The sequence below is a fragment of the Pseudomonas extremaustralis genome, assembly GCF_900102035.1.
Classification (GTDB): Bacteria; Pseudomonadota; Gammaproteobacteria; order Pseudomonadales; family Pseudomonadaceae; genus Aquipseudomonas; species Aquipseudomonas extremaustralis.
In genome coordinates, this window is record NZ_LT629689.1 from 5,724,761 (window position 1) to 5,779,418 (window position 54,658).

56 protein-coding genes (2 of these 56 cut by a window edge) are annotated in these 54,658 nt (G+C 60.4%); 26 read left to right on the plus strand and 30 right to left on the minus strand.

The window, feature by feature from the left end:
* Positions 1-260: the 5' portion of a hypothetical protein gene (locus tag BLR63_RS26365; protein ID WP_010562422.1), read on the minus strand. 94 nt of this gene lie to the left of the window's left edge; 260 of the gene's 354 nt are visible here — the first part of the coding sequence; the start codon lies at positions 258-260; its stop codon lies off the left edge, out of view.
* Positions 261-400: 140 nt separating this feature from the next.
* On the opposite strand from BLR63_RS26365, the gene BLR63_RS26370 reads away from it, so the two are divergent.
* Positions 401-748 carry a helix-turn-helix domain-containing protein gene (locus BLR63_RS26370; protein ID WP_010562423.1) on the plus strand — a complete coding sequence of 116 codons (348 nt, stop codon included), beginning with the start codon at positions 401-403 and terminating at the stop codon, positions 746-748.
* Positions 749-1,121: 373 nt separating this feature from the next.
* On the opposite strand, the gene BLR63_RS26380 is transcribed toward BLR63_RS26370, so the two are convergent.
* The 5 genes from BLR63_RS26380 to BLR63_RS26400 all read right to left on the minus strand — a co-directional run bounded on the left by BLR63_RS26380 (position 1,122) and on the right by BLR63_RS26400 (position 4,816).
* Positions 1,122-1,328: a hypothetical protein gene (locus BLR63_RS26380; protein WP_010562425.1), complete on the minus strand. Its 207-nt coding sequence runs from the start codon at positions 1,326-1,328 to the stop codon at positions 1,122-1,124.
* A gap of 42 nt (positions 1,329-1,370) precedes the next feature.
* Positions 1,371-2,267: a recombination directionality factor gene (locus BLR63_RS26385; protein WP_010562426.1), complete on the minus strand. Its 897-nt coding sequence runs from the start codon at positions 2,265-2,267 to the stop codon at positions 1,371-1,373.
* Positions 2,268-2,347: 80 nt separating this feature from the next.
* A complete protein-coding gene (locus BLR63_RS26390) occupies positions 2,348-3,352 on the minus strand; it encodes a YqaJ viral recombinase family nuclease (RefSeq protein ID WP_010562427.1) in 1,005 nt (334 codons plus the stop codon).
* A 73-nt stretch (positions 3,353-3,425) separates the two neighbouring features.
* A complete protein-coding gene (locus BLR63_RS26395) occupies positions 3,426-4,394 on the minus strand; it encodes a DUF932 domain-containing protein (RefSeq protein ID WP_010562428.1) in 969 nt (322 codons plus the stop codon).
* 92 nt (positions 4,395-4,486) lie between these two features.
* On the minus strand, positions 4,487-4,816 hold the full coding sequence (locus BLR63_RS26400; RefSeq protein ID WP_081480315.1) for a hypothetical protein: 330 nt from the start codon (positions 4,814-4,816) through the stop codon (positions 4,487-4,489).
* Between the two features lie 476 nt (positions 4,817-5,292).
* Here BLR63_RS26400 and BLR63_RS26405 point away from each other — a divergent pair, with 476 nt between their 5' ends.
* Both BLR63_RS26405 and BLR63_RS26410 read left to right on the plus strand, forming a co-directional pair.
* Positions 5,293-5,574 (plus strand): helix-turn-helix transcriptional regulator, encoded by a 282-nt coding sequence (locus tag BLR63_RS26405; RefSeq protein ID WP_081480316.1) that lies wholly within the window; start codon positions 5,293-5,295, stop codon positions 5,572-5,574.
* A complete protein-coding gene (locus BLR63_RS26410) occupies positions 5,567-6,997 on the plus strand; it encodes a YfjI family protein (RefSeq protein WP_081480317.1) in 1,431 nt (476 codons plus the stop codon). The genes BLR63_RS26405 and BLR63_RS26410 overlap by 8 nt, the downstream gene beginning before the upstream one ends.
* 106 nt (positions 6,998-7,103) lie before the next feature.
* Here BLR63_RS26410 and BLR63_RS31390 read toward each other — a convergent pair whose 3' ends face one another.
* The 11 genes from BLR63_RS31390 to exaC all read right to left on the minus strand — a co-directional run bounded on the left by BLR63_RS31390 (position 7,104) and on the right by exaC (position 18,775).
* Positions 7,104-7,844, minus strand: a complete 741-nt coding sequence (locus tag BLR63_RS31390) for a hypothetical protein (RefSeq protein ID WP_130926023.1) — start codon at positions 7,842-7,844, stop codon at positions 7,104-7,106.
* 29 nt (positions 7,845-7,873) lie between these two features.
* Positions 7,874-9,070: a tyrosine-type recombinase/integrase gene (locus tag BLR63_RS26415; RefSeq protein ID WP_042946344.1), complete on the minus strand. Its 1,197-nt coding sequence runs from the start codon at positions 9,068-9,070 to the stop codon at positions 7,874-7,876.
* A gap of 371 nt (positions 9,071-9,441) precedes the next feature.
* Positions 9,442-10,212, minus strand: a complete 771-nt coding sequence (locus BLR63_RS26425; RefSeq protein ID WP_042946292.1) for a LexA family transcriptional regulator — start codon at positions 10,210-10,212, stop codon at positions 9,442-9,444.
* 213 nt (positions 10,213-10,425) lie between these two features.
* On the minus strand, positions 10,426-10,953 hold the full coding sequence (ppa, locus tag BLR63_RS26430; protein ID WP_003219382.1) for an inorganic diphosphatase: 528 nt from the start codon (positions 10,951-10,953) through the stop codon (positions 10,426-10,428).
* A gap of 108 nt (positions 10,954-11,061) precedes the next feature.
* Positions 11,062-11,877 (minus strand): M90 family metallopeptidase, encoded by an 816-nt coding sequence (locus tag BLR63_RS26435; RefSeq protein ID WP_010562434.1) that lies wholly within the window; start codon positions 11,875-11,877, stop codon positions 11,062-11,064.
* Between the two features lie 6 nt (positions 11,878-11,883).
* On the minus strand, positions 11,884-12,540 hold the full coding sequence (locus BLR63_RS26440; RefSeq protein ID WP_010562435.1) for a DedA family protein: 657 nt from the start codon (positions 12,538-12,540) through the stop codon (positions 11,884-11,886).
* A 303-nt stretch (positions 12,541-12,843) separates the two neighbouring features.
* Positions 12,844-13,302, minus strand: coding sequence for a GNAT family N-acetyltransferase (locus tag BLR63_RS26445; RefSeq protein ID WP_010562436.1), 459 nt, complete (start codon positions 13,300-13,302; stop codon positions 12,844-12,846).
* A 92-nt stretch (positions 13,303-13,394) separates the two neighbouring features.
* Positions 13,395-14,228, minus strand: coding sequence for an ethanolamine ammonia-lyase subunit EutC (gene eutC / locus BLR63_RS26450; protein WP_010562437.1), 834 nt, complete (start codon positions 14,226-14,228; stop codon positions 13,395-13,397).
* Positions 14,225-15,619: an ethanolamine ammonia-lyase subunit EutB gene (locus BLR63_RS26455; protein WP_010562438.1), complete on the minus strand. Its 1,395-nt coding sequence runs from the start codon at positions 15,617-15,619 to the stop codon at positions 14,225-14,227. The genes eutC and BLR63_RS26455 overlap by 4 nt, the downstream gene beginning before the upstream one ends.
* Before the next feature lie 52 nt (positions 15,620-15,671).
* Positions 15,672-17,105, minus strand: a complete 1,434-nt coding sequence (gene eat, locus BLR63_RS26460; protein WP_010562439.1) for an ethanolamine permease — start codon at positions 17,103-17,105, stop codon at positions 15,672-15,674.
* Between the two features lie 149 nt (positions 17,106-17,254).
* Entirely contained in the window at positions 17,255-18,775 is a 1,521-nt protein-coding gene (gene exaC, locus BLR63_RS26465; RefSeq protein ID WP_010562440.1) for an acetaldehyde dehydrogenase ExaC, read from the minus strand.
* Between the two features lie 272 nt (positions 18,776-19,047).
* On the opposite strand from exaC, the gene BLR63_RS26470 reads away from it, so the two are divergent.
* The 5 genes from BLR63_RS26470 (at position 19,048) to BLR63_RS26495 (ending at position 24,435) form a co-directional block, all read left to right on the plus strand.
* Positions 19,048-20,958 carry a sigma-54-dependent Fis family transcriptional regulator gene (locus BLR63_RS26470; protein WP_010562441.1) on the plus strand — a complete coding sequence of 637 codons (1,911 nt, stop codon included), beginning with the start codon at positions 19,048-19,050 and terminating at the stop codon, positions 20,956-20,958.
* A gap of 200 nt (positions 20,959-21,158) precedes the next feature.
* Positions 21,159-22,085 (plus strand): hypothetical protein, encoded by a 927-nt coding sequence (locus BLR63_RS26480; protein ID WP_231998120.1) that lies wholly within the window; start codon positions 21,159-21,161, stop codon positions 22,083-22,085.
* Between the two features lie 97 nt (positions 22,086-22,182).
* Positions 22,183-23,532: a UDP-N-acetylmuramate:L-alanyl-gamma-D-glutamyl-meso-diaminopimelate ligase gene (gene mpl / locus BLR63_RS26485; protein WP_010562444.1), complete on the plus strand. Its 1,350-nt coding sequence runs from the start codon at positions 22,183-22,185 to the stop codon at positions 23,530-23,532.
* On the plus strand, positions 23,529-24,158 hold the full coding sequence (gene ubiX, locus BLR63_RS26490; protein WP_010562445.1) for a flavin prenyltransferase UbiX: 630 nt from the start codon (positions 23,529-23,531) through the stop codon (positions 24,156-24,158). Before mpl ends, ubiX begins: the two co-directional genes overlap by 4 nt.
* Complete coding sequence (locus tag BLR63_RS26495) at positions 24,151-24,435, plus strand: YceK/YidQ family lipoprotein (RefSeq protein WP_010562446.1); 285 nt, start codon at positions 24,151-24,153, stop codon at positions 24,433-24,435. Before ubiX ends, BLR63_RS26495 begins: the two co-directional genes overlap by 8 nt.
* Positions 24,436-24,537: 102 nt before the next feature.
* Here BLR63_RS26495 and BLR63_RS26500 read toward each other — a convergent pair whose 3' ends face one another.
* The 3 genes from BLR63_RS26500 to BLR63_RS26510 form a co-directional block, all read right to left on the minus strand.
* Positions 24,538-25,179, minus strand: coding sequence for an oxidoreductase (locus tag BLR63_RS26500; RefSeq protein WP_010562447.1), 642 nt, complete (start codon positions 25,177-25,179; stop codon positions 24,538-24,540).
* Between the two features lie 30 nt (positions 25,180-25,209).
* Positions 25,210-26,928: a C13 family peptidase gene (locus BLR63_RS26505; protein ID WP_010562448.1), complete on the minus strand. Its 1,719-nt coding sequence runs from the start codon at positions 26,926-26,928 to the stop codon at positions 25,210-25,212.
* Between the two features lie 195 nt (positions 26,929-27,123).
* The gene (locus BLR63_RS26510) at positions 27,124-27,579 is read right to left on the minus strand and encodes a MaoC family dehydratase (RefSeq protein WP_005791783.1); all 456 of its coding nucleotides are present in this window, start codon (positions 27,577-27,579) and stop codon (positions 27,124-27,126) included.
* 187 nt (positions 27,580-27,766) lie between these two features.
* Between BLR63_RS26510 and BLR63_RS26515 the strand changes: the two genes are divergently transcribed.
* Genes BLR63_RS26515 through BLR63_RS26525 form a run of 3 tightly spaced genes read left to right on the plus strand, consistent with a single transcriptional unit; the run spans position 27,767 to position 29,454 of the window.
* Positions 27,767-28,129: a CidA/LrgA family protein gene (locus BLR63_RS26515; RefSeq protein WP_010562449.1), complete on the plus strand. Its 363-nt coding sequence runs from the start codon at positions 27,767-27,769 to the stop codon at positions 28,127-28,129.
* Entirely contained in the window at positions 28,126-28,842 is a 717-nt protein-coding gene (locus BLR63_RS26520; protein ID WP_010562450.1) for an LrgB family protein, read from the plus strand. The genes BLR63_RS26515 and BLR63_RS26520 overlap by 4 nt, the downstream gene beginning before the upstream one ends.
* Positions 28,843-28,863: 21 nt before the next feature.
* Positions 28,864-29,454, plus strand: coding sequence for an LON peptidase substrate-binding domain-containing protein (locus BLR63_RS26525; RefSeq protein WP_010562451.1), 591 nt, complete (start codon positions 28,864-28,866; stop codon positions 29,452-29,454).
* Here BLR63_RS26525 and BLR63_RS26530 read toward each other — a convergent pair.
* Positions 29,451-30,767, minus strand: a complete 1,317-nt coding sequence (locus BLR63_RS26530) for a bifunctional DedA family/phosphatase PAP2 family protein (RefSeq protein WP_010562452.1) — start codon at positions 30,765-30,767, stop codon at positions 29,451-29,453. The genes BLR63_RS26525 and BLR63_RS26530 overlap by 4 nt on opposite strands.
* Before the next feature lie 143 nt (positions 30,768-30,910).
* Positions 30,911-31,594, minus strand: coding sequence for a DNA-3-methyladenine glycosylase (locus BLR63_RS26535; protein WP_010562453.1), 684 nt, complete (start codon positions 31,592-31,594; stop codon positions 30,911-30,913).
* 175 nt (positions 31,595-31,769) lie between these two features.
* On the opposite strand from BLR63_RS26535, the gene BLR63_RS26540 reads away from it, so the two are divergent.
* From BLR63_RS26540 to BLR63_RS26600, 13 genes are all read left to right on the plus strand, one after another.
* On the plus strand, positions 31,770-33,035 hold the full coding sequence (locus BLR63_RS26540; protein WP_010562454.1) for a glutamate-5-semialdehyde dehydrogenase: 1,266 nt from the start codon (positions 31,770-31,772) through the stop codon (positions 33,033-33,035).
* Complete coding sequence (gene nadD / locus BLR63_RS26545; protein WP_010562455.1) at positions 33,035-33,679, plus strand: nicotinate-nucleotide adenylyltransferase; 645 nt, start codon at positions 33,035-33,037, stop codon at positions 33,677-33,679. Before BLR63_RS26540 ends, nadD begins: the two co-directional genes overlap by 1 nt.
* Positions 33,680-33,748: 69 nt before the next feature.
* On the plus strand, positions 33,749-34,243 hold the full coding sequence (gene rsfS, locus BLR63_RS26550; RefSeq protein ID WP_003176298.1) for a ribosome silencing factor: 495 nt from the start codon (positions 33,749-33,751) through the stop codon (positions 34,241-34,243).
* Between the two features lie 9 nt (positions 34,244-34,252).
* Positions 34,253-34,720 (plus strand): 23S rRNA (pseudouridine(1915)-N(3))-methyltransferase RlmH, encoded by a 468-nt coding sequence (gene rlmH, locus BLR63_RS26555; RefSeq protein WP_003176297.1) that lies wholly within the window; start codon positions 34,253-34,255, stop codon positions 34,718-34,720.
* A 15-nt stretch (positions 34,721-34,735) separates the two neighbouring features.
* The gene (mrdA, locus tag BLR63_RS26560) at positions 34,736-36,634 is read left to right on the plus strand and encodes a penicillin-binding protein 2 (protein ID WP_010562456.1); all 1,899 of its coding nucleotides are present in this window, start codon (positions 34,736-34,738) and stop codon (positions 36,632-36,634) included.
* Between the two features lie 31 nt (positions 36,635-36,665).
* The gene (gene rodA, locus BLR63_RS26565) at positions 36,666-37,769 is read left to right on the plus strand and encodes a rod shape-determining protein RodA (RefSeq protein ID WP_050442794.1); all 1,104 of its coding nucleotides are present in this window, start codon (positions 36,666-36,668) and stop codon (positions 37,767-37,769) included.
* Between the two features lie 17 nt (positions 37,770-37,786).
* Complete coding sequence (gene mltB, locus BLR63_RS26570; RefSeq protein WP_010562457.1) at positions 37,787-38,797, plus strand: lytic murein transglycosylase B; 1,011 nt, start codon at positions 37,787-37,789, stop codon at positions 38,795-38,797.
* The gene (locus BLR63_RS26575; protein ID WP_010562458.1) at positions 38,797-39,795 is read left to right on the plus strand and encodes a septal ring lytic transglycosylase RlpA family protein; all 999 of its coding nucleotides are present in this window, start codon (positions 38,797-38,799) and stop codon (positions 39,793-39,795) included. Before mltB ends, BLR63_RS26575 begins: the two co-directional genes overlap by 1 nt.
* Before the next feature lie 179 nt (positions 39,796-39,974).
* Complete coding sequence (locus tag BLR63_RS26580; protein ID WP_010562459.1) at positions 39,975-41,132, plus strand: D-alanyl-D-alanine carboxypeptidase family protein; 1,158 nt, start codon at positions 39,975-39,977, stop codon at positions 41,130-41,132.
* Positions 41,133-41,217: 85 nt separating this feature from the next.
* On the plus strand, positions 41,218-41,493 hold the full coding sequence (locus tag BLR63_RS26585; RefSeq protein WP_010562460.1) for a DUF493 domain-containing protein: 276 nt from the start codon (positions 41,218-41,220) through the stop codon (positions 41,491-41,493).
* Entirely contained in the window at positions 41,493-42,140 is a 648-nt protein-coding gene (lipB, locus tag BLR63_RS26590; protein WP_010562461.1) for a lipoyl(octanoyl) transferase LipB, read from the plus strand. The genes BLR63_RS26585 and lipB overlap by 1 nt, the downstream gene beginning before the upstream one ends.
* Positions 42,141-42,142: 2 nt before the next feature.
* Positions 42,143-43,162, plus strand: a complete 1,020-nt coding sequence (gene lipA / locus BLR63_RS26595) for a lipoyl synthase (RefSeq protein ID WP_042946298.1) — start codon at positions 42,143-42,145, stop codon at positions 43,160-43,162.
* Between the two features lie 137 nt (positions 43,163-43,299).
* Positions 43,300-44,232: a S66 peptidase family protein gene (locus BLR63_RS26600; protein WP_010562463.1), complete on the plus strand. Its 933-nt coding sequence runs from the start codon at positions 43,300-43,302 to the stop codon at positions 44,230-44,232.
* A 72-nt stretch (positions 44,233-44,304) separates the two neighbouring features.
* Here the strand turns inward: BLR63_RS26600 and BLR63_RS26605 are convergent, their stop codons facing one another.
* From BLR63_RS26605 to leuS, 5 genes are all read right to left on the minus strand, one after another.
* Positions 44,305-45,630: a lytic murein transglycosylase gene (locus BLR63_RS26605; RefSeq protein WP_010562464.1), complete on the minus strand. Its 1,326-nt coding sequence runs from the start codon at positions 45,628-45,630 to the stop codon at positions 44,305-44,307.
* Positions 45,631-45,691: 61 nt separating this feature from the next.
* Positions 45,692-45,856, minus strand: a complete 165-nt coding sequence (gene arfA / locus BLR63_RS26610; RefSeq protein ID WP_003176285.1) for an alternative ribosome rescue factor ArfA — start codon at positions 45,854-45,856, stop codon at positions 45,692-45,694.
* A gap of 218 nt (positions 45,857-46,074) precedes the next feature.
* Positions 46,075-47,112 (minus strand): DNA polymerase III subunit delta, encoded by a 1,038-nt coding sequence (holA, locus tag BLR63_RS26615; RefSeq protein WP_010562465.1) that lies wholly within the window; start codon positions 47,110-47,112, stop codon positions 46,075-46,077.
* A 39-nt stretch (positions 47,113-47,151) separates the two neighbouring features.
* Positions 47,152-47,757, minus strand: coding sequence for an LPS-assembly lipoprotein LptE (locus BLR63_RS26620; RefSeq protein WP_010562466.1), 606 nt, complete (start codon positions 47,755-47,757; stop codon positions 47,152-47,154).
* 88 nt (positions 47,758-47,845) lie between these two features.
* Positions 47,846-50,452, minus strand: coding sequence for a leucine--tRNA ligase (gene leuS, locus BLR63_RS26625; RefSeq protein ID WP_010562467.1), 2,607 nt, complete (start codon positions 50,450-50,452; stop codon positions 47,846-47,848).
* 262 nt (positions 50,453-50,714) lie between these two features.
* Here leuS and BLR63_RS26630 point away from each other — a divergent pair, with 262 nt between their 5' ends.
* Both BLR63_RS26630 and BLR63_RS26635 read left to right on the plus strand, forming a co-directional pair.
* On the plus strand, positions 50,715-51,026 hold the full coding sequence (locus BLR63_RS26630; RefSeq protein ID WP_042946300.1) for a hypothetical protein: 312 nt from the start codon (positions 50,715-50,717) through the stop codon (positions 51,024-51,026).
* 93 nt (positions 51,027-51,119) lie between these two features.
* On the plus strand, positions 51,120-51,881 hold the full coding sequence (locus tag BLR63_RS26635) for a YdcF family protein (RefSeq protein ID WP_010562469.1): 762 nt from the start codon (positions 51,120-51,122) through the stop codon (positions 51,879-51,881).
* 67 nt (positions 51,882-51,948) lie between these two features.
* On the opposite strand, the gene lnt is transcribed toward BLR63_RS26635, so the two are convergent.
* The 3 genes in view from lnt to ybeY are tightly spaced (at most 27 nt apart) and all read right to left on the minus strand, a layout consistent with a single transcriptional unit that may run on beyond the window.
* Positions 51,949-53,472, minus strand: coding sequence for an apolipoprotein N-acyltransferase (lnt, locus tag BLR63_RS26640; RefSeq protein ID WP_010562470.1), 1,524 nt, complete (start codon positions 53,470-53,472; stop codon positions 51,949-51,951).
* Between the two features lie 8 nt (positions 53,473-53,480).
* Entirely contained in the window at positions 53,481-54,320 is an 840-nt protein-coding gene (locus BLR63_RS26645) for an HlyC/CorC family transporter (RefSeq protein ID WP_010206772.1), read from the minus strand.
* 27 nt (positions 54,321-54,347) lie between these two features.
* Positions 54,348-54,658: the 3' portion of an rRNA maturation RNase YbeY gene (ybeY, locus tag BLR63_RS26650; RefSeq protein WP_010562471.1), read on the minus strand. Its footprint extends 163 nt past the window's final position; the window shows 311 of its 474 coding nt (coding positions 164-474); its start codon lies beyond the right edge, outside the window — the gene reads right to left on this strand; it ends in the stop codon at positions 54,348-54,350.

The window sequence follows — 54,658 nt, forward strand, 5'->3', positions numbered from 1 at the left end:
GCGACGGCCCCGAGCGTTACCACGGTCAGCGTTGCAGGTATGGATAGGACGCTGAATACAGCACCGAGTGCGCCGCCTTTTACCGCAGCACTTTTTACGTCGCTTCTGACTCGACACTTCAGTCCCTGGCTTTCAATCTTGGTTTCGACAAGTTTGATACTTGCCATGAAATTGCCCCTGAGGCCATTGATCTCGAAAGACGCATTGCTTTTCACGAGGCCTTCAATCTGCGCTTCATTCAGGCCGGTTACGACGATCATGGTTTTTCTGAGCTCCCTGCAAGAGGTTGTCGATTAGAGAAAAAAGTCGCATATCAACCTTTAGGGGTGAGTCTCGGTTTGAGAGGTCCTTCATGTCACTAGGTTGATCGCCAACTATCCAGGTTGAAGTGGAGGGTGGCATGTCAAAAACCGAATCGAAGCAATTGGCGAAGCTGGTGGGCCAAGCAATTGCTCGCCAGCGTGTTCGTTGCAAGCTGAGTCAGGAGCAGGTCGCCGAGAGGCTTGGGATTGGCAGTGAGGCGGTGTCGCGTATCGAGCGCGGGATCGTGATGCCCAACGTCGAGCGATTGGTGGAGTTAGCGGGCATTTTTGGCTGTGAGACAGCCGACTGGCTGACCGAGGGAAGTTCACGTCCGGAAGATCAGGCGTGCCGGCTTTACGATCTGCTGTCGACGCTGGACATGAGCGACCGTACGCTCGTCATGGGCATGGTGGAAGGGCTTGTTAAGCGTCTCGTTCGTAGCTGAGTAGCTGTTTCACGGCGGCGGAGGCACTAGCTCCGCTGCCTCCTTGTCGAAGAGCGCGCCGCAACGCGGGCATAAGCAATCGAACCCCGCGAACTGATACTTTCCGACATCGTCAGCAACTCGCAGCGCTGATGGGTAGGCGGGAACAATAGCGGCCAGCCCATTCAGTAGTGAGTAGTATCCGGGACGATCCTGAAGGCTCTCATGCGTGTTCTGAGCTCCCCGTACTGCTCCATCGGCGAGGCCGATCAGCAAGGCGATGCCCCTTGCGGCCTCCAGGGTGAGGACGGCTTGGCAGTCGCAGATCAAACACTGGCTGATCATCGTTCATTCTCCTAATGGGTGAGTGTGGCTATGCGCTGTTTGGCCACCGTTAGGTGGCAGTGTTTTTGCTGGGATTGCTCTGGATCGATGCGCTCAACACCTTGAGCGGGCGATTCAGAATCCAGCACGCCAACAGCACGGCGACCAGCAGTGGCGGGAAGCGCAACATCAACATAATGCTTACGACCAACGTGCCGGCTGCCGCCAACGCGCCAACGAACGCAAACAGGCAAAGCAGAAATCGTAGTAGGGCCATTTCGGGTCTCCAAAGTCTTCCTGAAGTCAGGCAGGTGTCAGGTCAATGGGTTTGCGTGGCGAGCGCTTCGAGCTTGTCGGCCAGAGCGTTGGAGTTGGTTTGTAGTGCTTTGCATCGTTCCGTGGTGGCAATTGCATCCGGGCTCGAAAAGAACTCTTCAATCACAGCACTGCTGTCTTCCTCGCTGTCCTCAAAAGCGCCGTTGCTAAAGCCTCGTCGAGCCGCCTCATCCAGCGCTACCTGATCAAATCCCGCTGATTGCCGTTGGGTCTCAAGTTCGTTGGCAGACTGCAGCATCTCTGCGATGTTCATGCCGCCGCGCACGGTCAGGTCGACGTAGAAAATCGGTGTGCCATGGCTCTGTCGTGTCGACTTGCCACGCAGACGCAATTCCAGCGGTAGGCAGGCCAACCGGTTACCCGAGATGGCCTGGAAGTAATGCAGCCGAGCGGCCAGGGTGCGGATGCTGTTGAAACCAGTAGTGCGGAACACGAAACTGCCTAGCGGATCGTCATCACCGATCAGCACATTCAACCTGCCATAGGGCTTGCAAGCTCCGCCTTTGGCTAATGAACAAGCATCCGGCGAGGGGCAGGGGAGTGATTGCATACCGTCCTGCGTGACACGTTTACAGGCCTCGCCATTGCCGACACACAGCGGTCGTCCAGACTGGCGATCGAACAGGGTGTAGTCGGCACGGAAGTTCAGATCTGGTTCGTTGAACAGCAGGCGCACCGGGATGCTGCGCAGCTTGTCTTCCTTGCTCTGGCGTAGTTCGTCATTGAGTGGGTGTAGTAGCCAGCCGTCCCGGCTTTGCACCTGGGACGTGATGGTGAATTGATCATCTTTCTCCGGCAGGCGTTTACCGTTTTTCTCGATGACTTTGCCGATGGAGATGCGTCCGAGCGCAGGGGGTGTCAGGGCTAAGCCTTTCAACATGATGGTTCTCCTGGAAATGAAAAAAGGCCGGCCACGCAGCGCGAACTGCATGGACTGGCCAAGGGGAGGTAATAGCGGAGTCAGTTGATCAGGAAGCGGCGACTGCCTTCCTTGGTTTTGGTGTAGCGAACTTGTAGGTAGGGTTTCTCTTGCAATAGGCGTTGGACATCGAGTACGGCACTGTCCTTGGATTTTTTCCAGCTGATGTAACCGCTGGAAAACTCCGCTCGGGTGGCCTCGCCCATGGCCTGCAGTAGTATCTGCTTGAGCTGGGCCTCGCGCGTTTCCTTCTCGCCAATGGACTGGCGAACGGCCTTAAGTTCCAGGTAGGCCTCTGCTAAACCGGCGCGACTGCTGAAGTCGACGGTCTGGCCGTTGTCTTCTGGGTACAAGCAGCGCAAAGCTGCTTCAGCCGATGCGCTACCGTCGGCCGGTGGCGGGGTATCGGTTTCCACGTAGGTCCAGAACTTGCGCTCCAGTTCGATCAGGCGAGCGATCATTTGCTCGTCACGCTCGATGCGATGAATCTCCAGGTGCTGACCGCCCAGCAGTACCGCCACATCCGCGGCTTGCTTGCCAGTGACGGCGAGCTGGTGCATCACTTGAAGTTGGACATACTCGGGCACGCCTTCCTTCCAGAGACGTGCCCCGTTTATGCCGGCGGTCTTGCATTCGAGGATCTGCACGTCGTCTCCGCCAATTACCTCGCGGTCGATGTTGGCCAGCATCCAGGGCAGTTCGGGGTTCGGATGCTGCAGCACGGCGTTAATCCGCCGCACTTTTTTACCGGTGCGCTTGCTGTAGTGCCAAGCGACGATGGGTTCCAGCACATTGCCCCAATAGGCTGGACTCTCTTCATCATGAGGATCTATTTTCGGTAGCGTGGCATCGCGACCAGTCTTTTCAAGCCACAGCTCCAACTGCGACTTGTACGGGTTGAGCCCAACCGCAGCGCCTGCGTCGGAACTACCGATGCCTTGTTTACGCACTTCAAGCCAGTCCTCGCGCGGCAGTTCCTTGGTGCTGACCAGGCGAAGGGCAGGGCGGAGCTTCGGGGTACTACTATTCAATGAGGTTGCTTTCATCGTGTTCACCTTGCAGGCATAAATACGCCCGACCAGCACAAGGCTGACCGGGCGTGGCGATTGACGAGAAGGGTTAAGCTGCGAGACGCAGCGCTGCATCCAGGGCGCGTTGCTTGATTTGCGAACCCTGACCAAACCACGCTGAGTCCATGCGGTACTCATTGCTACGTGCGCGGCGCTCGTGATCGACGTACTCGGTCACCGCATTGAGCAAGCCCCAGGCGGTTCCGCGTGCCGATTCGAGCTGGCTGCCCCGACCACGGCCTTCATACAGCTCTTGCACCTTTCGTAGGGCGCGTTCGTTGGGTAGTTGCTCTGGTAGTTGATTGCTCGGATTTACCTCACACAACACCGACATGAAATATCCAAGAGCCTCATGCCACTGGACCTTGCGTTCAGCGAGATGGCGCATGCGATACATGAACTCGTCCCAGCCGGAGACGGCTATGCCGAGTTGCTTCTTCACTGCCTTCGGATCGAAGCGGGTACTGTGCGGCACCTTGATTGCACGAGATGAGCCGTCCAGGGCTATCGTCAGGGTGTTGTTGCAGACCACGCGCACGGTGGTGGGTGTTGCCGTGGTGGCCAGGGTGCCGTCGCAGGACGTGGCCAGCAGCAGGTAGCCGTTGACCTGATCGTTTCCTTTCAGGGCAGCGCCTTGTCCGGTGCGCGCAAGTGCCCAGAACTTGCGCCCGCCTTTGAGTACCCCCGCAGTCTCCAGCTCGTAGCCGGAGACCTCGGTGAGGTCACGATAAAACTCCAGCACCTCACGCGGCTGCACGGTGTGGTAACGCTGGGAGACCACCGACAGCGGTGCTTTAGTATCGGAGCGGTAGAGCACCTTCTGCTCCGGAAAAGAATGTATAGCGCCGATGTGGCCGACGGCACCCGATTTGAAGTGTACGGGGCTTTCTTGGATCGCCCAGTCCATCCCAGCTTCGCGTTGCCAAACTTCGATGGGTTGCTTCTGAGTGAGCTGATTGCCCAGGCCATGCCAGGGAGTTTCGCCAGCGTAGGCCATAGTTTCGACGAGATGAGCCATTGTTTTAATTCCTTTAGGTGCAAGCCGGCATAAAGCGCCACGCAGAGCGCAGCACCGTCCGGACGAAATAAATAGAGGGGAGGTTGACTTGGTTAGGTCGGGAGGTTGAAGTGGTGGCCACATAGCAAGCAGAGGTTGTGGGCCAGGACGTGGCGATCGAGCGACTCACCCAGTTGGGCGCCGAGAGCACAGCCGGCGACACCACCGGCCAACCCGCCGAGGATGGCACCCGATACCGAACCGAGGGTGATACCTACAGGGCCGGCGATGGCGCCAATAAGCGCGCCTGCTTGGCCTCCAGCAAGCGCAGCACTAACGCCGCGCACAGCACCACCCACGGTGCCGATGGCCGCGCCGACTTTCATGGCGTGATGAAAAGAAGCGACTTTGGGGGAATGACAGCGAGGGCACTGCAATGACATGGGGCGAACCTCCTTGGGGGTGATGTCACTGCGATTATGTGTGGCTGAATTCTTTTCGAATTGAAGTGCTCAGGTTAGACCAAGCATCGGCATACGAATTGAAGCCTTAGAGCGCGCGACGCCCCATCTCTCCAAGCTATCTACTCTAAATAGCGGCTATTTTGGCTATCCGTAGCCAAAATAGCCGCTATTTTACCAATGTATGCGCCAAACTCACGATTTCTAAAAATCGTTATTACGATAAGTCAAGATGTGTGCTTGGAAATTTCTCGCTGACTTCCGGTCACTGCATCCTCGCCCAGGAATCATCCACGTGGAGCCTTTTGCGGTAGGTTGTGGGTCTATTTAAGTTGTTTTCGTAAAAGTCAATATTGGCGCTAACAATTTTATTAAATTTTATAAGCGCGGGCGGTTCGGTTGTGAGCGCGGCCTAATAACATTTCCCCTGTGTATTCAGAGCGTAACGAGAGGGTGAAATGGAAAGGGAAGATGAAAGAACAGCGATTGCTACGTCTGATGCGAGGGAGGCGGTACTGCGAATTAAGCAGGTAATTGGTCGTTTGGGAGTGGCGCGCTCTACGATATATGATTGGATGAATCCCAGGTCTCCAAGGCATGATCAGGAATTTCCTTTGCCAATAAGACTTTCGAGTGTAACTGGCAGGGGGGCAATTGGTTGGTTGGAGTCTGATATATGCCGATGGATTGAATCGAGGCTTTCAGTTGTCCCAGGGGGCGGAGGGGGGCGAAATGTTTGAGTCAAAGGGTAAAGGCCTTCCCCCAATTAATAGCAAGTTTCCAGCAAGTTTGCAGTTTCCCCTCCTTAATTCAGCAATTGACGAGGTTGAAAGAAATATACAGTCTCCAAGGCCGTTAATATTTTTTGGGGCTTTGACTGCTATCTCAGTAGCGGCTCAGGGGAGGTTTGATGTGCGCAAGCCTATTGGGCAGTGTGTACCGCTGTCATTATTGATGCTGGCGATAGCTAGTTCAGGTGAGCGTAAGTCGTCTTCAGAAAACGTTTTCTTAGAGCCTGTTCGTGAGTTTCAAAAAACACAAGATGTTGTGTGGAGGGCGCAGCTAGGAGAGTGGGAAGTGAGGGATAAGATTTGGCTCGCTAAAAACAAAGAGCTGTTAAAACGAGTTGAAAAGGCATCAAGTAGAGGTGAGTGTACTGAGCTAGTTGAGCAAGAGTTAATAGCGAATGCTTTGGTTCGTCCGGTTAGACCAAGGCAGTGCAAAATGATTTATGAGGACTCAACTTCGGAGGCGCTGTTTTGCGGGCTTTATCAAAACATTCCAACGGCAGGTATTATTTCAAGTGAAGGTGGTTTGAAGGGGCGGGCGTTTAACGATTTATCTAAGCAGAACGCAATGTGGAGCGGTGATCCAGTGGTGGTGGATCGTAAAACGGCGGAAAGCTATGAGCTTCATGGGGCTAGATTGACTGTTTCATTTATGACGCAGCCTAGCGCTTTTAAGTCGTATATTGATTCCCATGGTGAGAAGTCTCGTGGGTCTGGGCTGTGGGCGCGCTTTTTGGTGTGTTTTCCTGAGTCAACTCAGGGGACAAGGGTTTTGAGCGGTGCAACAATTTCATGGGATCATATTAACAATTATGCAGGTCGATTAAAGGAATTACTTTCTTATAATTTAGGGCTTTTGCATTCCCCTAATCAAAAACGTAAGATAATTTCATTTGCTCCTGCGGCTTGCGAGAGATGGCTTCAGGTGTTTAATGATATCGAGTCAGAGATCAGGGAAGGTGGCAGATTTTATGCCGCGGGGGATCATGCCTCAAAATTGGCGGATAATATTGCACGGGTAGCGGCGTTGTTACATGTCTTTGAGGGGTTTGATAGTGATATATCGATTGAGACGTTGAATTTCGCAATCGACTTTTGTCTTTGGTGTTCCGATGAGTTTTATCGGTTATTTGTCCCTCCGAGGGAAATAGATTTAGATGTTTATGAATTGCGCGCGTGGTTTGACAAATATCGTGAGGATGGCTTTGAAAATGTGAGGAAGAATAGTATTCTTCAGTATGGGCCGCGAAGATTGAGAAGTAAGATACGTCTTGATGCAGCGCTGGACGAGCTTATTTCTCTAGGCGAAATTTCTTATTCTGAACAAGGAAGTACGTTGGTGGTGGATTTTTCAAGGAGGGGGTACTTATTTTAGCTAGTGGTCTTTTCTCTTCTGCCGAGAAAGCTTTGAGACTGTATTTTTCAAATAAAATTTATAAGGCCAGGGTCGTAGTACTCTGGCTTTTTTATATGCCCCTAATTTAGCGTCGCTTTTTACGTAGTGCCTTGTATGTTTCCTGATTGCAGGTGTTGTGAATGAGCTCTTCGGTTATGAAGTTCTTTAGGTCTTTAATCGTTTCTTGTGCTTGGATTTCTGAGAGGTAACTTTGAAATTTCATGCTGGTATAAATTGCTTCAATGGTTTCAGATTCGGTGCCCCATCCATTTTTCGGTGGGTTTTTCAGCAGTAGAGAGAAGTGATCTCTTATTTTTGATATTTTTGATTCCTTCCGGTTTCCGCCTTCAGTTGCGCGTTCGCGCCTAAACTTTTCTTCGTCAATATGATTCTTGTAACCATCAAGGAATCCTAGTAAGTAGGATGCATGCGATATATAGATAAATGCTTTCTCTGTATTATTTTGTTCTACTTGTAGTTTTGCGCTTAGATAATAAACTTTTGCGTAGAAAAAATACAATTTAATTTTGCTTCTTTTTTCTTCGTCGTATGTGTTTGTCCAGCAGCTTAGAATGTCCTTCCATGTGATTTTTGGGGTTTCTAAAAACCTTGATATGCTCTGGTCTATGTGGCTGTTTAATTCCTTTGGCCAGTTTTTTTTCAGGGTCGCTCTGAGTATTAGGTGTGTGTGATTTAGTAAGTTGTTTAGTTTTTCTTCTTTTGCCTCTATTGGGTGAGGGAGAAGATTTTTACTTTTTTTCTTTAAAGGTTTATTTTTCGAATATAGAGAATTTAGAAGTTCGGTGAGAGTTTTATTGTCTTTCATTGTGTGGAGGCTCATTTATGAATTGTAGGCTATGGTAAGGATAAAAAAACAGCCCAGTCCGCCATTAGAGCACGGCGTTTTTCTAGAAAGTCTGAACGCGAGTAAGCCCCTTCTGTTTGATCCCTCTCATCGTGAGCCAGCGCCATTTCACAGACTTCACGTGGGTAGTGTGTGCATTCGCCAGCCCAATCACGAAATGAAGATCGAAAGCCATGGCGAGTGATGTGCTCGTACCCCATGTCGTGCAGGAGGGTTCTGATAGCATTTGCATGCATCACCCCTGTCTTGCCTTGGCCTGGGAACAGAAAGGGACTTCCTTCGTCTCGCAGAATACTCTTCACAAGCTTTACCACTTCTTCGGCAAGCGGGATTACGAAAGCTACTCGCATCTTCATTCGCTCATCTGGCAGTGACCAAGTGCATGCTTCCAAATCAAACTCATCCCAACGAGCGAACCTAATCATGTGGGCGCGTGCGCTGGTCATGATCAGCAGTTGAGCGGCCCAAGACGGAGGTGTGGCGTTTACCCTAAGCTTTACCATCAGTTCCGGCACTTCCTGCCAGCGCATTGCTTCGAAGTGCTCACGCTTCCGAGCCTTCCTCTTTTCAGAGCGGCTCAACAGATTGTCTAAGTGCCCGCGCCAGCGAGCAGGGTTCTCACCTTGTCGCAGGTTACGTGCCTTGGCTGCGTCCAGGACTTGTTCTATTTGTCCACGTACCTCGTCAGCCGTTCTGGTCTTGGTGGCCCAGATGGGTTGCAATATCTTAAGTACTTCGGGAGTACCTATGTCTTCGGCTGAAAGCTTGCCTATGTGATCAAACGCATACAGCTCCAGCTTCCGCAGCCACCCTTTACGCCACTTTTCCGACCACGCCGCGCCGTGAGCATCACGGTATTGCTTTGCGAGCGTCTCGAATTTTAGTTGCTTGGCTTCACTTGCACGCTGGGCTTCCCGTTGAGCGGCGCGCTCTATATCTCTGGCTATCAGGGGATCAATGCCATCACTTAGTTGGCTGCGTTTAGCGCTGGCGTCTTGTCTGGCTTTCTTGAGACTCACCTCAGGGAATGAGCCTAGGCCCATCTCTCTGCGACGGCCCGCCAGCTGGAAGCGAAGCAGCCAGGATTTACGCCCGGTAGATTTGACGACCAAGCGAAGCCCATCACCATCTTCATAGGTGCCGGGTTCGGTCAGATTTTCGACTTGTTTCGGATTCAGTTTACCCATTGGATTTCCCCTGTCGCCCGTTTTGTCCCCCCACCTGTCCCCCCACTTCATCGTCGGATGAGGTCGAATGGCTTTGAACGCCATCGGACAGGGGAATGCTTGAAACTCCCGGAATAGCTACGCTATCAGTAAGATTCTTGGATGGGGTAGGATTATTTCGGACAATTAAAAAGCCGGCTTGTGGCCGGCTTCTCGGGGACTGCCTCAGCTTGTTTTTGACAAGCCTCACCAGCCTTCAAATCGCTCAGCCCACGTTGCGTCGGGCTGAATAGTCGGGGCATCTGCGGGTGTTTTTCCGCATCGCCGGACAGGGTGGATAGCGCAAAGCTACCCCCTTGCCAAATGTGCGGCGGATGATACGCACATTCACTTCAAATGCCCACCTCGGGATCGGATTTAGAGCCTTCCCAGCCCAACAGGTGCTCATCCAGCGGTACCGGTCGACGGTTGTTCAGTGTGGACCACCAGAATACCCACCCCACGATCAGGAAGTTCTGTTCGAACCGTTGCTCATAGGTCAGGTATTCGTCCGGGTGTTCGCTGGCATTGTGGCTGCGCATGCGCAAGCCGCCACCTGGCCGGTTGTAGAGGTATTTGATGCGCAGCATGCCGTCGTGTTCGACGGCGTAGATTTCGCCGTCGACGATTTGGGTGCGGCCTCCGTCGATGGCGAGGGTGGCGCCTTGTTGGATGATGTCGGTCATGCTGTTGTCGACCATGTAGGCGCCTACCGCGCGGTCGGGGTTGACGTTGAGGGTTTCGAGGGCGTTCAGGGAGATGCGGATGCATTCAATGGAGGTGAAGGTGGAGTGGAGAGGGATCTCCACGTCGAGTTTTTCCGGGGGGCAGACGGGGCCTGTGAGGTATTTGCCTGTGTCTTCGCGGGCAGGGAGTCCTTTCCTGGTGTCCGGGCCTTCCAGCAGGAAGTTGGCCGGTGGGTGTTTGGGGCCTTCGCCAGTGCGCAGCCAACGGCTTGAGACGCACAGCAGTTCTGCGATCTCGTTGAGTCGGCCCATGGGTACACCGCGCTTGAACCAGTTGTTCACGTGTTGAGGCGTGACACCGCGGTTCTTGGCGAAGTCGGAGGCGGAAAGATGAACTTCCCGTAGTAGCGCTTTTAAGCGATCACCTGATGTATTCATAAACGCAGAGCTTACTGGCGGGTAAAACAGATCAAATAAACTATGCGTTGAGTTGTGCGTGTAGGTTTTTGCTTAGTTGTAGCCTGGCCCTACTTATTGGCAGTTAAATTAAACGACGTTTATAAAATATTGAACTTGGCGTTGATTTTTTTCCACAAAAAAGCCCCGATTATTCGGGGCTTTTTTAATTGCCGGGGCAATGAGGAATCGGTATCAGCCTTTGTAGGCAGCGACCGACTTCAGGATCTCGGCACGGGCGGCGTCTGCGTTGCCCCAACCGTCGATCTTCACCCATTTGCCTTTTTCGAGGTCTTTGTAGTTCTCGAAGAAGTGTTTGATCTGTTCCAGCAGCAGTGGCGGCAGGTCGGTGTATTCCTTCACGTCCACGTACAGCTGGGACAGCTTGTCGTGGGGGACCGCGATCACTTTGGCATCGCCGCCGCCGTCGTCGGTCATGTTCAGGATGCCGACTGGACGGGCGCGGATCACCGAGCCAGGCGTCACTGGGTAAGGGGTCACGACCAGCACGTCGAGGGGGTCACCGTCGTCGGCCAGGGTGTTGGGGATGAAACCGTAGTTGGCCGGGTAGAACATCGGGGTGGCCATGAACCGGTCAACGAACAGGCAGTCGCTGTCTTTGTCGATTTCGTATTTGATCGGCGCGTGGTTGGCCGGAATCTCGATGGCGACGTAGATGTCGTTCGGCAGGTCTTTGCCAGCCGGAATCTTGCTGTAGCTCATTGGGCGTTGCCCCCGTAGTTGGCCATATGACATGGCCGGATTGGCCTAAAAGTGGCGGCGATTATAGGCATATTCTGACGCCGATGCCATGCGTCAGACGTCGTACGGTCATTCGCCTTGCGGCTGATAACGCGGGTCGTGCGCTTGCAGCTGGGTGAGGCGGGCCAGAGGGTCCTGGCGGTAAAAATGGCTGAGTTGCGCGTAGACCTGTGGATAACTTTCCATCAGTAAATCCGGGGCGCTGAAAAAATATTCGCTGGTGACGGCAAAGAATTCGGCCGGGTTTTCGGCGGCATAGGGGTCAATGGCGGTCTTGGCATGGGGGTGGGCGTCGAGCTTGCGATTGAGGTCGTCAAACGCGCCTTGCATCACGCTGGCCCATTCCTGCACATGCATGTCGTGATGCAACGGCGGCAGGCCGTTGGCGCTGCCGTTGAGCATGTCGAGTTTGTGGGCCAGCTCGTGGATCACCAGGTTGTAGCCTTCCCAGTGGCCGCTGGCCATTACGCCGGGCCAGGCGAGGATGATCGGGCCCTGTTGCCAGGCTTCGCCACTGTGCTCGCCCTCCCACTCATGCTCGACGCCGCTGGCATCGCGATGGCGCTGGGGGCTCAGGAAGTCGTCGGGGTACAGCACGATTTCGTGGAAACCCTGGTACCAGTCGAGGTCGCCGAGGTTCATCAGCGGCAGTTGCGCCTGGGCGGCCAGGAGCAGGCGTTGCTCCTGGTGCAGTTCGACGCCGGGCAGGGCGGTGAGGTGTTTTTCGGCGAGGAAGATCACGCAGGCTTCACGCAGCCACTGGTCCTGCTCGGCGCTGATGCCGTCGAGAAAGGTCAGGTGGTGACGCACCCGCTGCCAGGTGTCGTCGGCAATCGGGTGCTTGGCCAGCAGGCGCCGGCGACGCCAGGCGCTGAGGGACCACATCGCAGGTTACTGCGGCTTGGCTTCGGAGGATGCGCGGCCAAAACGGCTGCGGAACACGCTGATGATCATCGGCACCAGGGACAGCAAGATGATGAACACGACCAGCAGCGACAGGTTTTTCTTGATGAACGGTACGTTGCCGAAGAAGTAGCCCAAGGTCACCAGGCCGCCCACCCAGAAGACGGTACCCAGCACGCTGAAGCCGAAGAACCGTGGGTACGGCATTTTGGCGATACCGGCGACGAACGGTGCAAAGGTGCGCAGGATCGGCAAGAAGCGCGCCAGGGTTACGGTTTTGCCGCCGTGCTTGTCATAGAAATCGTGGGTTTTTTGCAGGTAGTCGCGGCGGAATATTTTCGAGTTCGGGTTGCTGAACAAGCGTTCCCCGGCGGTTCGTCCGATCACGTAGTTGGTGCTGTCGCCGAGGATCGCCGCCAACATCAACAGGCCCGCGAGCAATACCGGGTCCATGCCGCCGCCGGCGGCCACCGCACCGGCGATGAACAGCAACGAATCACCGGGCAGGAACGGCATGACCACCAGGCCGGTTTCGCAAAAAATCACCAGAAACAGAATGGCGTAGATCCACAGACCATAATTGGTTACCAGCAGGTCGAGGTACACGTCGAGATGCAGGATAAGGTCAAGCGGGTTGAAATCCATGGATGGCACCTGTGTGAATGGCCCGGCTCAGCGGGCCTGTGCGGAGGCTCGGGTAATAAGGCTACACAGTGTATGCCGCATTTCTTACAACCCTGAAAGGTCCGCATTATACGGATTGAGAAGTGAAAAACGTGTGGGTTTTGTAGCGAGGAATGTCGTGGTACCCATCTCCCGGGTGCTACAAACCTGACTGTGCGAGGGCGCTTGCTCCCGATAGCACAGTGTCAGTTATAAATAGTCCGACTGACGCACCGCCATCGGGAGCAAGCCCCCTCCAACAGGGGGATTTATGGTGTCTGCAGGTCAGTCTTCGCTGATCGGCAAGGTGTAGTTCTTGAACTCGGTGTCCTCGCGAAAGCCGATCGACTCGTAGGTCTTCTGGGCCACTTGGTTGTTACTGCTGGTCGATACCCGTAGCCGCACCGCGTGGGTGTCCTTGGCCATTTTCTTCGCCGTGCGGATCAAGTTATCCGCCACCAACTGCCGGCGGGCATCTTCGGCGACATAGATGTCGTTGAGAATCCACACCCGTTTGAGCGACAGCGAGGAAAAGCTCGGGTACAGCTGACAGAACCCAAGCAGTTTTTTGTCGTCGTCGTCGGGCAGGGCCAGGTAGATCACCGACTCCTTGCGGCGCAGGCGCTTTTCCAGGAAGGCCCGCGATGAGTCGGGGAAGGGCAGGGCCCCATAGAACTCGCGGTATTTGACGAACAGGGGGGTCAACAGGTCCAGGTGTTCCAGGGTCGCTTGAGTGATCCGCATGCCAGGCCTCAACTTCCAGATGGTGTATGACCACGCGAGCGGCCGTGACTCGATGCTGCCTAAAGACACGAAAAAGCGCAATCGTGCAGGGATCAGTCCTTGGGCGAGCTGAGTAGGAAATTGCCCTTCATCAAGTCGGGGTCGTCGGATTCAATCGTTTGAACCTCGGCCTCGTCCTTCAGATTGACCCCCGACAGCTGCCGGCGACACGCCTCTCGCATCAAGTACAGCAGGCGATGGGCCGCCATGCCATAACTCAAGCCTTCCAACCGCACGTTGGAGATGCAGTTGCGGTAGGCATCGGTCAGGCCGACCTTGGGGTTATAGGTGAAATACAGCCCCAGGCTGTCCGGCGAACTGAGCCCCGGCCGCTCGCCGATCAGGATCACCACCATCTTCGCGCCCAGCAATTGACCGATCTCATCGGCCACCGCCACACGGCCCTGTTCCACCAGAATCACCGGCGACAAGGACCACCTTTCGGCGTGGGTCTGTTCCTCCATGCGCGTCAGAAACGGCAAGGTATGTTTATGCACCGCCAGCGCCGACAGACCGTCGGCCACCACCACCGCCAGGTCCACGCCGCCGGGGTTGGCCACGGCGTAGTCACGAAGACGCTGGGCCGATTCATCACTCAAGCGCCGCCCCAGGTCCGGGCGTTGCAGGTAGCTGTGCCGGTCGTTGGCGGCGCTGTGCAGCAACAGGCTGTCACGTCCGCGCTCGGCCAGTTGGCTGCCGAGGCCGGCGTGGTCGAAGGGCAAGTGCACCGCGTCCCGCGCCTGGGCGTGGGCGAACTGGAAGTCCAGTTGCGCACTGGTGGGGATGCTTGTGCCGGTGCGACCGAGGGCAATGCGCGCTGGGGTGAGGCGGCGCAATTGCAGCCACGGGTTGTCAGGAAGTTCTGGTTGCACGGTCGGCTCCTTCATCCCAATTGCGCCAAGGCGTGGCGAAACGCCGGGGGCAGGCTGTTGCCGAAATGCACCTTGCCGTCGGCTTGCGTGAAGATGCCCATTTTCGCCAGCCACTGTTCAAACTCCGGCGCCGGTTTTAAACCCAATGTTTGCCGGGCGTACAGGGCGTCGTGGAACGAGGTGGTCTGGTAGTTGAGCATGATGTCGTCGGAGCCTGGGATGCCCATGATGAAATTGATCCCTGCCACCCCCAGCAGGGTCAACAGGGTGTCCATGTCGTCCTGGTCGGCTTCGGCGTGGTTGGTGTAGCAGATGTCGCATCCCATCGGCACGCCCAGCAGCTTGCCGCAGAAGTGGTCTTCAAGGCCGGCGCGGATGATCTGCTTGCCGTTGTACAGGTATTCGGGGCCGATAAAGCCGACCACGGTGTTCACCAGGAACGGTTTGAAGTGCCGGGCCACCGCGTAGGCGCGGGTTTCGCAGGTTTGCTGGTCGACGCCAAAGTGCGCGTTGGCCGACAAGGCGCTGCCCTGGCCGGTTTCGAAATACATCAGGTTCTGGCCCAGGGTGCCACGGTTTAGGCTCAAGCCCGCTTCGTAACCTTCCTGCAGCACGCTCAGGCTGATGCCGAAGCTGGCGTTGGCGGCCTCGGTGCCGGCGATCGACTGAAACACCAGGTCCAGCGGCACGCCACGGTTGATGGCTTCGATGGACGTGGTGACGTGGGTCAGCACGCAGGCCTGGGTCGGGATCTCGTAGCGCTGGATGATGGCGTCGAGCATTTCCAGCATGGCGCAGATCGAGGCAATGCTGTCGGTGGCCGGGTTGATGCCGATCATGGCGTCGCCGTTGCCGTAGAGCAGGCCATCGAGAATGCTGGCGGCGATGCCCGCCGGTTCATCCGTGGGGTGGTTGGGTTGCAGGCGCGTTGACAAGCGCCCGCGCAGGCCCATGGTGCCGCGGAACTGGGTGACCACGCGGATCTTCTGCGCCACCAGCACCAAGTCCTGCACGCGCATGATCTTGGACACAGCGGCGGCCATTTCCGGTGTCAGTCCTGGCGCCAATGAGCGTAGGGATTGTTCATCGGCGGCGTCGCTGAGCAGCCAGTCGCGCAGGCCGCCGACGGTCAGGTGGCTGACCGGGGCAAACGCCTGCCGATCGTGGGTGTCGAGGATCAGCCGCGTGACTTCATCGCTTTCATAGGGGATCAGCGCTTCTTGCAGAAAGTGCTTGAGCGGAATATTCGCCAAGGCCATTTGCGCCGCGACCCGCTCGCCGTCATTTTGCGCGGCGACGCCGGCGAGAAAGTCCCCGGAGCGCGCCGGGCTGGCCTTGGCCATTACGTCCTTGAGACTGTCGAAGCGGTAGGTTTGTGCACCCACCGCGTGGGAAAAGCTTGCCATACAGTGTCTCCTTGACGACGCGGGCAGGCGCCCGCGTCGAGGTTTACGGCTATCAGTGCAAGGCGGCTTCTGCGGCCTGGATCGCCGCGAATTCTTCTTCGGGCGTGCCTGCTACCAAGTGATGCCGGCTGTAGAAAGCAAAGTAAGCAATTAATACTCCATAGATGATCGCGGCGCCAATCACCACCCGTGGGTCGACCAGAAAGCCCGCCACCACGGCCACGCAGGCCAATATCAAGGCCACGCCGGAGGTGAAGATGCCGCCCGGTGTGCGGTATGGACGGTCCATTTTGGGGCGGCGGATGCGCAAGGTGATGTGGGCGGCCATCATCAGCACGTAGGAAATGGTCGCGCCAAACACCGCCACCAGAATCAGCAAATTGCCCTGGCCGGTCAGCGACAGGCCGAAACCGATGATGCCGGGGATCACCAGCGCCAGTACCGGCGCCTTGCTCTTGTTGGTCTGGGACAGTTTGCGCGGCAGGTAGCCGGCGCGGGACAAGGCAAAGATCTGCCGCGAATAGGCGTAGATGATCGAGAAAAAGCTCGCGATCAGGCCCGCCAGTCCGACCAGATTGACGAAGCTGCCCATCCAGGTCGAGCCGCCATAGGACAGCGCCAGGGCTTCCACCAGCGGGTTATCCGACTTGATCAGCGCATAAGTGCCCGCGCCGCCGGGGGCGATCACCAGGATCAACAGCGCAAAACTGGTCAGCACCACAATGGCGCCGATCAGGCCGCGGGGCAGGTCGCGCTTGGGGTTCTTGGTTTCTTCGGCGGCCAGGGGCACACCTTCGACGGCGAGGAAAAACCAGATCGCATAAGGGATCGCGGCCCACACGCCGACGTAGCCGAATGGCAGGAAGGTGCTGGCGCCCTTGGCCTCGGTCACCGGTATATCCAACAGGTTGGCGACGTTGAAATGCGGCACCATCGACACCAGGAATACCCCCAGGGCAATCGCGGCGATGGCGGTGATCACGAACATCAGCTTCAAGGCTTCACCGACACCGAAAATATGGATGCCGATAAAGATGATGTAGAACGCCAGGTAAATCATCCAGCCGCCAATGCCGAACAGCGACTCGCAATAGGCGCCGATAAACACTGCGATGGCGGCGGGGGCGATAGCGTATTCGATCAGGATGGCGGTGCCGGTGAGAAACCCGCCCCAAGGCCCGAAGGCACTGCGGGCAAAGCCGTAGCCGCCGCCGGCGGTCGGGATCATCGAAGACAGCTCGGCCAGGGAAAAGCACATGCACAGGTACATGGTGGCCATCAACAAGGTGGCGAGGAACATACCGCCCCAGCCACCCTGGGCCAGGCCGAAGTTCCAGCCGGCGTAGTCGCCGGAGATCACGTAGGCAACGCCGAGTCCGACCAGCAGGACCCAGCCGGCGGCGCCTTTTTTCAGTTCGCGTTGTTGGAAGTATTGGGAATCGACTTTTTCGAAGTCGACAGAGGATCCAGTCGGTTCGCTAGGCATGGGGAAGTACCTTTCATTCTTATTATTTTAATCGGCGTCTTTGTGCCGAATGCGTATCGCAAGTACTTGTGAAGCTCTAAGTGTGGGAGGGAGCAAGCCCCCTCCCACAGTTGATTGCATTTCAAATGTAGGAGTTGGTTGCCTGTGGGTTAGAAGAAGCCCAATGGATTGATGTCGTAGCTCACCAGCAGGTTCTTGGTCTGCTGGTAGTGATCCAACATCATCTTGTGGGTTTCACGACCGACGCCGGACTTCTTGTAACCGCCAAACGCGGCATGCGCCGGGTACAGGTGGTAGCAGTTGGTCCACACGCGGCCCGCCTTGATCGCGCGGCCCATGCGGTAGGCGCGGTTGATGTCGCGGGTCCATACGCCGGCACCCAGGCCGAACTCGGTGTCGTTGGCGATGGCCAGGGCTTCGGCTTCGTCCTTGAAGGTGGTGATGCTCACCACCGGGCCGAAGATTTCTTCCTGGAACACGCGCATGTCGTTGGTGCCCTTGAGCAGGGTCGGCTGGATGTAATAGCCGCCGGCCATGTCGCCGCTGAGCTTCTCGACCTTGCCGCCGGTCAGCAGTTGCGCGCCTTCGCCCTTGGCGATTTCCAGGTAGGACAGGATCTTGTCGAACTGCTGCTCGGAGGCCTGGGCGCCGACCATGGTGTCGGTGTCCAGCGGGTCGCCGCGTTTGATCGACTCGATCTTTTTCATCACCACTTTCATGAAGTCGTCGTAGATCGACTCCTGCACCAGTGCGCGGGATGGGCAGGTGCACACTTCGCCCTGGTTGAAGAACGCCAGTACCAGGCCTTCGGCGGCCTTTTCGATGAACGACGGTTCGGCTTTCATGATGTCGGCGAAGAAGATGTTCGGCGACTTGCCGCCCAGCTCAACGGTCGACGGAATGATGTTCTCGGCGGCGCAATGCATGATGTGCGCGCCCACCGGGGTGGAACCGGTGAAGGCGATCTTGGCGATGCGCTTGCTGGTGGCCAGGGCTTCGCCGGCTTCTTTGCCGAAACCGTGCACCACGTTCAGCACGCCCGGCGGCAGCAGGTCGCCGATCACTTCCATCAGCACGTTGATGCCCAGCGGAGTCTGCTCGGCGGGCTTGAGCACCACGCAGTTGCCGGCGGCCAGGGCCGGGGCGAGTTTCCACGCGGCCATCAGCAGGGGGAAGTTCCACGGGATGATCTGGCCGACCACGCCCAGCGGTTCGTGGAAGTGGTAGGACGCGGTGTGTTCGTTGATTTCGGCGCTGCTGCCTTCCTGGGCGCGGATGCAGCCGGCGAAGTAGCGGAAGTGGTCGGCCGCCAGCGGGATGTCGGCGTTGAGGGTTTCACGCACGGCCTTGCCGTTGTCCCAGGTTTCGGTGACGGCCAGCAGTTCGAGGTTCTGTTCGATGCGGTCGGCGATTTTCAGCAGCACCAGCGCGCGATCCTGGGCCGAGGTCTTGCCCCAGGCGTCAGCGGCGGCATGGGCGGCGTCGAGCGCCTTGTCGATGTCTTTGGCAGTGGAACGCGGGAATTCGGCGATAGGCTTACCGTTGACCGGCGAGGTATTGGTGAAGTAGTTGCCATCGACCGGCGCAACGAATTCGCCACCAATGAAGTTGCCGTACTTGGCCTTGAACGAAACGATCGCGCCTTCAGTACCGGGGTGTGCGTAACGCATGGTGGATTCTCCTGGCTTTTATGTTTATTGGAGTGCAGCGCGACTAGCGCTTGATAAAGCGTAGAGCAAAGGTCGGGCCACTGCCTTGAGGGCCCGTTAAATCAAGGGGATGGCGTCTGTTGCAAAGCGTTGCTGTGGCACGCTCGGTACAGTCCGGGTGACAGTTTGTGCCATAAACGGTACAGCCTGTGACCGGCGGGGCCGCCCGGGATTGCAATGGCTGGGGGCGTGGAGGATGCTGGGGGCTCTCACGCAGGGAGAATAATAAGAACATGCACAACGATCATTTCAGCCGCCATGCCCAGCAGGTATTGACCGTCGCGCGCGGCCAGGATCTGTCCCACGGCCCGGCCAGCGACCCGTCCATCGCCCGCTCCTGGCTGCGCTGCCTGCAGGACTACCACCTCGACCCCGCCCTGAGCATCGCGCCGACCGTGCTCGAACACGGCCGCCTGCTGGAGAGCCGTGAGCGTCTGCACCAGGTGTTACAGATCGCCGGCAGTGAGATGAACAGCTTGCATCAGCAGCTCTCGGGCGCCGGCCATGCCGTGCTGCTGACCGATGCGCGCGGGGTGATCCTCAACTGTGTCACCGCGCCGTCCGAGCGCAGGATTTTCGAGCGCGCCGGGCTGTGGCTGGGCGCCGACTGGAGCGAGGCGTGCGAAGGCACCAACGGCATCGGCACCTGTCTGGTGGAGCGCCAATCCCTGACCATTCATCGCGACGAGCATTTTCGCGGGCGGCATACGGGGCTGACGTGTTCGGCGAGCCCGGTGTTCGACCCCCATGGCCAACTGCTGGCGGTGCTCGACGTGTCATCGGCCCGGGAAGCGGTGTCGCGCCAGGCCCAGTTCCATACCATGGCGCTGGTGAATCTGTCGGCGAAGATGATCGAGAGCTGTTACTTCCTGCGTCACTTTGAAAACCACTGGTTGCTGCGCTTTCATTTGCAGGCCGAATCGGTGGGGCTGTTCAGCGAAGGCTTGCTGGCATTCGATGGCGAGGGGCGCATTTGCGCAGTGAACCAAAGCGCGCTGAACCTGCTGGGGCAGATGCGCGGTGGCTTGCTGGGGCAGCCGGTCGAGGCGTTTTTCGACTGTTCACTGGACCAATTGCTCGGACGCGCCAGTGCCAATGCCACGGCCAGTTGGCCGTTGTGCACCCGTGACGGGCGGCAGTTGTTCGCGGCGTTGCGCGGCCAGGCGCGCAGTGCGCCGGCGCCCGTGGCCAAGCCAGCAGCGGTGCCGCTGCCCGGCATTTGCCTGGGCGACCCGGCGCTGCAAAATGATTTTCGCAAGGCGCTGCGGGTATTCGAGCGCGACGTCCCCCTGTTGATCAATGGCGAAACCGGCTCTGGCAAAGAAGCCTTCGCCAAGGCCGTGCATCAGGCCAGCCAGCGCGCGAACAAAGCCTTTGTCGCCCTCAACTGTGCCGCCATCCCGGAAAGCTTGATCGAAAGCGAACTGTTCGGCTATCGCGGCGGCACCTTTACCGGCGCACGCAAGGAGGGCATGCAAGGCAAGTTGCAGCAGGCCGATGGCGGCACCTTGTTCCTGGATGAAATCGGCGATATGCCGCTGGCGCTACAAACCCGCTTATTAAGGGTGCTGGAAGACCGCATGGTGGTGCCCATCGGCGGTGAGCCCCAGGCCATCGACGTCAGAATCATCAGCGCGACGCACCGGAATTTGCTCGACCGTGTGCAGGACGGCAGTTTTCGCGAAGATTTGTATTACCGGCTCAACGGCCTGGACATTCGCCTGCCGGCCTTGCGTGAGCGCACCGACAAGGCGCAATTGCTGGATTTCCTGCTGGCCCAGGAGGCCGGCGATCAGCCGGTCGCCCTTGAGCCGGCGGTTCGCCAGGCATTGCTGGCGTTCGCCTGGCCCGGCAATGTGCGGCAACTGCGCATGGTGCTGCGCACATTGGTCGCTTTGTGCTCCCAGGGCGTTGTGCGGTTTGACGATCTGCCACCGACCATTGGCCAGCCTGCGGCGGCAAGCGTCACACCATCGACCGATTCGTCACTGGACGCCGCCGAACGTGCGGCATTGCTGACGGCACTGGCGCAACAACACTGGCATATGAGCCAGACCGCCGTGGTGTTGGGCGTCAGTCGAAATACGCTTTATAGAAAGTTGCGTAAATATGGAATTGCCCGTCAATTGCAAACTTCATGTTAATGGCCCGTCGCGTATTGACTGGGGCTTGTCAGCCGTCTAACAAGCCCGTTGTACGAAGGCTCGGGATTCTCGTGCGCCGTTGATTTTGTGGAACTGGATAAAGGTTTTTAAAGACGCAGACAGTAAGCCCAGGTTGCAACTTGGCGCTGAGTGATTGGCTTTAAGAACCCCCTGTTCCATCCATCATCAAGGTGAAGATTATGCGTATTCCCGGTCTGTTTCCGTCGACGGTGTTCAGGCGTCCGTCCATCGCGCCTTCGCGTGCGCCCAGCGTGGCGTCGTCTTCGGCACCCTCGCTGCGGCCGCCTGCCGTACCCGCCAGCCCCAAGCCCGCGCCGAGGTCTGTGCGCGACAGTTTCAGGGACATCTCGACCCGAATCACCGGCCAATCGGGTGAAAGTGTGTTGGCATCCCAGAGCCATATCGCACCCAAGACGTTGGCCCAAGTGACACAAAACCTGATCGTTGCCGACCGCTTGCACAAGGCCGGCGTGTTCTCCACCGCGCCCCAATTGGGCACCGTCGCCCGCGATGCGTTTGTGAATGCGGGTATCAATGGGCTTGTCAGTGCGCCGATGAGCATCGCAACTTACGCCGGCTCCACCTGGACCGGAGAGGCCATCAAAGGGCAGTACGCGGCGCAGACGCCATTGCTCCCCTCTATTCACCAGCCGGCGCCCAGCGCGCAAGCGGGGACCATCTCCTTCCAGGGCACGATGCCAGTCGGCACTGTCGCGGGGCAGGGGAACGATGTGGAAACGCGGATCAAGCTGGCCGAGCTGCGCATCGAAGTGGTGGCCAATAACATCATGGCGATACGCCAGGGAACGGATGCTCCCGCGCTTACGTTGAGTGAGCGTTCGCCGGCCTCCACGGGTGAACGTCTGACCATGCTTGAGGCGTTGTACGACGTGGCTGAGCGACAACTCAAGGTGATCGGTGACGAGCACGACATGGTCTTTCGCGCCTATCGCGACCCGGCCGGTACCGCCGCCGACACGGCCCCCCGTCGGCTGGAGCGCCTGGACAAGCGCTTTGAAGCGGTGAACAGGTTCATCGGCAAACTGATCGTGATAAAGGAGGCCGAGTTGCCCGTCGAAACAACCGCCGGGACCGCCACGGTCTAAGTCTCTGCGCGGCTCTTCGGAGCCGCCGCCTGACAGCTAAAGAGTGCGATTTCCCACGCCCTGCGCTAACCTGCCTCGATGTTTTACGAGGTCGACTATGCACATTCATATTCTTGGTATCTGCGGCACGTTCATGGGCTCGATGGCGGTTCTGGCCAAAGAGCTGGGCCATCACGTCACCGGTTCCGATGCCAATGTTTACCCCCCCATGAGCACCCAGCTGCAAGCCCAGGGCATTGAGTTGACCCAGGGTTACGACCCTTCCCAATTCGACCCGGTCCCGGACCTGGTGGTGATCGGCAATGCCATGTCCCGTGGCAATCCGGCGGTCGAGTACGTACTCAATAAAGGTTTGCCTTACGTGTCCGGCCCGCAATGGCTGGCCGACCATGTGCTGCAAGGTCGCTGGGTACTGGCCGTCGCGGGTACCCACGGCAAGACCACCACCAGCAGCATGCTGGCCTGGGTGCTGGAACACGCCGGCATGAGTCCGGGTTTCCTGATCGGCGGCGTGCCGCAGAATTTCTCGGTGTCGGCGCGCCTGGGCGAGACGCCGTTCTTCGTGATCGAAGCCGACGAATACGACAGCGCCTTTTTCGATAAGCGCTCCAAGTTCGTCCACTACCGTCCGCGCACGGCGATCCTCAATAACCTTGAGTTCGATCACGCGGATATCTTCCCGGACCTGGCGGCCATCGAACGGCAATTCCACCATTTGGTGCGCACCATTCCAAGCGAGGGCCTGGTGATCCACCCGACCACCGAGCCGGCCTTGCAGCGCGTGATCGAGATGGGCTGCTGGACCCCGGTGCAAACCACCGGCGCGGGCGGGCAGTGGCAGGTCAAGCTGCTCAGTGAAGACGGTTCGCGTTTTGAGGTGCTGTTCGAAGGCGAGGCTCAGGGCATCGTCGAATGGGACATGACCGGCCAGCACAACGTCGCCAACGCCCTGGTGACCCTGGCGGCCGCGCGGCATGTCGGCGTGGTGCCGTCGATGGGCATTGCGGCGTTGAGCGCGTTCAAAAGTGTGAAGCGCCGCATGGAAAAAGTCGCTGACGTGAATGGGATTACCATCTACGACGACTTTGCCCACCACCCAACGGCGATTGCCACCACCCTTGATGGCTTGCGCAAGCGGGTCTGCGATGCACCGATCATTGCGATTATCGAACCGCGCTCCAACTCCATGAAACTCGGCGCCCACCGCGACGGCCTGCCGGAAAGCGTCAACGATGCCGATCAAGTGGTGTGGTACGCCCCCGCCAACCTCGGTTGGGACCTGCCGGCGGTTGCCGCGCGGTGCTCGGTGCCCTCGACCGTGCGTGATTCCATCGAGGGCATCATTGAGTTCGTCAAACAACAGGCCAAGCCTGGCACCCACGTGGTGGTCATGAGTAACGGCGGCTTCGGCGGCCTGCATGGCAAGCTGGCCGAGGCGTTGAAGTGAGTGGCCCGGAACGCATCACCCTGGCGATGACCGGTGCATCCGGCGCGCCTTATGGCCTGCGCCTGCTCGATTGCCTGGTGCGCGAGGACCGCGAGGTGCACTTCTTGATCTCCAAGGCCGCGCAACTGGTGCTGGCCACCGAGACCGATGTCGCGCTGCCCGCCAAGGTGCAGTCGATGCAGGCGTTCCTCACCGAGTACACCGGTGCGGCGGCGGGGCAGATCAAGGTCTACGGCAAGGAAGACTGGATGTCGCCGGTGGCCTCCGGCTCCGGCGCGCCAGCGGCGATGGTGGTGGTGCCGTGTTCCACCGGCACGTTGTCGGCGATTGCCACCGGGGCCTGCAACAACCTGATCGAGCGCGCGGCGGACGTCACCCTCAAAGAGCGTCGCCAATTGATCCTGGTGCCCCGGGAAGCGCCGTATTCGAGCATTCACCTGGAGCACATGCTCAAGTTGTCGAACATGGGCGTGACCATCCTGCCGGCGTCGCCCGGCTTCTATCACCAGCCGCAGACCATCGATGACCTGGTGGACTTTGTGGTGGCGCGGATTCTCAACCTGCTGAATATCCCTCAGGACATGTTGCCGCGCTGGGGCGAGCACCATTTGAGCAGCGATGAATAAGGTCCTGCTGGTGGTACTCGCGCTGCAACTGGCCGGCTGCGCCACCGCACGCACCCTGGATGCCGCCAAGCCCGGCGCGCCCGTGGTGTATGCCGGTACGCGGCTGGACTTGTACGCCATGAACGGCGGCTGTTGCGCCATGGACCGGTTTGGCGCCGAGGCACCGAGCTACCCCGGCGTCGACCTGCCGGCCAGCGCAGTGCTCGATACCTTGCTGCTGCCGTTGTCGGTGCTGACGGTGCTGGGCGTCGGCTTTAACGCAACGGGCGGCCTGTAGGCGCGAGCTTGCTCGCGAAGATCGTCAACGATAACGCGGGCATTCTGAATGAACGCGGCGTTCTCGGGTTCTTCGCGAGCGAGCTCCTACAGGGTGGGACGATCATTTGCCGAGTTTGCGCAGCTCGTCCGACTCCACCACCCGCACGCCGTCCTGTTGTTCCAGCGCCAGCCGCCACATGGCGCGAGCCAGTTCGCAGACTTCGATGCCGTGGTACTTGCCCGGAATCAGGCGTGACAACGGTCCGGCCAATTGTTCGGCCAAGCGCGGTTCCAGGCGTTCCCCCAGCAGCAGCGACGGTCGCACGATGGTCAGTTGCGGCCAGCCTTGCGCCTTCAGCGCCTGTTCCATCTCCCCCTTGACCCGGTTATAGAAGACCGAGGATTTCGGGTCGGCGCCAATCGCGCTGATCACGATCAGATGCCGCGCGCCCATTTCCCGCGCACGTTTGGCGAAGGCCACCACCATGTCCAGGTCGATGGCGCGGAAGGCTTCTTCGGAGCCCGCCTGCTTGATGGTGGTGCCCAGGCAGCAGAAGGCTATATCCACCGGGCCGCTCAGTTGCGGCAGAAGTACCGCCGGGTCGCCCACCGGGCTTTCCAGGCGCGGGTGTGCCGCCAGCGGTTTACGGCTGGGTGCCAGCACGCGGGTTACGGTGGGTTCGTTGAGCAGGCGGTCGAGCAAATGCTCGCCGGTCAGGCCAGAGGCACCGGCCAGCAAGATATGTTGAGGTGTCAGATACATGGTGTTTCCCCCCTCGTTACGCGTTACAGCTTAGTTGTCTTTGGCTTCCTTGCTATTCATTGAGACGCTTTCGAGCGCCTTTCGTGCCTGCTGCTTGCGTAATAGTTGCCAGTGGGCGATCACGCCCTTGGGGGCCCAGATCTGCGGTTCGGAAGGCTCGAAGTTATCCGCCTGTTCGCGTTCGGCCACATGCAGTTGCGCCAGTTTGAAGGCTTGCTGCAGGTCATCGGTCTGGTTGAAGGCTTGGGCGAAGAGGGCGTCGCCGAAGTAGGTGAAGTCGGCTTCCTCGGAGCAACCGAAGGACACGCGGTCGGCGCGCGAGGCGGTCATGATCAGGGTGCGTTCGTCTTTCAGCGCCGGGATGAACCCGCCGGAGTAACAGGCGGAAATCACGATGATCTTGTCGCGATTCTTCAGCGGCGTGAGCACGGCCGCCAGTTCGTCGGCGGGCAGGTCGGCCAGCTCCATGCGCGGCTGGTCCAGCACCAGTTCGTGTTCGTGGGTGCCGTGGCTGGTCAGATAGATGAACACCAGGTCTTCCGGCCCGCTGCGTTCGGCCAGGGTTTGCACCGCGCGGCGCAGGCTTTCGCGGGTGGCCAGGGGGCGGTCGGCGATATGGTCGCGGTGGTTGACCAGGCGAATCTGTCCACGGGCACCGAAGCGGGTGGCGAGCAGGTTGCTGACGTAATCGGCTTCGCGCAGGAACACGCTTTGCTGACCGTCGCCGGCCAGTGCGAGGGTATACAGCTCGACGGCGGGGGTGGAGGCGGGCACGGCGGCAAGTGCGGCATCCAGCAGGCGGCCCTGGGCCAGTACGCCGGTCTCCAGCGGATCGGGGAGCAGCTTGCCGTCGGCGTCCCGCACGCGCATGCCGTTGACCCAGGTGCCGGCCTGCACGGTGCCATCGGTGAGCACCAGCGTGCCACGGCCCTGGTAGTTGTCGCTGTCGAAGCCGCCAATATAGAAACTGCCATCGGTGAGGTTCAGGCGACCTTCGCCGCTGAAGCGCCAATCGCTGAACTGGCCGACGTAGTGGCTGCCATCCACGCCGATCAATTCGCCCTTGCCGCTCAGGGCGCCTTCCTTGAACTGGCCGATCCACACGTCGCCGTCGGCATTTTCATAGCGACCCTTGCCGTTGAGCTGGTTTTGCTTGAACTGGCCGACATAGATGTCGCCATCGGCGCTGTTGAACGTGCCGTTGCCTTCCAGCTGTCCATCGACGAAGTGGCCGCTGAACTGGTTGCCGCTGTCATCGTTGCGCTGGCCTTCGCCATTGGGCTTGCCATGGGCGAACTGGCCCTGGTACTGGCTGCCGTCGGCCAGCTCCAGGCGACCCAGGCCGGAGTACTGGTCGTCCATGAATTCGCCGCGATAGGTCATCTGCCCCTCTTTGAGGGTGCCTTCGCCGTTGCGTCGACCGTTCTTGAAACCGCCGACATACTGGCTGCCGGCCGTGGTCAAGCTGCCCTGGCCGTCGAACAGCCCCTGCTTGAACTGGCCTTTATAGACTTCGCCATTGCTGCCATGCCATTCGCCCGTGCCGTGCCATTGGCCTTTGTCGAACTGCCCGGCGTACCAGCTGCCGTTGGGGTAGTCCACGCGGCCCTGGCCTTGCAGCAAGCCATTGACCACATCGCCACGGTAGCGACCGCCATCGGGCAGGCGCGCATCGGGCGGCAGCAGCGATTCGCCGTCTCCGCAAGCGGTGAGCAATAGGGCAAGGGCAAGGGGAGCGAGTGGGCGCATAGCGGGATCCGGATAATTGAGCGCCGAGTATGCCGCAGCGAGGGAGCCATACCTAGTGGTCTGTCAGGGAATAGATGACCTGTAGGAGCCGGTTTGCTGGCGAGGAGGGTCAGCAATGACGCGGGCGTTCAGGGGGAACGCGGCGTCTGGGGGGCTTTTCGCTGGCAAGCCAGCTCCTACAGAGGGGGGGCGCGGTTATACGAAGCAGAGTGACAGCGACTCGGCGATGTAAGCGGGTTTTTCCTGGCCTTCGATTTCCAGGGTGGCGGTGGCCTTGAACAGCCATTGGCCGGGTTTTTTCTCGGTGACGTCGGTGAGGGTCACGTTCAGGCGGACCTTGGAGTCGACCTTCACCGGCTGGATAAAGCGCACGCTGTCCAGGCCATAGTTGACCGCCATCTTCAGGCCTTCGGGCATGATCAGGATGTCTTCCATCAGCTTGGGCATCAGCGACAGCGACAGGAAACCGTGGGCGATGGTGCTGCCGAACGGCGTTTGCGCGGCCTTGACCGGGTCGACGTGGATGAACTGATGATCGCCGGTGGCTTCGGCGAACAGGTTGATGCGTGCCTGGTCGATGGTGAGCCATTCGGAACGTCCCAGTTCCTTGCCGACATAATCTTTGAGCTGCGCTACGGGTACATAGGGCATTGCGTCTCTCCTTGGTTCATCGGTGTGTCCCCATCCACGGGGGATGGAATGTTGTTATGGGTTACAGAGAACCAATGTAGATCATCATGGCCATTCGGCTCGGTCAACCCAACATGCTTACGGCGAATGCCAGAGCATAGGGCGGGCATGCTTATAATGCGGGCGGGTTTCGAGGGGGAGAGGAAGGATGCTGTTACGTGGCCTGACATGGCTGGTGCTGTTTCAACTGATCGGCACGGCGATCAACCATTTGCTGTTACCGGTGCTGCCGGGACCGATCATCGGCCTGCTGCTGATGCTGGGCTACCTGGTGTGGCGCGGCGAAGTCGGCGAGCCCCTGAGTCTGGCCGCCAGCAGCCTGCTGCGTTACCTGCCGTTGCTGCTGGTGCCGCCGGCGGTGGGGGTGATGGTGTATGCCAAGGACATTGCCGCCGACTTCTGGGCCATCGTCGGCGCGCTGGTGTTGTCGCTGGTGATCGCCATGGGGGTTGTCGGCGTGATGATGCAAAAACTGGTCAAGCGCCAGGCACAGCGGGAGGACGAGCAATGACGGTCGACTGGCAAGGCGCGTGGACGGCGGTGATCCACCACCCTTTATTCGGCATCGGTATCACCCTGGGCGCTTATCAACTGGTGCTCGCGGGGTTCGAGAAAACCCGCTGGATTTTCCTGCAGCCGGTGCTGGTGTCCATGCTGCTGGTGATCGGTGTGTTGCTCACCTGCGGCCTGAGTTACGCCGAGTACCGCAAGAGCACCGAGATCATGAGCATCCTGCTGGGCCCGGCGACCGTGGCCCTGGCGGTGCCGCTTTATCTGAATCTGCGGCGGATCCGCCAATTGTTCTGGCCGATTTTTACTACGCTGGTGATTGGGGGGGTGTTTGCCACCGGCCTGTGTGTACTGCTGGGCTGGTGGTTTGGCGCCGAGCACATGATGTTGATGACCATGGCGCCCAAATCGGTGACCTCGCCCATCGCCATGCTGGTGGCCGAGCAGATCGGCGGCGTGGCGGCGTTGGCGGCGGTGTTTGTGCTGATCACCGGGGTGATCGGCGCGATGATCGGCCCGGCATACCTGTCGCGCCTGGGCGTGCACAGCCCCGAGGCGCGGGGTATGGCGCTGGGCATGACGGCGCATGCGGTCGGCACCTCGGTGGCCCTGCAGGAAAGCGAAGAGTGCGGTGCCTTCGCCGCGCTGGCCATGAGTCTGATGGGTGTGGCCACGGCAGTGTTTCTGCCGTTGGCCGTGTCGGTGATCGTTTGAATCGGGTTTAAGGAAAGCTTTATGAGTCTGGCGCTGTTCCCGCTCAATACCGTGCTGTTCCCTGGCTGTACCCTCGATCTGCAACTGTTCGAGGCGCGCTACCTGGACATGATCAGCCGCTGCATGAAAAAGGGCGAAAGCTTCGGCGTGGTGTGCATCCTCGAAGGCAAGGAAGTGGGCGTGGCCCCGGATGGCTACGCGCTGATCGGCTGCGAGGCGCTGATTCGCGACTTCAAGCAGCAGGATAACGGCCTGCTGGGGATTCGCGTCGAAGGCGGGCGTCGCTTCCGTGTACGTGACGCCGGAGTGCAGAAGGACCAATTGCTGGTGGCCGACGTGCAATGGCTGGAAGAGTTGCCGGACCAGGCGCTGGAAGAAGAAGACGCCGATTTGCTGGCCTTGCTCGAGGCGCTGGCCGAACACCCCATGGTCGCCTCGTTGGACATGGACACCCACGCCGACGGCCAGCAGGCCTTGGGCAATCAATTGGCGTATCTGCTGCCGTTCGACGAGGCCGACAAGATCGACCTGCTGCAACTCGACGACCCGCAGCAACGCCTGGATGCGATCCAGATGTTGCTCGATGAGCTGCAGGGCGAGTTGTTTACCTAATAGGCGTAGCGCAGCAATGCATGGGATGTACCGCTCAGCGCAATAAAGCTGAGTACCGCGACCAACACCGGTAACAGCAGCCACCAGGTCTTTTGCGGCATGGCCGGCAGCGGGCTGCGGTACTGGCAGGCCGTCAGACTGAATGCACACACGGTCATCGCCAGCAGCGTGCCGGCCAGGATGTCGGTGGGCCAGTGGGCGCCAAGATAGACCCGTGACAGGGCAATGAAGGCCGCGGGAATACAGCCCAGCAGCATCCAGGTCAGGCGCAACCGCGTGGGCTGTCCGCGCCCGGCCAGCACCGCCAGCGCCAGGAAAAACGCGAACGCCCCGGAAGCGTGGCCGCTGGGCATGCTGAAACTGGTCAGCGGCTCGCTGAGGATTTCCGGGCGACCACGGGCGAAAAACAGTTTGGTCCCGGTGTTGATGAGTGCCGCACCGGCCAGGGTGGCGGCGACGAACACGGCGTGCCGCCATTGGCGCGCCAGCAAGAGCAGCACGGTAAACACGGCGCTTGCGACGAGCATCTTCTTGAATTCACCCAGTTGGGTCACCCGCACCATCACCTCATCCAGCCACGCGCTGCGGTGTTCCTGCACCAGGGCGCTGAGGCCCTGATCGAAGTCGTTCAAGTGGGGGTAGCCGATAAACACTGCGATCAGCGAGGTCAGGCTGGCGCAACCGATCCACAAGGTGGCGCGACGATGGCCGCGCAGGCTGCTGTTCAAGCTCAGGCCCAGCAGCACCGCGAGGCAGGCCGCGACAACGCCGGCTTCCGGCCAGAAACCTGCCGGCAACGGCAGACGGAACGCGGCACCGGTCGCCCAGCCCGGCAGCAGATACGCCACCGTCCAGCCCGCCGCCGCGACAATGCTGACCGCCGCGAAGCGTGGGAATGGCATGTCGCACATGCCCGCCACCATCGGCAGCATGGGGCGTAGCGGGCCGATGAAACGTCCGACCAGCAGGCTGGCGATGCCGTACTTGTGGAAGTAGGTCTCCGCGCCGTTCATCCATTCAGGGTGATGGCGCAAGCCGGGCAGGCGTCGGATGTTCTGGTGGAAATGTCGGCCCAGGTAGTAGGAAACCCCATCGCCCAATAACCCGCCGAGGAAACCCAGCAGCAGGGTTTCGCTCAAGGACAGTGCACCGCTGCCAGCCAGCGCCGCGATGGCGAACAGCAAGACCGTGCCCGGTACGATCAGCCCGGCAATGGCCAGGCACTCCACGCACGCGACAAGAAACACCGCGACTGCCAGCCATTGTGGGTTCAGGGTCAGCCAGCCGGTCATGCTATCGAGCCATTGGCCCATACAATCAACTCCATCTATAAATACCCCCTCCCACTGTAGGAGCGAGCGTGCTCGCGAGAAACTCAAACTCGCCGCGTTTATCCAGGCCCCCCCAGCGTCATCGTTTACGCCCTTCGCGAGCACGCTCGCTTCTGTGGGGGGGCTCAAATCAGAAAGTAATCGCGGCCTTCGACCTGGCCCCGGCGCAGCGGGTTCCGCGTGCAATAGGGCGCGTAGCCGGCGTCGACGAAGCGGTACATCAGGTGCTCATCACGGCCGCCGGGAATGCCCAGGCGCGTGGTCTGGATAATCTGCGTCGGGGTCTGGCCGACATCCTCGACATACAGCCGCGCCGGGTCGAAGCGCTTGGCATCCCACATCGGCACCTTCAGGCCCAATGCCTTGCACAGCAAGGTCTGGCCGGCGCAGAGCTTTTGCGAGGGGCGCGGCCGGCCGTCGGCATGCGGATTGTTCAGCAGCATCTGCGCCAGGCTGGCCGGGCCCGAGGTTTCATCGAGCCACGGATAGGCCGATTTGATCAGCACCGCATTGCCCGGGCCGTGGGCGCTGAAGTTCAGCGAATCGCCGCCACGGGCGTAGTACATATAGATATGACCGCCATCCAGAAACAAAGCCTTACGCTTTTCTGTGTAGCCGAGTGACGCGTGACTGCCTTTTTCGGCCAGGTAATAGGCTTCGGTTTCAATGATTCGCGCTGAAAGCCAGATTTCGCCGACACGATGGCGTATGACTTTTCCGAGCAATTCCCGTGCGAGTAATTGCGCATCGCGGTCGAAGAAGCAGTCGGGCAGGGCGCTGGCGGGGCGTTGCAGCGAAGGGCTGGGCATGGTGGTCAGGGGTAAATACGGCTAAATGTGACGGAATCATAACAACTCCCACCTTAATTACGGCTGAAGGCGGGGTTTTTACAGTTCATTTCGACCATCCGCCCCTCACCGCTGTCCGTAGGACAGCGTCACAGCTATAATCTGCCGCTTTCCTCTTTACCAAGACTCCCTGACCATGACTGAGTCCGTTCTTGACTACATGACCCGCCTGGGTCGCGCTGCCCGTCAGGCCTCGCGGTTGATCGCCCGTGCGAGCACCGCGCAGAAGAACCGTGCCCTGCTGGCTGCCGCCGATGCTCTGGATGCCTCGCGCTCCGAGTTGACCGCCGCCAACGAACTGGACCTGGCCAACGGCCGCGCCAATGGCCTGGAGCCGGCCTTGCTGGACCGCCTGGCGCTGACCCAGGCACGTATCGACGACATGATCGAAGGCCTGCGTCAGGTGGCCAAGCTGCCCGACCCCATCGGTGAAATCCGCGACATGCGTTACCTGCCGTCCGGCATTCAGGTCGGCAAGATGCGCGTGCCCCTGGGCGTGATCGGCATCATCTATGAGTCGCGTCCGAACGTGACCATCGACGCCGCGAGCCTGTGCCTCAAGTCCGGCAACGCCACCATCCTGCGTGGCGGTTCCGAGGCGATCCATTCCAACCGTGCCATTGCCGCCTGCATCCAGCAGGGCCTGGCCGTGGCCGAACTGCCCGCCGAAGTGGTGCAAGTGGTGGAAACCACCGACCGCGCCGCCGTTGGCGCGCTGATTACCATGCCCGAATTCGTCGACGTGATCGTGCCGCGCGGTGGCAAGAGCCTGATCGAACGGGTCAGCCGTGATGCCAAGGTGCCGGTGATCAAGCACCTGGACGGCGTGTGCCACGTCTACATCGACATCGCCGCCGATATCGACAAGGCGATCCGCATCGCCGACAACGCCAAGACCCACCGTTACGCCCCGTGCAACACCATGGAAACCCTGCTGGTGCACGTCGGCATTGCCGATCGCGTGCTGCCGCCGCTGGCTGCCATCTACCGCGACAAGGGCGTGGAGCTGCGTGGTTGCGAGCGCACCCGTGCACTGCTCGGCGCGGACGTGATCGAGGCAACCGAACAAGACTGGTACACCGAGTACACGGCGCCGATCCTGTCGATCCGCATCGTCGACGACCTGGACCAGGCCATCGAACACATCAACAAGTACGGCTCCAAGCACACCGATGCCATTGTTACCGAGCATTTCAGCGATGCCCGGCGTTTCCTCAACGAAGTGGATTCCGCTTCGGTGATGGTCAACGCCTCGACGCGTTTTGCCGACGGCTTCGAGTATGGCCTGGGGGCGGAGATCGGTATCTCCACCGACAAGCTCCATGCACGTGGCCCGGTTGGCCTGGAAGGCTTGACCAGCGAGAAGTACGTGGTATTCGGCGATGGTCATGTGCGCACTTGATGGCTAAACGCATCGGGCTGCTCGGCGGTACCTTCGACCCCGTACACATCGGCCATTTGCGCAGCGCCCTGGAAGTCGCGGATGCCCTCGCGCTGGATGAGTTGCGCCTGACACCCAATGCCCGGCCACCCCATCGCGACATGCCGCAGGTGTCCGCGCAGCAACGTCTGGAAATGGTGCGCGTGGCTGTCGCCGGTGTAGCGCCGCTGGTGGTGGATGACCGCGAGCTCAAGCGCGATAAACCGTCCTACACTGTTGACACCCTGGAACTGATGCGCGCCGAGTTGGCCGCCGATGACCAGTTGTTTCTGCTTTTGGGCTGGGACGCATTTTGCGGCCTGCCCTCTTGGCATCGCTGGGAGGAACTCCTCCAGCATTGCCACATCCTGGTTTTGCAACGCCCGGATGCCGACAGCGAACCGCCGGATGCCCTGCGCAACCTGCTGGCCGCGCGGTCGGTAAGTGACCCCTTGGCCCTGACCGGACCGAGCGGGAATATTGCATTCGTCTGGCAGACCCCGCTTGCGGTGTCCGCCACCCAGATCCGTCAACTGCTGGCCAGCGGGAAGTCGGTACGTTTCCTGGTGCCTGACGCGGTCCTGGCCTACATCGATGCGCACGGGCTTTACCGTGCGTCGAACTGAAAAGGCGCGCTTGAACGCACGAACCGTCGTGCAGCGGGCGCCCGAACATATGAGCAAAACGAGTTTTTTATGACGAACAAAGACGTAAGCAAAGTTAAACGCAAAGGCACGTTCAAAAGCGCGCCACTGCCGGTCGAAGCCCATGTCGGCCCGGAACTGGCTGGCGAAGAGCTGGTGAAAGTGGCCGTTGCCGCCCTGGAAGACGTGAAGGCCCAGGACATCCAGGTCCTGGACGTGCGCGACAAGCAGAGCATCACCGACTTCATGATCATCGCCACCGGTACCTCCAACCGCCAGATCGGCGCGATGCTGGACAAGGTTCGCGAAGCCGTCAAAGCCCAAGGCGTGAAGCCGCTGGGTGAAGAAGGCAAGGGCGACAGCGACTGGGTGCTGCTGGACATGGACGACGTGATCGTTCACATGATGACGTCCAACGCCCGCCAGTTCTACGACCTGGAACGCCTGTGGAAAGGCGCCGAGCAGAGCCGTGCCGCCGATGGCAAGCACCACAGCCCGGAAGTGGGCCACGCGCACTTCGACAAGCTCAACAAAGACCAGGAATAAGGAACGGCTGTGCGCCTGCGTCTGATTGCTGTCGGTTCACGCATGCCCAAGTGGGTGGAAGAAGGCTGGCATGAATATGCCAAGCGCCTGCCCGCTGAGCTGTCGCTGGAACTGGTGGAAATACCGCTCAACACCCGGGGCAAGAATGCCGATGTGGCGCGCTTTATCCGTCAGGAAGGCGAAGCCATGCTGGCCAAGGTCGGCCCCAACGAGCGCATCGTCACCCTTGAAGTGCACGGCAAACCCTGGAGCACCGAGCAACTGGCGGTGGAACTGGATCGCTGGCGCCTGGACTCGCGGACGGTCAACTTCATGGTCGGCGGCCCCGAGGGGCTGGCGCCGGAAGTCTGCGCACGGGCGGACCAACGCTGGTCGCTGTCGGCGCTGACGTTGCCGCACCCGTTGGTAAGGATTCTGATCGGTGAACAGCTGTATCGCGCCTGGACAGTTCTGTCCGGGCACCCTTACCACAAATAGTCTGCGCCCCTCCCGATGACTCAGCCGATCCGCATCAAGGACCACGAGAAAGACGCACGTCTGGTGCGCTCGCGCGTGGTATTTGGCGCGATCATGGTGGTGACGCTGATCGGGGTGTTGATCGCTCGCCTGTATTTCCTACAGGTGATCCAGTACGACTATCACTCCACGCTGTCGGAAAACAACCGGGTGCATGTGCAGCCAATCCCGCCGACCCGTGGGCTGATTTTCGACCGCAACGGCGTGGTGGTCGCGGATAACCGTCCCAGCTTCAGCCTGAGCATGACCCGCGAGCGCTCTGGCGATTGGCAGCAGGTCCTCGATGTAATCGTCGAAGTGCTGCAGTTGACCCCGGAAGATCGGGTGATCTTCGAGAAACGCATGAAGCAGGGGCGCCGGCCATTCGAGCCGGTGCCGATCCTGTTCGAGCTGACCGAGGAGCAGATCGCGCGGATCGCGGTGAACCAGTTCCGCCTGCCGGGTGTGGAAGTGGTGGCGCAACTGGTGCGCCACTATCCCCAAGGGCCGCACTTTGCCCACTCTGTCGGCTACATGGGGCGGATCAACGAGAAAGAGCTGAAAAGCCTCGATCCGGTCAATTACAGCGGCACCCACCATATCGGCAAAACCGGCATCGAGCGTTTCTACGAGCCCGAGCTGCACGGCCAGGTGGGTTACGAAGAAGTCGAGACCAATGCCCGTGGCCGCGTGCTGCGGGTGCTCAAGCGTACCGATCCGGTGCCGGGCAAGGACATTGTGCTGAGCCTGGACATCAAGTTGCAGGAAGCGGCCGAGATGGCCCTGGGCGGGCGGCGTGGTGCGGTGGTAGCCCTGGACCCGAAGACCGGCGAAGTGCTGGCCATGGTCAGTCAGCCGAGCTTCGACCCCAACCTGTTCGTCACCGGGATCAGCTTCAAGGCCTATGCCGAGCTGCGTGACTCCATCGACCGCCCGCTGTTCAACCGTGTGCTGCGCGGTCTGTATCCGCCCGGTTCGACCATCAAGCCGGCGGTGGCGATTGCCGGCCTGGATGCGGGCGTGGTCACGGCCTCCAGTCGTGTGTTCGACCCCGGCTACTACATGCTGCCCAACTACGATCACAAATACCGCAACTGGAACCGCACCGGTGACGGCTATGTCGACCTGGACACCGCGATCATGCGCTCCAACGACACCTACTTCTACGACCTGGCCCACAAGCTGGGGATCGATCGCCTGTCGGCCTACATGGGCAAGTTCGGCCTGGGTCAGAAAGTGTCCCTGGACATGTTCGAAGAATCCCCAGGCCTGATGCCTTCGCGGGAATGGAAGCGGGCGACCCGTCGCCAGGCCTGGTTCCCCGGTGAAACCCTGATTCTCGGTATCGGCCAGGGCTATATGCAGGCCACGCCGCTGCAACTGGCCCAGGCCACGGCGCTGGTGGCCAACAAAGGCGTCTGGAACCGCCCGCACCTGGCCAAGACCATCGAAGGCGAAAAGCCGGTGGATGAAAACCCGATCCCGGACATCGTGCTGCGCGACCCGTCGGACTGGACCAAAGTCAACCACGGCATGCAGCAAGTGATGCACGGCGCGCGTGGCACCGCGCGCAAGGCCGCGATCGGCGCGCAGTACCGCATTGCCGGCAAGAGCGGTACCGCCCAGGTGGTCGCGATCAAGCAGGGCGAAAAATATGACCGTTCCAAAGTCCAGGAACGCCACCGCGACCACGCCTTGTTTGTCGGCTTCGCTCCGGCGGACGATCCGAAAATCGTGGTGGCGGTGATGGTCGAGAACGGCGAGTCCGGTTCCGGCGTCGCCGCGCCGGTGGTGCGCCAGGTGATGGACGCCTGGCTGCTGACCGACGACGGCAGGCTCAAACCCGAATATGGCGGCCCCCCTTCAAGCACCGAGGTTACGGCCAGTGAAGAGTAATTTTGACCGCATCCTCTCCAGCGAGGATGTGATGCGTCGTCGCGCGACGTTGCTGCAGCGCATGCACATCGATGGCCCGTTGCTGATCCTGCTGCTGACCCTGGCCGCCGGCAGCCTGTTCGTGCTGTATTCGGCCAGCGGCAAGAACTGGGACCTGCTAATCAAGCAAGCGTCGTCGTTCGGCCTGGGGCTGTTGTCGATGGTGGTGATCGCCCAGTTGGAGCCGCGTTTCATGGCGCGCTGGGTGCCCTTGGGTTATGTCGCTGGCGTATTGCTGCTGGTGGTGGTCGACGTGATGGGCCACAACGCCATGGGCGCGACCCGCTGGATCAACATTCCAGGGGTGATTCGCTTCCAGCCGTCGGAATTCATGAAGATCCTGATGCCCGCGACTATCGCCTGGTACCTGTCCAAGCGCACCCTGCCGCCGCAGCTCAAGCACGTGGGGATCAGCCTGATCCTGATTGGCGTGCCGTTCATCCTGATCGTGCGCCAGCCGGACCTCGGCACGTCGCTGTTGATCCTGGCGGGCGGGGCGTTCGTGCTGTTCATGGGTGGCCTGCGCTGGCGCTGGATCCTCAGCGTGCTCGCCGCCGCCGTGCCGGTGGCGGTGGCGATGTGGTTCTTCTTTATGCATGACTACCAGAAGCAGCGAATCCTGACCTTCCTCGACCCTGAGAGCGACCCGCTGGGTACCGGCTGGAACATCATCCAGTCGAAGGCGGCCATCGGTTCCGGCGGTGTATTTGGTAAGGGCTGGTTACTGGGCACCCAGTCGCACCTGGACTTTTTGCCCGAGAGCCACACCGACTTCATCATTGCGGTAATGGGCGAAGAGTTTGGCCTGGTGGGCATTTGCGCGCTATTACTGATTTATCTGCTGTTGATCGGTCGCGGCCTGGTGATCACTGCCCAGGCGCAGACCTTGTTCGGTAAATTGCTCGCCGGCAGCCTGACCATGACTTTTTTTGTTTACGTTTTCGTCAACATCGGTATGGTCAGTGGCCTGCTGCCGGTGGTGGGGGTGCCGTTGCCATTCATTAGCTACGGCGGAACTTCGCTGGTGACCTTGCTGTCAGCGTTTGGGGTTTTGATGTCGATTCATACGCATCGCAAGTGGATCGCTCAGGTTTGAATAAGGTGAAGATGTCAATGCAAGTAATGCGCGGCTGGGCGACTCGGCATGCGTCCTGGATGGGCCTGATTGGGCTGCTGGGGGCAACGCAAGAGGCGCTGGCCGGTGACTACGATGGCTCGCCCCAGGTCGCCGAATTCGTCGGTGAAATGACCCGCGACTACGGTTTCGCCGGTGAACAGCTGATGGGCGTGTTCCGCGAGGCCCAGCGCAAGCAGGCGATCCTCGACGCCATTTCCCGTCCGGCCGAGCGCGTGAAGCAGTGGAAGGACTATCGCCCGATGTTCCTCACCGATGCCCGCGTGGCCCGGGGTGTGGACTTCTGGCGCCAGCACGAGGCCGTACTGGCCCGCGCCGAGCAGGAATACGGCGTGCCAGCCCAGGTGATTGTGGCGATTATCGGCATCGAAACCTTCTACGGGCGCAACACCGGCAGCTATCGGGTGATCGATGCGCTGTCGACCCTGGGCTTCGATTACCCGCCACGCGCCGATTTCTTCCGCAAGGAGCTGCGCGAATTCCTGTTGCTGGCCCGTGAAGAGCAGGTCGATCCGTTGACCCTCAAGGGTTCCTACGCGGGGGCCATGGGCCTGCCGCAGTTCATGCCGAGCAGCTTCCGCGCCTATGCGGTGGACTTCGACGGCGATGGCCACATCAATATCTGGAGCAATCCCGACGACGCCATCGGCAGCGTCGCCAGCTACTTCAAGCGCCACGGCTGGGTGTCCGGCGAACCGGTGGTCGTGCGTGCCGAGGTTACCGGGGAACGCGCCGACGAAGGCCTGACCCAAGGCATCGAGCCGGCCAAGACGGTCGGGGAGTTGCGGGCGCTGGGCTGGTCGAGTCAGAATGCGCCACGCGATGATGTGCCGGTGACGGCGTTCCGTCTCGACGGCGAAAACGGCCCTGAATACTGGATGGGCCTGAACAATTTCTACGCAATCACGCGTTATAACCGCAGTGTGATGTACGCCATGGCCGTGCATCAGCTGTCAGACATGCTGGTCCAAGCACGGGGCACCAAGTAATGCGGGCATCGCTGTTCAATAAACCGCTCAAGCTGGTGGCGTTTGCCGCGTTGTCCTTGCTGGTTGTCAGTTGTTCCACCAGCCGTGGCCCGACGCAGAAGTACGGTGGCACCGCCGTCCGTTCCCAGCCGGGACTGGATATCAACCGTGCGCATAAAGATGGCGCGCCGTGGTGGGATGTCGACGTGTCGAAAATCCCGGATGCCACGCCGACCCTGCATACCGGTGCGTACAAGGCCAACCCCTATACCGTACTGGGCAAGACCTACTTCCCGCTGCAGGACTCCAAGACCTACGTGCAATCGGGCACAGCGTCCTGGTACGGCACCAAGTTCCATGGCCAGAACACCGCCAACGGCGAAGTGTATGACCTGTACGGCATGAGCGCGGCCCACAAGACCTTGCCGCTGCCCAGCTATGTGCGGGTCACCAACCTAGACAACAATCGCACGGTGATCCTGCGGGTCAACGACCGTGGGCCGTTCTATTCGGACCGGATCATCGACTTGTCCTACGCTGCCGCGAAGAAACTCGGTTATGCCGAAACCGGCACCGCACGGGTCAAGGTCGAAGGTATCGACCCAGCGCAGTATTGGGCCCAGCGCGGCAAACCGGCGCCGTTGATGCTCAATGAACCGCAGACGCCACAGCCGCAAATCACCGCGTCGGCCGGCAAGATCGAGCAGTGGACACCTCCGCCGGCACAACATGCGCCGGACACCGTGGCCGTGCCCAAGTCGGCACCCGGCAGTTCGATGGCCGGCGGGCAATACCTGCAGGTCGGCGCTTTCGCCAACCCGGATGCGGCAGAACTGTTAAGGTCCAAGCTCAGCAGCATGGTCAACGCGCCCGTATTTATCAGTTCCATCGTGCGTAACCAGCAAACCCTGCACCGTGTGCGCATGGGCCCGATCGGCTCGCCGAGCGAGGTCGCGCAAGTGCAGAACAGCGTGCGCCTGGCCAACCTGGGGCAACCCAGCGTCGTCACCGCAGAATAAAAAAAGATTGATGGTTCAGGCGCGCATGCGGGCCTGGACCCTGGTTGCTGGCTCGTTGAACAATAAAACCCAGGGGCAAGGGGTGAGCGGGCAACCGAACACGTGACAGTCTGCTAACGGGCTGTCTGAATAAGTTTTGCCCGCGAGGGCAAGTTTCCATAAGTAATTTCGAGAGACGGATGAACATCACCACCTTAGCCAAACGCACGTGCCTGCTTATCTCGCTGATCATCACCCCGGCCGCCTGGGCGGTTGAAATGGTGCCGGCTTCCCCGCAACTGGCTGCCAAGGCCTGGGTCCTCATGGATGCCGCCAGCGGCAACGTGCTGGTCGAGAACAACGGTGACCAGCGCCTGCCGCCGGCCAGCCTGACCAAACTGATGACCGCCTACATCGCGACCCTGGAAATCCGTCGCGGCCAGATCGGCGAGAACGACCCGGTGACCGTCAGCGAAAACGCCTGGCGTACCGGCGGTTCGCGGATGTTCATCAAAGTCGGCTCGCAAGTGACGGTGAGCGATCTGCTGCACGGCATCATCATCCAGTCCGGTAACGACGCCAGCGTCGCCCTGGCCGAGCACATCGCCGGCAGCGAAGATGCATTCGCCGACATGATGAACAAAACCGTGGCCGACCTGGGCATGACCAACAGCCACTTCATGAACCCGACCGGCCTGCCGAACCCCGAGCACTACTCGTCGGCCCATGACATGGCGATCCTGGCGCGCGCGATCATTCGTGTCGACCCGGTGCACTATGCGATCTACTCCCAGAAGGAATTCTTCTGGAACAACATCAAGCAGCCTAACCGCAACCTGTTGCTGTGGCGCGACAAGACCGTCGACGGTCTGAAGACCGGCCACACCGAAGAAGCCGGCTACTGCATGGTGTCGTCCGCCGTGCGTGATGGCCAGCGCTTGATCGCCGTGGTATTCGGCACCAACAGCGAGCAGGCCCGTGCGGCCGAGACGCAAAAACTGCTGACCTATGGTTTCCGCTTCTTCGAAACCCAGACCTTCTATCAGAAGGGTGCAGAGCTGGCGACCGCACCGGTCTGGAAAGGCGCGACCTCGCAAGTCAAGGCCGGCCTGGCTGAAGACCTGACCCTGACCATGCCTAAAGGCCAGCTGAAAAAGCTCGCTGCCAGTATGACCATGAACCCGCATCTGGTTGCTCCAATTGCCAAGGGTGACGTGATCGGCAAGGTCGAGGTGAAACTGGACGATAAAGTGGTACACAGTGCCGACCTGATCGCCCTGGACGCCGTCGACGAAGGTGGCATCTTCCGCCGCGTGTGGGATAGCATCCGCCTGTTCTTCTACAGCTTGTTCAACTGATAAGTGTGCACCTGCAAAGCCCCGTGTTGATCCGACACGGGGCTTTGCCCGTCGCCACGGCTTACGCTTACGAGGCCGTTACGCCATGACCGATACCGAAGTAAAGGCGCCAAAGATCGAGTTCCCAAACGTGGACTATCCCGTCAAGGTGATCAGCGATACAGGTGTGGGCAACAGAGACAAGATCATCGAGATCGTCAAGAAACACGCGACAATCAACCACAACCGCGTGGATGAGCGTCAAAGCACCAACGGCAAGTACACCACGATCCAGTTGCACATCGTTGCGACCGGTCAAGACCAGCTCTACGACATCAACAGCGAACTGCGGGCCACCGGCTTCGTACATATGGTGCTGTGATGCCACAGGTCCTGGGCTTTCGCGAGCTCGGCCGGATGGACTACGAGCCCGTCTGGCACGCCATGCAGCGCTTCACCAACGAGCGCGGCAGCTCGGCACCCGATGAAATCTGGCTGGTGGAACACCCGCCGGTGTTCACCCAGGGCCAGGCCGGCAAGGCCGAGCATCTACTACTTCCGGGTGATATTCCGGTGGTGCAGGTCGACCGAGGGGGGCAAGTGACTTACCATGGCCCCGGTCAACTGGTGGCTTACTTGCTGCTGGACGTGCGCAAGCTGGGTTTTGGCGTGCGTGACCTGGTGAACCGCATGGAGGCTTGCCTGATCGAGCTGTTGGCCAGTTACGGCGTGGGCGCCGCGGCCAAGCCCGATGCACCTGGTGTGTACGTGGACGGCGCGAAGATCGCTTCCCTCGGCTTGCGGATTCGCCACGGCTGTTCCTTTCATGGCCTGGCCTTGAACGTGGACATGGACCTGGCACCGTTTCGACGGATCAACCCGTGCGGTTACGCAGGACTGGCGATGACCCAACTGAGCGACCACGCCGCACCGATTAAATTTGCCGAGGTAAGTGCCCGGCTGCGTGAGCAGCTCGTCAAACACCTCGACTATGCTGAGCAGACGACCCTCACGGGCGGAATCGACTGATTATGACTACTGATGCAGTGCAAACCATGATCCCGACGCTGGACATCTCCGAGAGTCCGGCCCCGCGTGCCAAGGTGGAAGCCGGCGTCAAGCTGCGCGGCGCCGAGAAGGTTGCACGCATCCCGGTGAAGATCATTCCGACCACCGAACTGCCGAAAAAGCCTGACTGGATTCGCGTGCGTATCCCGGTCTCGCCGGAAGTCGACCGTATCAAGGCCCTGCTGCGCAAACACAAGCTGCACAGCGTGTGCGAAGAAGCGTCCTGCCCGAACCTGGGCGAGTGCTTCTCCGGCGGTACCGCCACCTTCATGATCATGGGCGACATCTGTACCCGTCGTTGCCCGTTCTGCGACGTCGGCCACGGCCGGCCGAAGCCACTGGACGTCAACGAACCGGAAAGCCTGGCCATCGCCATCGCCGACCTGAAACTCAAGTACGTGGTGATCACCTCGGTCGACCGCGACGACCTGCGTGACGGCGGTGCCCAGCACTTTGCCGACTGCATCCGCGAAATCCGCAAGCTGTCGCCGGACGTGATGCTCGAAACCCTGGTGCCGGACTACCGTGGCCGCATGGACGTGGCGCTGGAAATCACCGCCGCCGAGCCGCCGGATGTGTTCAACCACAACCTGGAAACCGTACCGCGCCTGTACAAAGCCGCGCGTCCGGGTTCCGACTACCAGTGGTCGCTGACCCTGCTGCAGAAATTCAAGCAGATGATGCCGCACATCCCGACCAAATCCGGCCTGATGCTGGGCCTGGGCGAGACCGACGAGGAAGTGATCGAAGTCATGCAGCGCATGCGCGAACACGACATCGACATGCTGACCCTGGGCCAGTACCTGCAACCGTCGCGCAGCCACTTGCCGGTGCAGCGTTTCGTGCACCCGGACACCTTCGCCTGGTTCGCCGAGGAAGGCTACAAGATGGGCTTCAAGAACGTAGCCTCGGGCCCGCTGGTACGCTCCTCGTACCACGCCGACGAACAGGCCAAGCTGGTCAAGGCCAGCCTGGTTTCGTAATACAGATCTGCCGATGTGGGAGGGGGCTTGCTCCCGATAGCGGGGGTGTCAGTCGCTACAGATGCTGGCTGATCCGCCGCCATCGGGAGCAAGCCCCCTCCCACAGTTCGTTGCGCGTTATATAGGGAGATCCATGGATGACCAGCCAACGAGCGGCCGCCGTCCCGGCCTTGCGCCCCGAAGGCACAATCGCCCTGATCGCCCCCGCCGGCCCCGCCGCGCTGGATATTGAAAAGGCCGGCCAATGGATGCGCTCCCGTGGCTACGACCTGCGGATTTCCCCCGGTGTCCATGAGCGCGACGGCTACCTCGCCGGCAGCGATGACATACGCCTGCGTGACCTCCACACGGCCTTCGCCGACCCCGAAATCGATGCGATCTTCTGCCTGCGCGGCGGCTACGGTACACCGCGCCTGCTTGATCGCCTGGACTTCGACCTGTTGCGCGCCAACCCCAAGCCGTTCGTCGGCTACAGCGACATCACCGCCCTGCACCTGGCGATCAACCGCTACGCCGGTTTCGTGACCTTCCACGGCCCGATGCTCAATGCCGATCTGCTGGGTGACAAGCAACCACCGACCGAGTCCTCGCTGTTCAGCCTCTTGCGCGGCCGATTGGGCGCCGGCAGCGTGTTGACGCACCCGGTGGCCTACCCATTGACCACGATCGAGCCTGGCATCGCCTGTGGGCGCCTGCTGGGGGGCAACCTGTCGATGATTGCGGCGGTGATGGGCACGCCTTATGAAATCGACGCTGAAGGCATCATCCTGTTTATCGAAGACGTCAACGAGCCGATCTACCGCATCGACCGCTTGCTCACGCACCTGCGGTTGGCGGGCAAGTTGGCCCAGGTCGGGGGTGTGCTGGTGGGGGATGTGGCCGGGGTGGATCGGGTTGCGCTGGAGCGCTTGCTGAAGCAGACCTTCGCGCCGCTGGGTATCCCGGTGTTATCCGGTTGGTGCAGTGGGCATTGCGATCCGAACCTGACGCTGCCGATAGGGGCGCTGGTGCGGCTGGATGCGGGGGAGCAGCGGGTGGTGCTGGAACAGGATGTGGTGTTCAGGCCCTGAAGCTGTCGTCGTTTGTTAAACCGCTATCGGGAGCAAGCCCTCTCCCGATAGCAGTAGTCGCCACAAACCGATCTAGCGGTTCTTCAGCGACTCCAGCAGTTTCACGGTCGGATACCCATCCGCCGGCCAGCCCAACGATTGCTGTGCCGAGCGAATCGCCTTGCGCGTGTTCGCGCCGATAATCCCGTCCGGGTTGCCGGCGTCATAGCCATTGGCGCTGAGCACTGTTTGCAGGTCGATGCGCTGCGAGCGGCTCAGGGGCAGCTCGTCTTTCGGCCAATCGCCACGAATCACACCGCCGCCGCCAAAGCGCTCCGACAACAGGCCCACGGCCAGTGCATAAGACGACGAGTTGTTGTACTTGAGGATCGCGCGAAAGTTATCCAATACCAGGAACGCCGGGCCACGGTAGCCGGCCGGCAGCAGCAGGGCGGCGGACAGTTGCTCGACATTCGGCGGCATGCTCGCGCCTGCTGGCAGCTCGATCCCCAGTTTCAGCCACTCGGCAACGGTCTTGCGAATGCCGCCGTCGGCCAGGGCGTAATCGAAGTTCGCCGGCAATGGCTTGACTTCAAAGCCCCACGGCTGGCCCCGCTGCCAGCCGGAGCTTTGCAAGTAGTGCGCGGTGGAAGCGAGGGCGTCGGCCGGGCTGTTCCAGATGTCGCGGCGACCGTCGCCGTCGAAGTCCACGGCATGGGTGTTGTAGGTGGTCGGGATGAACTGGGTCTGGCCCATGGCGCCGGCCCAGGAGCCTTTCATTTGGTCGGCCTGGATATCGCCATGCTGGATGATCTGCAGCGCCGCCAGCAATTGCGCCTGGGCAAATGCCGGGCGACGGCCTTCGTAGGCCAGGGTCGCGAGGGAGCGGATCACCGAGTTGTTGCCCTGGAACTGGCCGAAGTTACTCTCCATGCCCCACACCGAGACCAACGCCTGGCGGTCGACGTCGTAACGTTGTTCGATGCTTTGCAGGATGTCCGCGTACTTGATCAACTGTGCCTGGCCATTGCGCACGCGCACTGGCGACAGGGCGCCCTCGAGGTATTCCCACACCGGCCTGGAAAACTCCGGCTGGCTGCGGTCGGCGCGGATCACCGCCATATCGGGGGTGACGTTGGCGAAGGCATTGTCGAACACCGCAGCAGTGATGCCGGCCCTCAAGGCTTCCACGCGAAAGCCAGCCTGCCATTCGGCGAAGGTCTGGGTCGGTTGGATATCGAGGTTGTCCACGGCCAGTGGGGCCACGACAGCGGGCGTTGCCACCGGGGCGGTCTGGAGCGGTGGTAGGGGTTGGGCGTCGGCGGCGGTAGGTTTTTCGGCGCAGGCGACTAGCAGTACGAGGCTGGCGGCAGCGATCAATTGGCGAAGGTGCCAACGACGGGAAAGACTAGAGGGCATGCACAGGTCCAGGGGTTACAAATCAGGTACAGACCTTATCATGCCAGAGGGGCGCTTGCCTTCAGGCAGCCAGAAAGTAAGAAGCCTCCCAGCTATTAGACTGGAAGGCTTCGCGGCGGTAGCTGCCTTTGCCCTTGCCGGCGCGTTCTTGACGGCTGCGGAACAGTGGCTGGGCGATGATGGATTTGGCCTTGTTGGGGCCATGCTTGGATGGCTTTTTGCTCATGATCGATACTCTCTTGGGTTGGGGTGCAGCGGTGCAAATCATCGGCCTAAGTCGCACGGCTGTAAAGCCCGGCAGGTGTCTTGAAATGTAAACGCGGTCCAGATGTGGGAGGGGGCTTGCTCCCGATTGCGGGGTGTCAGTCGCTATAGATGCTGGCTGATCCATCGCTATCGGGAGCAAGCCCCCACATGGGTTTTGCGGTGTTTTTAAGCGAGGGGTTATTCGGCGGGTAATGCCAGGCGCTGCCCGGACATCAGCAGTGACAGGCGGCTGAGGCTCATCCATGGCGAACCGGCCGCCTGGCCCTTGATCTGGGCATCGATGCATTGCGCATCCAGTAACAACTGCGCCCAGCGTTGCGCCGAGTGCCGTTGCAGGGCCTTGCTCATCAGGGGTTTGCGCTTGTCCCACACCGGTGGCCTGGCCTGGCTGAAGCATTTGTCCAGCGGCGTGCCCTGGCTGTATTGCAGGGAAATGTTGGCCAGCACCCGCAGCTCCCGGGCCAGGGCCCAGAGAATCACCGGTGGCTCCACGCCTTCGCCGCGCAGGCCTTCGAGCATGCGCAGGGCATGGGCGGGCTCACCGTTGAGAATTGCATCCACCAGCCCGAATACGTCGAAGCGTGCGCTGTCTGCCACTGCGCCCTGGACGGTCTCGACGGTGATCTGCCCGTCTTCGGCCATCAGCTTGAGCTTTTCGATCTCTTGGGCGGCGGCCAGCAAGTTGCCTTCGACCCGGGCCGCGATCAGCTCTACCGCGTCCTGGGTCGCCGACAGCCCCGATTGAGACAAGCGCTGGCGAATCCACTGCGGCAACTGGCTGCTGTCCACCGGCCAGATCTGGATGAACTGGGTCTGTGCCCCTTCCACCAGAGCCTTGCCCCATTTGGTTTTCTGCGCGCTGCCGTCGAGCTTGGGCAGGCTGATCAGCAACACCGTGTCTTCGGCCGGGCGCGAGCAGTATTCCATCAGGGCGGCCGCGCCTTTGTCGCCCGGCTTGCCTGAAGGCAGGCGCAGTTCCAGCAGACGTTTTTCGGCGAACAGCGACATGCTCGCGCCCGCTTGCAGCAGCGTGCCCCAGTCGAAACTGGCGTCGGCGCTGAACACCTGGCGTTCATCGAAACCTTGCTGGCGCGCGGCGCTGCGAATGGCGTCGGCGGCTTCCTGACACAGCAGCGGGTCGTCGCCGCTGACAATATAGACAGGCGCAAGGCCACCTTGCAGATGCTTGGCGAGTTGGGCGGGGGCGAGTTTCATAGGCGGGGCGAACGGGGCGCTGGGAGCGCCCCGTCTGGCTTACTCGACAGGAACTTCGACAGGCGATTGTTTCGGCGTGTTGTCTTCGTATTCCTTCGCGGCTTTCAGCGCGTCGGCATCGGCCTTGGCCTTGTCGTCAGCACGTTGCTGCAGGGTAGCGAGTTGTTCCGGGGTCAGCATCGACAGGCGCAACACCATGCGCTGTACCAGTTCGCGACGCATTTCCTTGCGCACCTGGGTGATTTCGGAGTCCGAACCGACCAGGTTGTTGCCGTCGTGGCTGACGATTTTCTGCACCTGGATGTCATCACCCATCAATGGCAGGTGATCGCGGCCCTGGATTTCGAAGCTGAGCACGCTGCTCAGTTCGATGTCGGAGGCACGGCCGGCGCTGGCGTAGCTCAGGTTACGCTGGGTTTGTTTTTCGTTGGCCAGGAACAGCTTGTAGGTCGCGCCGGTGTAGACGTGCACGCCGCTGTTTGTCAGGACCTGACGCAACTGGGTCACTGTTTCGCTGTAGGCGTCGCGAGCGCTGACGTCCAGTTCCTTGATCGTCAGGTCATTGGTGCCGGTACCGCGCAGCTGGAAGCCGCAAGCGCTCAGCAGCACGGCGAGGCCCATAACCAGCAGATTGCGTTTGATCATTTTGTTGCTCCCCTTGAAACCATGTGGGCCTTATCGAGGCCCTGAAGGCTTTGTTCGGCGCAAGGCTCAAGCCCTGCGCCCGATCCGATTAGCTAGCGACGATATTGACCAGTTTGCCAGGCACCACGATCACTTTGCGGATCGTCAGCCCTTCGGTAAAGCGCAGCACATTCTCGTTGCTGCGGGCGGCCGCTTCGACTTCTTCGCGGCTGGCGCTGGCAGGCATGTCGATTTGGCCGCGCAACTTGCCGTTGACCTGGATGACCAGTTGCAGCGTGTCCTGAACCAGGGCGCTGTCATCCTGTACCGGCCAGCGCGCATCGATGACGGCCTCGCTGTGGCCCAGACGGCTCCACAGGTCATGGCTGATGTGCGGCGTGATCGGCGCCAGCAGCAGGGTGACCGTTTCCAGGCCTTCCTGCACCAGTGCGCGATCCTGTTCGGTGGCTTGCGGCGCTTTTTCCAGCACGTTCATCAGCGTCATCACCTGGGCGATGGCGGTGTTGAATTTGTGATTCTGGCCCACATCCTGGCTGGCTTGCTTGATGGCCAGGTGGGTGCTGCGGCGAATGGCTTTCTGCTCGTCGCTCAAGGCGGCCACGTCCAGTTTGCCCGGCAGGCCCTGGCTGACATGGGCGTGCGCCAGGCGCCAGACGCGCTTGAGGAAACGGTGCGAACCTTCGACGCCGGAGTCGGACCATTCGGCGCTCATGTCGGGCGGCGAGGCGAACATCATGAACAGGCGGCAGGTGTCGGCGCCGAACTGGTCGATCATCGACTGTGGGTCGACGCCATTGTTCTTCGACTTGGCCATCTTTTCGGTGCCGCCGATCTCCACCGGCAGGCCGTCGGCGATCAGTTTGGCGCTGATGACCTTGGCTTTGCTGTCGCGCTCGAGCTCGACGTCGGCCGGGTTGAACCAGGTATAGGCGCCATTGGCTTCGCGGCGATAGTAAGTCTCGGCGACCACCATGCCCTGGGTCAGCAGGTTCTTGAACGGCTCGTCCGAGCTCACCAGGCCTTCGTCGCGCATCAGCTTGTGGAAGAAGCGTGCGTACAACAGGTGAAGGATGGCGTGTTCAATACCGCCGATGTACTGATCCACCGGCAGCCAGTGGTCGGCCGCGGATTTCTCGACCATGCCACCCTCGTAGTGCGGCGAGGCATAACGGGCGTAGTACCACGAGGACTCGACGAAGGTGTCCATGGTGTCGGTTTCACGCTTGGCCGGCGCGCCGCATTTCGGGCAGTTGCATTCGTAGAATTCGGGCATGCGCGCCAGCGGCGAGCCGGCGCCGTCCGGCACCACGTCTTCGGGCAGGACGACCGGCAGTTGGCCTTCCGGTACCGGCACGTCGCCACAGGTGTCGCAGTGGATGATCGGGATCGGGCAGCCCCAGTAGCGCTGGCGGCTGATGCCCCAGTCGCGCAGGCGGAACTGGGTGCGCGAGGCGCCGAGGTTTTTCTTGATCAGGGCGACTTCGATGGCATCGAAGGCGCCAGCGAAGTCCAGGCCGTCGAACTCGCCGGAGTTGATCAGGGTGCCGTGTTCGCCGTAGGCGTCTTGCCACGGGGCCGGGTTGGTATCGCCCGAGCTGGTGCGGACCACGGACTTGATCGGCAGGTTGTATTTGGTGGCGAATTCGAAATCGCGTTCGTCGTGGGCCGGCACGGCCATGACGGCGCCATCGCCATAGTGCATCAGCACGTAGTTGGCGACCCATACCGGCAACTTTTCACCGGTCAGCGGGTGTTCGACGAACAGGCCGGTCGGCAGGCCTTTTTTCTCCTGGGTGGCGACGTCGGCTTCGGCCACGCTGCCGCCTTTGCATTCGGCGATGAACGCCTGCAGCTCAGGGTTGTTCTGTGCGGCCTGGGCGGCCAGCGGGTGTTCGGCGGCCACGGCGACGTAGGTCGCGCCCATCAGGGTATCCGGACGGGTGGTGAAGACTTTGAGTGCGCCCGCTTCGCCGATCGAGTCGACGTTGTACGGGAACTGCACTTCCATGCCCTTGGACTTGCCGATCCAGTTGCGTTGCATGGTCTTGACCTGTTCGGGCCAGCCCGGCAGGTCGTCGAGGCTCGACAAGAGTTCATCCGCGTAGGCGGTGATCTTGAAGTAGTACATCGGGATTTCGCGCTTTTCGATCAGCGCGCCGGAACGCCAGCCGCGACCGTCGATCACCTGCTCGTTGGCCAGCACGGTCTGGTCGATCGGGTCCCAGTTCACGGTGCCGTTCTTGCGGTAGATCACGCCTTTTTCGAACAGGCGGGTGAACAGCCATTGTTCCCAGCGGTAGTAGTCCGGCTTGCAGGTGGTCACTTCGCGGGACCAATCCACCGCCAGGCCCAGGCTGCGCAGCTGGTTCTTCATGTAGGCGATGTTTTCGTAGGTCCACTTGGCGGGGGCTACGTTGTTTTTCATCGCGGCGTTTTCCGCCGGCATGCCGAACGCGTCCCAACCCATGGGTTGCAGGACGTTCTTGCCTTGCATGCGCTGGTAACGGGAAATCACGTCGCCGATGGTGTAGTTACGCACGTGCCCCATGTGTAGCTTGCCGCTGGGGTAAGGGAACATCGATAGGCAGTAGTAAGTCTCCTTGCCTGGCTGTTCACTGACTTCAAAGGACTTTTGCTCGTCCCAGAAGGTTTGGGCGGCATTTTCTATTTCACGGGGCTGATATTGTTCGTGCATGGCTACTTTTGAACTGAATAGGGGTGGCCTAATCCTCTTCGGTGCAATGTCCAGGCTGATCGACACCAAAAAGCGCCGCGTCCGTGCCCAAACCCTGCGGGAAGTGGAGTTACAGGAAGCGCCGTAGCATACATGACCCCACTCTATCGAGGGAAACCCTGATTGCGCGGCCGAGGCCGTCTGTCGCGGCGCCAGGCAGGCGTAGCGATGGGGACTACGCTGTTTATTGGGGAGTGAGTCTTATCTTCAATGAGGTGAGGGGATGGTTGAATCGCAGCGAAGCGCAACGAAAACGGACATCTACGAAGGATTGATCGATCGATTGGGTCGAGCATTGGATGCAGCGAGAACAGCGGGCCGATTGCGTGATGAACGGCCTGTCGAGTTGGAACTGCGCGGTCTGACCCGCGCGGAGCTGGAACTGATCAAGGCTTTTCTGCAGCGTAATGGGCGCAGTACACCTCCTTGTGTGGCAACCCCGCCAGCCAAGGAACCTGCGCATTCTGCCAAGGTGGTGTGGCTCAAGGACGTGTCGGCCGGTCGCGGCCCGGAAAAGCTCCGGTCCGTCCGCTAGCGTCATCCATTCCCCCTTGTGCGTCATGTCACGGTAAAGATTGTCGTTAAACCCCGTTACACCTTAGGCTTCGGGCATCTGTGGAGATGCCCGATGCCTATTCGTTACTTCATCAAACAACTGCTTTTGCCGCCCGGCATTTTCTTGCTGTTGCTGGCCCTTGCCTGGTGGTTGCGTCGCAGCCGTCCCCGTTTGGCCGGTTGCTGCTTTGCCCTTGGGCTGGGTGGCATGTGGTTGATCAGCCTGCCGGTGATGGTGGAGTGGGGCGCCCGGGCCCTGGAAAGCGCGCCGCCGCTGGCCCGTGAAGACTGGTCGACCCTGGCCCAGCGCGCCGACGCCATTGTGGTGCTAGGCTCGGGGCGCGAGCGTGGCGACCCGGCGTGGGGCGCCGACCAGCCGACAGGCATCGGCCTGGAACGCCAGCGCTATGCCGCGCGACTGGCCAAAGCCTCCGGGTTGCCGGTGTTGACCACCGGCGGCTTGCATTACGGCACGCCGCCCAGTGAAGCGCAGTTAATGGCGGTATCGATGCAGGATGATTTCGGCGTCGCGGTGCGCTGGAAGGAAGAGCGCAGCCGCACCACCTGGGAAAACGCGCAAATGAGCGCCGAGATTTTATTGCCCGAGGGTATCAAGCGGGTGGTGGTCGTCACTCAGGCCTGGCACATGCCGCGTTCGGTATGGAGTTTTGAAAAGGCCGGTTTCACCGTGGTACCGGCGCCCGTGGGCTTTCTCGGCGTGGACAACGCCCGGCCGCTGGGCGGCTGGATGCCGGAGTTCAAGTCGGTGTGGCAGAGCGGACAGTTGATCAACGAGGCCGTAGGGCAGGTGGGTTACCGGTTGTTCTATCGCTGACGCTGCACACAGAAATAGATGTGGGAGGGCGCGAAACCCCTCCCACATGGGGTTTCGCGAGGAGCTGTCAGACCGCTTTGGACATCCGACCGGCCAGCAGCGCCCAGCCGAACAGCGCCAGGCACACAACGATCAACGGCCACGAGCGCCATTGCAGGTACGGCGTGAGTTCGTGCATCGGCACCACTTCGCCATACAGAATGCCGCGCTCGAACTGCGGGATCTGTGCGGTGATCTGTCCATACGGATTGATCAGCCCGGTCACGCCGTTGTTGGTGGCGCGGATCATCCAGCGCCCGGCTTCCAGCGCACGCATCTGCGCCATTTGCAGGTGCTGCAAGGGGCCGATGGAGCGACCGAACCAGGTGTCGTTGCTGATGGTCAGCAGCAGGTCGCTCTGGGCCGACAGGCCGGCGGCGAATTCCGGGTAGACCACTTCATAGCAGATGAACGGCGCGATCTGATAACCCTTGGCTTGCAGCATCGCCTGGTCGGACGGGCCACGGGCGAAGTCCGACATCGGCAAGTCGAAGAACGCGATCAGCCCACGCAGCATGTCCTGCAATGGCACGTATTCGCCGAAGGGCACCAGTTTCTGCTTCAGGTAAGTGCCGTCGCCTTCGCCCACCACGGTGATGCCGTTGTAGTAGCGCTTGTGGCCGTGGACTTCCTGGCGAATCGGCACGCCAGTGATCAGCGCGCTGTGCCGCTCGGCGGCGAACTTGCCCATCATCCCGAGGTAGCCCTCGACGGACTCCTTGAGCACCGGCACGGCGGTTTCCGGCCATATCAGCAGGTCGACACGCTTGGAGCTGAAGCTCATGTCGCGGTACAGGGCGAGCTGGGCATTGAGCTGCTCCGGGTCCCATTTCATGCTTTGCTCGACGTTGCCCTGGATGGCCGCCACGCTCAGCGGCGCGCCGGACGGGCTGGTCCAGGCGTGATGCTTGAGCGCCAGGCCGATCGCCCAAGGCGCTACCAGTAACACCAGGCCCGCGCCGATAAAGGCATTGCGTTTGCTCGCCAGCAGGCGCGGCAGGTTGCACAGCAAGGCGGCGGTCAGGGCCAGGGCGAAGGAAATCAGCCACATCCCGCCCACGGGTGCGAGGCCGGTGAGGGGGCCGTCAAGTTGGCTGTAGCCGGAGTACAGCCACGGGAAACCGGTGAGGAACCAGCCGCGAAAGGCTTCCTGGCCGACCCACAGCGCGGCGAACGCTAGGGCGTCGGCCAGGGGCGCTTCGTTGCGGCGCAGCCAGCGCGCCCACAGCCAGGCGGGCAGGGCGAAAAACCAGGCAATGGCGGCGGTGAACAGCAGCATCAGGAAACCCGCCAGCAGCACCGAAGCGCCGCCGAAGTGGTGGATGCTGTAGTAGATCCAACTGGTGCCGGCGCCGAACAGGCCGAAACCGAAACACCAGCCACGGCCCAGAGCTTGGCGTGGGGACAGTTCCCGCAGCCCGACATAGAACAATCCGACCGCAATCAGCGCAAACGGCCACAGATCGAACGGCGCCAGCGCCAGGGTGGTGATGGCGCCGGCCACCGCGGCCAGCAGGTTACCGGGCCAGCCGGGAGCGATGAAACGGCGCATGTCAGTCCTTAGCGGGCAATAGGTGTCAGGCGGATCAGATGAATCCGGCGGCTGTCGGCATTCAGAATGCGGAAGCGATAGGCGCCGATTTCAGTGGTTTCGTTACGTTTGGGCAAGTGACCGAACGCACTCATCACCAGGCCACCGACGGTGTCGAACTCGTCGTCGGAGAATTCGCTGTCGAAGAACTCATTGAAGTTCTCGATCGGCGTCAGCGCTTTGATCAGGAAATCACCGCTGGGCAGGGGCTTGATGTAGCTGTCTTCTTCGACGTCGTGTTCATCTTCGATATCGCCGACGATCTGTTCCAGCACGTCTTCGATGGTCACCAGGCCCGCGACGCCGCCGTATTCGTCGATCACGATGGCCATGTGATTGTGGTTGGCGCGAAATTCGCGCAGCAGCACATTCAGGCGCTTGGATTCGGGCACGAAGGTGGCCGGGCGCAGCAGGTCCTTGATGTTGAAGCTGTCGCCGTTCTCCTTGAGGATCAGCGGCAACAGGTCCTTGGCCAGTAGGACACCCATGACGTCGTCATGGCTTTCACCGATCACCGGGTAGCGCGAGTGCGCCGAGTCGATCACGGCCGGGAGGAATTCCCGTGGGGTCTGGGTCGCCTTGATGCTGATCATCTGCGAGCGTGGGACCATGATGTCCCGAACCTGCAGGTCAGCCACCTGGATGGCGCCTTCGACGATGGCCAGCGCTTCGCTGTCCAGCAACTTGTTCTGATGGGCCTCGCGCAGCAGCTCCAACAGCTCCTGGCGGTTTTTCGGCTCGTGGGCAAAAGCCTGGGTCAGTTTACCCAGCCATGACTTTTGCCCGTTGCTCGATCGGTCTTCGCTCATAGCGATTACTCTAAATCCTTTGATGTTTCAGTTAGGTGTCGTGTCGGTTTCGTCGTCGGCATACGGATCGCGATGACCCAGTTCTGCAAGCAACGTTCGTTCCAGTGCTTCCATCTCTTCGGCTTCGTCATCGTCTATATGGTCGTAGCCCAAGAGATGCAAGCAGCCGTGGATGACCAGGTGGGCCCAATGGGCCTCAAGCTCCTTGCCTTGTTCCTTCGCTTCGCGCTCGACCACTTCGACGCAGATCACCAGGTCGCCCAGCAAGGGGATATCCAGCAGCTCATCGGGAACGTCGGCGGGAAAGGACAGCACGTTGGTCGCGTAATCCTTCTGGC

What these genes read in the sequence shown, in the direction of transcription:
- BLR63_RS26370 (WP_010562423.1), top strand. Translation starts at nt 401, where the DNA reads ATGTCAAAAACCGAATCGAAGCAATTGGCGAAGCTGGTGGGCCAAGCA.
- BLR63_RS26380 (WP_010562425.1), bottom strand. Translation starts at nt 1,328, where the DNA reads ATGGCCCTACTACGATTTCTGCTTTGCCTGTTTGCGTTCGTTGGCGCG.
- BLR63_RS26385 (WP_010562426.1), bottom strand. Translation starts at nt 2,267, where the DNA reads ATGTTGAAAGGCTTAGCCCTGACACCCCCTGCGCTCGGACGCATCTCC.
- BLR63_RS26390 (WP_010562427.1), bottom strand. Translation starts at nt 3,352, where the DNA reads ATGAAAGCAACCTCATTGAATAGTAGTACCCCGAAGCTCCGCCCTGCC.
- BLR63_RS26395 (WP_010562428.1), bottom strand. Translation starts at nt 4,394, where the DNA reads ATGGCTCATCTCGTCGAAACTATGGCCTACGCTGGCGAAACTCCCTGG.
- BLR63_RS26400 (WP_081480315.1), bottom strand. Translation starts at nt 4,816, where the DNA reads ATGTCATTGCAGTGCCCTCGCTGTCATTCCCCCAAAGTCGCTTCTTTT.
- BLR63_RS26405 (WP_081480316.1), top strand. Translation starts at nt 5,293, where the DNA reads ATGGAAAGGGAAGATGAAAGAACAGCGATTGCTACGTCTGATGCGAGG.
- BLR63_RS26410 (WP_081480317.1), top strand. Translation starts at nt 5,567, where the DNA reads ATGTTTGAGTCAAAGGGTAAAGGCCTTCCCCCAATTAATAGCAAGTTT.
- BLR63_RS31390 (WP_130926023.1), bottom strand. Translation starts at nt 7,844, where the DNA reads ATGAAAGACAATAAAACTCTCACCGAACTTCTAAATTCTCTATATTCG.
- BLR63_RS26415 (WP_042946344.1), bottom strand. Translation starts at nt 9,070, where the DNA reads ATGGGTAAACTGAATCCGAAACAAGTCGAAAATCTGACCGAACCCGGC.
- BLR63_RS26425 (WP_042946292.1), bottom strand. Translation starts at nt 10,212, where the DNA reads ATGAATACATCAGGTGATCGCTTAAAAGCGCTACTACGGGAAGTTCAT.
- ppa (WP_003219382.1), bottom strand. Translation starts at nt 10,953, where the DNA reads ATGAGCTACAGCAAGATTCCGGCTGGCAAAGACCTGCCGAACGACATC.
- BLR63_RS26435 (WP_010562434.1), bottom strand. Translation starts at nt 11,877, where the DNA reads ATGTGGTCCCTCAGCGCCTGGCGTCGCCGGCGCCTGCTGGCCAAGCAC.
- BLR63_RS26440 (WP_010562435.1), bottom strand. Translation starts at nt 12,540, where the DNA reads ATGGATTTCAACCCGCTTGACCTTATCCTGCATCTCGACGTGTACCTC.
- BLR63_RS26445 (WP_010562436.1), bottom strand. Translation starts at nt 13,302, where the DNA reads ATGCGGATCACTCAAGCGACCCTGGAACACCTGGACCTGTTGACCCCC.
- eutC (WP_010562437.1), bottom strand. Translation starts at nt 14,228, where the DNA reads ATGAAGGAGCCGACCGTGCAACCAGAACTTCCTGACAACCCGTGGCTG.
- BLR63_RS26455 (WP_010562438.1), bottom strand. Translation starts at nt 15,619, where the DNA reads ATGGCAAGCTTTTCCCACGCGGTGGGTGCACAAACCTACCGCTTCGAC.
- eat (WP_010562439.1), bottom strand. Translation starts at nt 17,105, where the DNA reads ATGCCTAGCGAACCGACTGGATCCTCTGTCGACTTCGAAAAAGTCGAT.
- exaC (WP_010562440.1), bottom strand. Translation starts at nt 18,775, where the DNA reads ATGCGTTACGCACACCCCGGTACTGAAGGCGCGATCGTTTCGTTCAAG.
- BLR63_RS26470 (WP_010562441.1), top strand. Translation starts at nt 19,048, where the DNA reads ATGCACAACGATCATTTCAGCCGCCATGCCCAGCAGGTATTGACCGTC.
- BLR63_RS26480 (WP_231998120.1), top strand. Translation starts at nt 21,159, where the DNA reads ATGCGTATTCCCGGTCTGTTTCCGTCGACGGTGTTCAGGCGTCCGTCC.
- mpl (WP_010562444.1), top strand. Translation starts at nt 22,183, where the DNA reads ATGCACATTCATATTCTTGGTATCTGCGGCACGTTCATGGGCTCGATG.
- BLR63_RS26495 (WP_010562446.1), top strand. Translation starts at nt 24,151, where the DNA reads ATGAATAAGGTCCTGCTGGTGGTACTCGCGCTGCAACTGGCCGGCTGC.
- BLR63_RS26500 (WP_010562447.1), bottom strand. Translation starts at nt 25,179, where the DNA reads ATGTATCTGACACCTCAACATATCTTGCTGGCCGGTGCCTCTGGCCTG.
- BLR63_RS26505 (WP_010562448.1), bottom strand. Translation starts at nt 26,928, where the DNA reads ATGCGCCCACTCGCTCCCCTTGCCCTTGCCCTATTGCTCACCGCTTGC.
- BLR63_RS26510 (WP_005791783.1), bottom strand. Translation starts at nt 27,579, where the DNA reads ATGCCCTATGTACCCGTAGCGCAGCTCAAAGATTATGTCGGCAAGGAA.
- BLR63_RS26515 (WP_010562449.1), top strand. Translation starts at nt 27,767, where the DNA reads ATGCTGTTACGTGGCCTGACATGGCTGGTGCTGTTTCAACTGATCGGC.
- BLR63_RS26520 (WP_010562450.1), top strand. Translation starts at nt 28,126, where the DNA reads ATGACGGTCGACTGGCAAGGCGCGTGGACGGCGGTGATCCACCACCCT.
- BLR63_RS26525 (WP_010562451.1), top strand. Translation starts at nt 28,864, where the DNA reads ATGAGTCTGGCGCTGTTCCCGCTCAATACCGTGCTGTTCCCTGGCTGT.
- BLR63_RS26530 (WP_010562452.1), bottom strand. Translation starts at nt 30,767, where the DNA reads ATGGGCCAATGGCTCGATAGCATGACCGGCTGGCTGACCCTGAACCCA.
- BLR63_RS26535 (WP_010562453.1), bottom strand. Translation starts at nt 31,594, where the DNA reads ATGCCCAGCCCTTCGCTGCAACGCCCCGCCAGCGCCCTGCCCGACTGC.
- BLR63_RS26540 (WP_010562454.1), top strand. Translation starts at nt 31,770, where the DNA reads ATGACTGAGTCCGTTCTTGACTACATGACCCGCCTGGGTCGCGCTGCC.
- nadD (WP_010562455.1), top strand. Translation starts at nt 33,035, where the DNA reads ATGGCTAAACGCATCGGGCTGCTCGGCGGTACCTTCGACCCCGTACAC.
- rsfS (WP_003176298.1), top strand. Translation starts at nt 33,749, where the DNA reads ATGACGAACAAAGACGTAAGCAAAGTTAAACGCAAAGGCACGTTCAAA.
- mrdA (WP_010562456.1), top strand. Translation starts at nt 34,736, where the DNA reads ATGACTCAGCCGATCCGCATCAAGGACCACGAGAAAGACGCACGTCTG.
- rodA (WP_050442794.1), top strand. Translation starts at nt 36,666, where the DNA reads ATGCGTCGTCGCGCGACGTTGCTGCAGCGCATGCACATCGATGGCCCG.
- mltB (WP_010562457.1), top strand. Translation starts at nt 37,787, where the DNA reads ATGCAAGTAATGCGCGGCTGGGCGACTCGGCATGCGTCCTGGATGGGC.
- BLR63_RS26575 (WP_010562458.1), top strand. Translation starts at nt 38,797, where the DNA reads ATGCGGGCATCGCTGTTCAATAAACCGCTCAAGCTGGTGGCGTTTGCC.
- BLR63_RS26580 (WP_010562459.1), top strand. Translation starts at nt 39,975, where the DNA reads ATGAACATCACCACCTTAGCCAAACGCACGTGCCTGCTTATCTCGCTG.
- BLR63_RS26585 (WP_010562460.1), top strand. Translation starts at nt 41,218, where the DNA reads ATGACCGATACCGAAGTAAAGGCGCCAAAGATCGAGTTCCCAAACGTG.
- lipB (WP_010562461.1), top strand. Translation starts at nt 41,493, where the DNA reads ATGCCACAGGTCCTGGGCTTTCGCGAGCTCGGCCGGATGGACTACGAG.
- lipA (WP_042946298.1), top strand. Translation starts at nt 42,143, where the DNA reads ATGACTACTGATGCAGTGCAAACCATGATCCCGACGCTGGACATCTCC.
- BLR63_RS26600 (WP_010562463.1), top strand. Translation starts at nt 43,300, where the DNA reads ATGACCAGCCAACGAGCGGCCGCCGTCCCGGCCTTGCGCCCCGAAGGC.
- BLR63_RS26605 (WP_010562464.1), bottom strand. Translation starts at nt 45,630, where the DNA reads ATGCCCTCTAGTCTTTCCCGTCGTTGGCACCTTCGCCAATTGATCGCT.
- arfA (WP_003176285.1), bottom strand. Translation starts at nt 45,856, where the DNA reads ATGAGCAAAAAGCCATCCAAGCATGGCCCCAACAAGGCCAAATCCATC.
- holA (WP_010562465.1), bottom strand. Translation starts at nt 47,112, where the DNA reads ATGAAACTCGCCCCCGCCCAACTCGCCAAGCATCTGCAAGGTGGCCTT.
- BLR63_RS26620 (WP_010562466.1), bottom strand. Translation starts at nt 47,757, where the DNA reads ATGATCAAACGCAATCTGCTGGTTATGGGCCTCGCCGTGCTGCTGAGC.
- leuS (WP_010562467.1), bottom strand. Translation starts at nt 50,452, where the DNA reads ATGCACGAACAATATCAGCCCCGTGAAATAGAAAATGCCGCCCAAACC.
- BLR63_RS26630 (WP_042946300.1), top strand. Translation starts at nt 50,715, where the DNA reads ATGGTTGAATCGCAGCGAAGCGCAACGAAAACGGACATCTACGAAGGA.
- BLR63_RS26635 (WP_010562469.1), top strand. Translation starts at nt 51,120, where the DNA reads ATGCCTATTCGTTACTTCATCAAACAACTGCTTTTGCCGCCCGGCATT.
- lnt (WP_010562470.1), bottom strand. Translation starts at nt 53,472, where the DNA reads ATGCGCCGTTTCATCGCTCCCGGCTGGCCCGGTAACCTGCTGGCCGCG.
- BLR63_RS26645 (WP_010206772.1), bottom strand. Translation starts at nt 54,320, where the DNA reads ATGAGCGAAGACCGATCGAGCAACGGGCAAAAGTCATGGCTGGGTAAA.